At 67.5% G+C, this 55,112-nt stretch carries 62 protein-coding genes and 4 tRNA genes (2 of these 66 cut by a window edge); 37 read left to right on the forward strand and 29 right to left on the reverse strand.

Annotated elements, in window-relative coordinates; genetic code table 11:
• On the forward strand, positions 1–1,921 hold the 3' portion of the coding sequence (locus tag A5752_RS01160) for a S9 family peptidase (RefSeq protein WP_067080753.1). 185 nt of this gene lie to the left of the window's left edge; the window shows 1,921 of its 2,106 coding nt (coding positions 186–2,106); its start codon lies off the left edge, out of view; its stop codon occupies positions 1,919–1,921.
• On the opposite strand, the gene A5752_RS01165 is transcribed toward A5752_RS01160, so the two are convergent.
• Complete coding sequence (locus A5752_RS01165; protein WP_067080755.1) at positions 1,880–2,329, reverse strand: DoxX family protein; 450 nt, start codon at positions 2,327–2,329, stop codon at positions 1,880–1,882. The two genes, A5752_RS01160 and A5752_RS01165, sit on opposite strands and share 42 nt — an antisense overlap.
• Positions 2,330–2,413: 84 nt before the next feature.
• Here A5752_RS01165 and A5752_RS01170 point away from each other — a divergent pair, with 84 nt between their 5' ends.
• From A5752_RS01170 to A5752_RS01180, 3 genes are all read left to right on the forward strand, one after another.
• Entirely contained in the window at positions 2,414–2,971 is a 558-nt protein-coding gene (locus tag A5752_RS01170; RefSeq protein WP_067080758.1) for a TetR/AcrR family transcriptional regulator, read from the forward strand.
• 9 nt (positions 2,972–2,980) lie between these two features.
• The gene (locus A5752_RS01175; RefSeq protein ID WP_067080760.1) at positions 2,981–3,478 is read left to right on the forward strand and encodes a glutathione peroxidase; all 498 of its coding nucleotides are present in this window, start codon (positions 2,981–2,983) and stop codon (positions 3,476–3,478) included.
• Positions 3,479–3,542: 64 nt separating this feature from the next.
• The gene (locus tag A5752_RS01180) at positions 3,543–5,180 is read left to right on the forward strand and encodes an FAD-binding dehydrogenase (protein ID WP_067080998.1); all 1,638 of its coding nucleotides are present in this window, start codon (positions 3,543–3,545) and stop codon (positions 5,178–5,180) included.
• A 27-nt stretch (positions 5,181–5,207) separates the two neighbouring features.
• Here the strand turns inward: A5752_RS01180 and A5752_RS01185 are convergent, their stop codons facing one another.
• Positions 5,208–5,861 carry an MBL fold metallo-hydrolase gene (locus tag A5752_RS01185; protein ID WP_067080763.1) on the reverse strand — a complete coding sequence of 218 codons (654 nt, stop codon included), beginning with the start codon at positions 5,859–5,861 and terminating at the stop codon, positions 5,208–5,210.
• A gap of 46 nt (positions 5,862–5,907) precedes the next feature.
• On the opposite strand from A5752_RS01185, the gene A5752_RS01190 reads away from it, so the two are divergent.
• The 3 genes from A5752_RS01190 to purQ are packed head-to-tail and all read left to right on the forward strand — an operon-like array spanning position 5,908 to position 7,534.
• Positions 5,908–6,585, forward strand: a complete 678-nt coding sequence (locus tag A5752_RS01190) for an ATPase (RefSeq protein ID WP_067080764.1) — start codon at positions 5,908–5,910, stop codon at positions 6,583–6,585.
• Between the two features lie 35 nt (positions 6,586–6,620).
• A complete protein-coding gene (gene purS / locus A5752_RS01195) occupies positions 6,621–6,860 on the forward strand; it encodes a phosphoribosylformylglycinamidine synthase subunit PurS (protein WP_067080767.1) in 240 nt (79 codons plus the stop codon).
• Complete coding sequence (gene purQ, locus A5752_RS01200; RefSeq protein ID WP_067080769.1) at positions 6,857–7,534, forward strand: phosphoribosylformylglycinamidine synthase subunit PurQ; 678 nt, start codon at positions 6,857–6,859, stop codon at positions 7,532–7,534. Before purS ends, purQ begins: the two co-directional genes overlap by 4 nt.
• Positions 7,535–7,559: 25 nt before the next feature.
• On the opposite strand, the gene A5752_RS01205 is transcribed toward purQ, so the two are convergent.
• Together A5752_RS01205 and A5752_RS01210 are read right to left on the reverse strand one after the other, a co-directional pair.
• Complete coding sequence (locus A5752_RS01205; protein ID WP_067080771.1) at positions 7,560–8,357, reverse strand: family 1 encapsulin nanocompartment shell protein; 798 nt, start codon at positions 8,355–8,357, stop codon at positions 7,560–7,562.
• Positions 8,357–9,391: a Dyp-type peroxidase gene (locus A5752_RS01210; protein ID WP_067080772.1), complete on the reverse strand. Its 1,035-nt coding sequence runs from the start codon at positions 9,389–9,391 to the stop codon at positions 8,357–8,359. Before A5752_RS01210 ends, A5752_RS01205 begins: the two co-directional genes overlap by 1 nt.
• A 50-nt stretch (positions 9,392–9,441) precedes the next feature.
• On the opposite strand from A5752_RS01210, the gene A5752_RS01215 reads away from it, so the two are divergent.
• The 8 genes from A5752_RS01215 to A5752_RS01250 are packed head-to-tail and all read left to right on the forward strand — an operon-like array spanning position 9,442 to position 18,910.
• Positions 9,442–10,701, forward strand: coding sequence for a M18 family aminopeptidase (locus A5752_RS01215; RefSeq protein WP_067080775.1), 1,260 nt, complete (start codon positions 9,442–9,444; stop codon positions 10,699–10,701).
• 15 nt (positions 10,702–10,716) lie between these two features.
• Positions 10,717–11,073, forward strand: a complete 357-nt coding sequence (locus tag A5752_RS01220; RefSeq protein WP_067080777.1) for a VOC family protein — start codon at positions 10,717–10,719, stop codon at positions 11,071–11,073.
• A 54-nt stretch (positions 11,074–11,127) separates the two neighbouring features.
• Complete coding sequence (locus tag A5752_RS01225) at positions 11,128–12,324, forward strand: cation:proton antiporter domain-containing protein (protein WP_067080780.1); 1,197 nt, start codon at positions 11,128–11,130, stop codon at positions 12,322–12,324.
• Positions 12,325–12,353: 29 nt separating this feature from the next.
• Entirely contained in the window at positions 12,354–13,433 is a 1,080-nt protein-coding gene (locus A5752_RS01230) for a serine hydrolase domain-containing protein (protein WP_067080783.1), read from the forward strand.
• A gap of 47 nt (positions 13,434–13,480) precedes the next feature.
• Positions 13,481–15,778 carry a phosphoribosylformylglycinamidine synthase subunit PurL gene (gene purL / locus A5752_RS01235; protein WP_067080785.1) on the forward strand — a complete coding sequence of 766 codons (2,298 nt, stop codon included), beginning with the start codon at positions 13,481–13,483 and terminating at the stop codon, positions 15,776–15,778.
• Positions 15,775–17,499, forward strand: coding sequence for an alpha/beta hydrolase (locus tag A5752_RS01240; RefSeq protein ID WP_067080787.1), 1,725 nt, complete (start codon positions 15,775–15,777; stop codon positions 17,497–17,499). Before purL ends, A5752_RS01240 begins: the two co-directional genes overlap by 4 nt.
• The gene (locus A5752_RS01245) at positions 17,499–18,122 is read left to right on the forward strand and encodes an Rv0804 family intramembrane glutamic endopeptidase (RefSeq protein ID WP_067080790.1); all 624 of its coding nucleotides are present in this window, start codon (positions 17,499–17,501) and stop codon (positions 18,120–18,122) included. Before A5752_RS01240 ends, A5752_RS01245 begins: the two co-directional genes overlap by 1 nt.
• Positions 18,119–18,910 (forward strand): SDR family NAD(P)-dependent oxidoreductase, encoded by a 792-nt coding sequence (locus A5752_RS01250; protein WP_067080792.1) that lies wholly within the window; start codon positions 18,119–18,121, stop codon positions 18,908–18,910. The genes A5752_RS01245 and A5752_RS01250 overlap by 4 nt, the downstream gene beginning before the upstream one ends.
• Before the next feature lie 5 nt (positions 18,911–18,915).
• Here A5752_RS01250 and A5752_RS01255 read toward each other — a convergent pair whose 3' ends face one another.
• Entirely contained in the window at positions 18,916–20,124 is a 1,209-nt protein-coding gene (locus A5752_RS01255; RefSeq protein ID WP_067080795.1) for an MCE family protein, read from the reverse strand.
• A 16-nt stretch (positions 20,125–20,140) separates the two neighbouring features.
• On the opposite strand from A5752_RS01255, the gene A5752_RS01260 reads away from it, so the two are divergent.
• Together A5752_RS01260 and purF are read left to right on the forward strand one after the other, a co-directional pair.
• Positions 20,141–20,581 carry a sterol carrier family protein gene (locus tag A5752_RS01260; RefSeq protein WP_067080798.1) on the forward strand — a complete coding sequence of 147 codons (441 nt, stop codon included), beginning with the start codon at positions 20,141–20,143 and terminating at the stop codon, positions 20,579–20,581.
• Positions 20,582–20,913: 332 nt separating this feature from the next.
• A complete protein-coding gene (gene purF, locus A5752_RS01265; RefSeq protein ID WP_067080800.1) occupies positions 20,914–22,437 on the forward strand; it encodes an amidophosphoribosyltransferase in 1,524 nt (507 codons plus the stop codon).
• Here the strand turns inward: purF and A5752_RS01270 are convergent, their stop codons facing one another.
• Entirely contained in the window at positions 22,438–23,394 is a 957-nt protein-coding gene (locus tag A5752_RS01270; RefSeq protein WP_067080803.1) for an NAD(P)H-binding protein, read from the reverse strand.
• A 25-nt stretch (positions 23,395–23,419) separates the two neighbouring features.
• Positions 23,420–23,578 (reverse strand): hypothetical protein, encoded by a 159-nt coding sequence (locus A5752_RS27335; protein WP_156613504.1) that lies wholly within the window; start codon positions 23,576–23,578, stop codon positions 23,420–23,422.
• Positions 23,579–23,683: 105 nt separating this feature from the next.
• On the opposite strand from A5752_RS27335, the gene purM reads away from it, so the two are divergent.
• Positions 23,684–24,757 carry a phosphoribosylformylglycinamidine cyclo-ligase gene (purM, locus tag A5752_RS01275; RefSeq protein WP_067080806.1) on the forward strand — a complete coding sequence of 358 codons (1,074 nt, stop codon included), beginning with the start codon at positions 23,684–23,686 and terminating at the stop codon, positions 24,755–24,757.
• A 3-nt stretch (positions 24,758–24,760) separates the two neighbouring features.
• Here the strand turns inward: purM and A5752_RS01280 are convergent, their stop codons facing one another.
• Positions 24,761–24,940, reverse strand: a complete 180-nt coding sequence (locus A5752_RS01280) for a DUF3073 domain-containing protein (protein ID WP_067080808.1) — start codon at positions 24,938–24,940, stop codon at positions 24,761–24,763.
• 126 nt (positions 24,941–25,066) lie between these two features.
• A complete protein-coding gene (gene ygfZ, locus A5752_RS01285; protein WP_067080811.1) occupies positions 25,067–26,131 on the reverse strand; it encodes a CAF17-like 4Fe-4S cluster assembly/insertion protein YgfZ in 1,065 nt (354 codons plus the stop codon).
• Between the two features lie 52 nt (positions 26,132–26,183).
• Between ygfZ and A5752_RS01290 the strand changes: the two genes are divergently transcribed.
• Positions 26,184–27,071, forward strand: a complete 888-nt coding sequence (locus tag A5752_RS01290; RefSeq protein ID WP_067080814.1) for an aminodeoxychorismate lyase — start codon at positions 26,184–26,186, stop codon at positions 27,069–27,071.
• A gap of 345 nt (positions 27,072–27,416) precedes the next feature.
• Complete coding sequence (locus A5752_RS01295; RefSeq protein ID WP_067080816.1) at positions 27,417–28,262, forward strand: ABC transporter substrate-binding protein; 846 nt, start codon at positions 27,417–27,419, stop codon at positions 28,260–28,262.
• A gap of 4 nt (positions 28,263–28,266) precedes the next feature.
• Here A5752_RS01295 and A5752_RS01300 read toward each other — a convergent pair whose 3' ends face one another.
• The 8 genes from A5752_RS01300 to lmeA all read right to left on the reverse strand — a co-directional run bounded on the left by A5752_RS01300 (position 28,267) and on the right by lmeA (position 32,544).
• Entirely contained in the window at positions 28,267–28,584 is a 318-nt protein-coding gene (locus tag A5752_RS01300; protein WP_067080818.1) for a hypothetical protein, read from the reverse strand.
• Positions 28,584–29,213, reverse strand: coding sequence for a heme-binding beta-barrel domain-containing protein (locus A5752_RS01305; protein WP_067080821.1), 630 nt, complete (start codon positions 29,211–29,213; stop codon positions 28,584–28,586). Before A5752_RS01305 ends, A5752_RS01300 begins: the two co-directional genes overlap by 1 nt.
• A gap of 226 nt (positions 29,214–29,439) precedes the next feature.
• Entirely contained in the window at positions 29,440–29,742 is a 303-nt protein-coding gene (locus A5752_RS01310) for a DUF1416 domain-containing protein (RefSeq protein ID WP_059098314.1), read from the reverse strand.
• Between the two features lies 1 nt (position 29,743).
• The gene (locus A5752_RS01315) at positions 29,744–30,577 is read right to left on the reverse strand and encodes a sulfurtransferase (protein WP_067080824.1); all 834 of its coding nucleotides are present in this window, start codon (positions 30,575–30,577) and stop codon (positions 29,744–29,746) included.
• A gap of 36 nt (positions 30,578–30,613) precedes the next feature.
• Positions 30,614–31,090 carry a DUF4395 domain-containing protein gene (locus A5752_RS01320; protein ID WP_082963688.1) on the reverse strand — a complete coding sequence of 159 codons (477 nt, stop codon included), beginning with the start codon at positions 31,088–31,090 and terminating at the stop codon, positions 30,614–30,616.
• A gap of 115 nt (positions 31,091–31,205) precedes the next feature.
• The gene (locus A5752_RS28190) at positions 31,206–31,298 is read right to left on the reverse strand and encodes an Ms5788A family Cys-rich leader peptide (protein WP_353612291.1); all 93 of its coding nucleotides are present in this window, start codon (positions 31,296–31,298) and stop codon (positions 31,206–31,208) included.
• Positions 31,299–31,327: 29 nt separating this feature from the next.
• Positions 31,328–31,750 (reverse strand): thioredoxin family protein, encoded by a 423-nt coding sequence (locus tag A5752_RS01325; protein ID WP_067080830.1) that lies wholly within the window; start codon positions 31,748–31,750, stop codon positions 31,328–31,330.
• On the reverse strand, positions 31,747–32,544 hold the full coding sequence (lmeA, locus tag A5752_RS01330; protein ID WP_067081001.1) for a mannan chain length control protein LmeA: 798 nt from the start codon (positions 32,542–32,544) through the stop codon (positions 31,747–31,749). The genes A5752_RS01325 and lmeA overlap by 4 nt, the downstream gene beginning before the upstream one ends.
• 178 nt (positions 32,545–32,722) lie before the next feature.
• On the opposite strand from lmeA, the gene A5752_RS01335 reads away from it, so the two are divergent.
• From A5752_RS01335 to pstB, 6 genes are all read left to right on the forward strand, one after another.
• The gene (locus tag A5752_RS01335) at positions 32,723–33,505 is read left to right on the forward strand and encodes a winged helix-turn-helix transcriptional regulator (RefSeq protein WP_067081003.1); all 783 of its coding nucleotides are present in this window, start codon (positions 32,723–32,725) and stop codon (positions 33,503–33,505) included.
• Complete coding sequence (gene mshD, locus A5752_RS01340; RefSeq protein WP_067080832.1) at positions 33,502–34,395, forward strand: mycothiol synthase; 894 nt, start codon at positions 33,502–33,504, stop codon at positions 34,393–34,395. The genes A5752_RS01335 and mshD overlap by 4 nt, the downstream gene beginning before the upstream one ends.
• Positions 34,396–34,509: 114 nt before the next feature.
• On the forward strand, positions 34,510–35,631 hold the full coding sequence (gene pstS / locus A5752_RS01345) for a phosphate ABC transporter substrate-binding protein PstS (protein ID WP_082963689.1): 1,122 nt from the start codon (positions 34,510–34,512) through the stop codon (positions 35,629–35,631).
• A 48-nt stretch (positions 35,632–35,679) separates the two neighbouring features.
• On the forward strand, positions 35,680–36,723 hold the full coding sequence (pstC, locus tag A5752_RS01350) for a phosphate ABC transporter permease subunit PstC (RefSeq protein ID WP_067080838.1): 1,044 nt from the start codon (positions 35,680–35,682) through the stop codon (positions 36,721–36,723).
• Entirely contained in the window at positions 36,720–37,634 is a 915-nt protein-coding gene (pstA, locus tag A5752_RS01355) for a phosphate ABC transporter permease PstA (RefSeq protein ID WP_067080841.1), read from the forward strand. Before pstC ends, pstA begins: the two co-directional genes overlap by 4 nt.
• Before the next feature lie 9 nt (positions 37,635–37,643).
• On the forward strand, positions 37,644–38,420 hold the full coding sequence (pstB, locus tag A5752_RS01360) for a phosphate ABC transporter ATP-binding protein PstB (protein ID WP_067080844.1): 777 nt from the start codon (positions 37,644–37,646) through the stop codon (positions 38,418–38,420).
• Positions 38,421–38,534: 114 nt separating this feature from the next.
• Here pstB and phoU read toward each other — a convergent pair whose 3' ends face one another.
• The 4 genes from phoU to A5752_RS01380 all read right to left on the reverse strand — a co-directional run bounded on the left by phoU (position 38,535) and on the right by A5752_RS01380 (position 43,814).
• Positions 38,535–39,203 carry a phosphate signaling complex protein PhoU gene (gene phoU / locus A5752_RS01365; RefSeq protein WP_067080847.1) on the reverse strand — a complete coding sequence of 223 codons (669 nt, stop codon included), beginning with the start codon at positions 39,201–39,203 and terminating at the stop codon, positions 38,535–38,537.
• A gap of 94 nt (positions 39,204–39,297) precedes the next feature.
• The gene (locus tag A5752_RS01370; protein ID WP_067080850.1) at positions 39,298–41,460 is read right to left on the reverse strand and encodes an LCP family protein; all 2,163 of its coding nucleotides are present in this window, start codon (positions 41,458–41,460) and stop codon (positions 39,298–39,300) included.
• 198 nt (positions 41,461–41,658) lie between these two features.
• On the reverse strand, positions 41,659–42,819 hold the full coding sequence (dusB, locus tag A5752_RS01375) for a tRNA dihydrouridine synthase DusB (RefSeq protein ID WP_082963690.1): 1,161 nt from the start codon (positions 42,817–42,819) through the stop codon (positions 41,659–41,661).
• Positions 42,816–43,814 carry an acyl-ACP desaturase gene (locus tag A5752_RS01380; RefSeq protein ID WP_067080869.1) on the reverse strand — a complete coding sequence of 333 codons (999 nt, stop codon included), beginning with the start codon at positions 43,812–43,814 and terminating at the stop codon, positions 42,816–42,818. The genes dusB and A5752_RS01380 overlap by 4 nt, the downstream gene beginning before the upstream one ends.
• A gap of 257 nt (positions 43,815–44,071) precedes the next feature.
• Here A5752_RS01380 and A5752_RS01385 point away from each other — a divergent pair, with 257 nt between their 5' ends.
• The 3 genes from A5752_RS01385 (at position 44,072) to A5752_RS01395 (ending at position 45,618) form a co-directional block, all read left to right on the forward strand.
• A complete protein-coding gene (locus A5752_RS01385; protein WP_231983294.1) occupies positions 44,072–44,485 on the forward strand; it encodes a PASTA domain-containing protein in 414 nt (137 codons plus the stop codon).
• A gap of 115 nt (positions 44,486–44,600) precedes the next feature.
• Entirely contained in the window at positions 44,601–45,026 is a 426-nt protein-coding gene (locus tag A5752_RS01390; RefSeq protein WP_231983295.1) for a PASTA domain-containing protein, read from the forward strand.
• Between the two features lie 157 nt (positions 45,027–45,183).
• Complete coding sequence (locus tag A5752_RS01395; protein WP_156613506.1) at positions 45,184–45,618, forward strand: PASTA domain-containing protein; 435 nt, start codon at positions 45,184–45,186, stop codon at positions 45,616–45,618.
• A gap of 6 nt (positions 45,619–45,624) precedes the next feature.
• Here the strand turns inward: A5752_RS01395 and A5752_RS01400 are convergent, their stop codons facing one another.
• Positions 45,625–46,209, reverse strand: a complete 585-nt coding sequence (locus A5752_RS01400) for a TetR/AcrR family transcriptional regulator (protein WP_067080878.1) — start codon at positions 46,207–46,209, stop codon at positions 45,625–45,627.
• A gap of 68 nt (positions 46,210–46,277) precedes the next feature.
• Here A5752_RS01400 and A5752_RS01405 point away from each other — a divergent pair, with 68 nt between their 5' ends.
• Complete coding sequence (locus A5752_RS01405) at positions 46,278–47,312, forward strand: oxygenase MpaB family protein (protein WP_067080881.1); 1,035 nt, start codon at positions 46,278–46,280, stop codon at positions 47,310–47,312.
• A gap of 12 nt (positions 47,313–47,324) precedes the next feature.
• On the opposite strand, the gene A5752_RS01410 is transcribed toward A5752_RS01405, so the two are convergent.
• The gene (locus A5752_RS01410; protein ID WP_067080884.1) at positions 47,325–47,657 is read right to left on the reverse strand and encodes a hypothetical protein; all 333 of its coding nucleotides are present in this window, start codon (positions 47,655–47,657) and stop codon (positions 47,325–47,327) included.
• Between the two features lie 18 nt (positions 47,658–47,675).
• Positions 47,676–47,748, reverse strand: a tRNA-Lys gene (locus A5752_RS01415).
• A 121-nt stretch (positions 47,749–47,869) separates the two neighbouring features.
• Between A5752_RS01415 and A5752_RS01420 the strand changes: the two genes are divergently transcribed.
• From A5752_RS01420 to A5752_RS01430, 3 genes are all read left to right on the forward strand, one after another.
• Positions 47,870–47,942, forward strand: a tRNA-Glu gene (locus tag A5752_RS01420).
• A gap of 34 nt (positions 47,943–47,976) precedes the next feature.
• Positions 47,977–48,053: transfer RNA gene (locus A5752_RS01425), tRNA-Asp, on the forward strand.
• A gap of 42 nt (positions 48,054–48,095) precedes the next feature.
• Positions 48,096–48,172, forward strand: a tRNA-Phe gene (locus A5752_RS01430).
• A 95-nt stretch (positions 48,173–48,267) separates the two neighbouring features.
• Here the strand turns inward: A5752_RS01430 and A5752_RS01435 are convergent.
• Positions 48,268–48,954 carry an AmiS/UreI family transporter gene (locus A5752_RS01435; protein ID WP_067081012.1) on the reverse strand — a complete coding sequence of 229 codons (687 nt, stop codon included), beginning with the start codon at positions 48,952–48,954 and terminating at the stop codon, positions 48,268–48,270.
• Positions 48,954–49,703: a cysteine hydrolase family protein gene (locus A5752_RS01440; protein WP_067080887.1), complete on the reverse strand. Its 750-nt coding sequence runs from the start codon at positions 49,701–49,703 to the stop codon at positions 48,954–48,956. Before A5752_RS01440 ends, A5752_RS01435 begins: the two co-directional genes overlap by 1 nt.
• A 258-nt stretch (positions 49,704–49,961) precedes the next feature.
• Between A5752_RS01440 and A5752_RS01445 the strand changes: the two genes are divergently transcribed.
• Complete coding sequence (locus A5752_RS01445) at positions 49,962–51,341, forward strand: cytochrome P450 (protein WP_067080891.1); 1,380 nt, start codon at positions 49,962–49,964, stop codon at positions 51,339–51,341.
• The gene (locus tag A5752_RS01450) at positions 51,338–52,180 is read left to right on the forward strand and encodes an SDR family NAD(P)-dependent oxidoreductase (RefSeq protein ID WP_067080894.1); all 843 of its coding nucleotides are present in this window, start codon (positions 51,338–51,340) and stop codon (positions 52,178–52,180) included. Before A5752_RS01445 ends, A5752_RS01450 begins: the two co-directional genes overlap by 4 nt.
• On the opposite strand, the gene A5752_RS01455 is transcribed toward A5752_RS01450, so the two are convergent.
• From A5752_RS01455 to A5752_RS01465, 3 genes are read right to left on the reverse strand one after another with little or no spacing between them, the layout of a single operon-like run.
• Complete coding sequence (locus tag A5752_RS01455) at positions 52,177–52,965, reverse strand: MBL fold metallo-hydrolase (protein ID WP_067080896.1); 789 nt, start codon at positions 52,963–52,965, stop codon at positions 52,177–52,179. The genes A5752_RS01450 and A5752_RS01455 overlap by 4 nt on opposite strands.
• Positions 52,962–53,420 (reverse strand): ester cyclase, encoded by a 459-nt coding sequence (locus A5752_RS01460; protein WP_067080899.1) that lies wholly within the window; start codon positions 53,418–53,420, stop codon positions 52,962–52,964. Before A5752_RS01460 ends, A5752_RS01455 begins: the two co-directional genes overlap by 4 nt.
• A gap of 27 nt (positions 53,421–53,447) precedes the next feature.
• A complete protein-coding gene (locus A5752_RS01465; protein WP_067080902.1) occupies positions 53,448–53,942 on the reverse strand; it encodes a DUF2834 domain-containing protein in 495 nt (164 codons plus the stop codon).
• A gap of 72 nt (positions 53,943–54,014) precedes the next feature.
• Here A5752_RS01465 and A5752_RS01470 point away from each other — a divergent pair, with 72 nt between their 5' ends.
• Both A5752_RS01470 and A5752_RS01475 read left to right on the forward strand, forming a co-directional pair.
• Positions 54,015–54,611 carry a TetR/AcrR family transcriptional regulator gene (locus tag A5752_RS01470; RefSeq protein WP_067081014.1) on the forward strand — a complete coding sequence of 199 codons (597 nt, stop codon included), beginning with the start codon at positions 54,015–54,017 and terminating at the stop codon, positions 54,609–54,611.
• Between the two features lie 47 nt (positions 54,612–54,658).
• Positions 54,659–55,112, forward strand: the beginning of a protein-coding gene (locus A5752_RS01475) for a phytoene desaturase family protein (protein ID WP_067080905.1). The gene runs 1,109 nt beyond the window's last position; the window shows 454 of its 1,563 coding nt (coding positions 1–454); it begins with the start codon at positions 54,659–54,661; its stop codon lies beyond the right edge, outside the window.

A 55,112-nucleotide genomic window follows, 5' to 3' on the forward strand; every position in this document is an offset into this window, starting at 1 on the left:
CGAGATCAAGGCCCGCACCAAGGAGACCGACCTGTCGGTGCCGACGAGGCGCGACGCGTGGTGGTATTACGGCCGCAGCTTCGAGGGCAAGCAGTACAGCGTGCACTGCCGTTGTCCGGTCGCCGACCCGGACGACTGGACACCTCCGGTGCTCGACGAGAACACCGAGATCCCCGGCGAACAGGTGCTACTCGACGAGAACGTCGAGGCCGAGGGCCACGAATTCTTTTCGCTGGGCGCCGCCTCGGTCAGCCTCGACGGCAACATTCTGGCCTATTCGGTGGACGTCAAGGGTGACGAGCGGTACACCCTGCGGTTCAAGGACTTACGCACCGGTGAGCTGTACGAGGACACGATCGTCGGTATCGGCCCCGGTGCGACCTGGGCGGCCGACAACCGCACCGTCTACTACTCGACAGTCGACGAGGCCTGGCGTCCTGACACGATCTGGCGCCACCGTCTTGGCTCGGGTCTGCCCGCGCAGCGGGTCTATCACGAACCCGACGAACGGTATTGGCTCGGCGTCGGCCGAACCCGCAGCGACAAATACGTCATGATCGCCGCAGGAAGCGCCGTGACCTCCGAGATGCGGTACGCCGATGCGACCGACCCCGAGGCGGAGTTCGCCGTCGTGTGGCCGCGCCGCGACTTCGTCGAGTACTCCGTCGAGCACGCGGTCGTGGGCGGTGAGGATCGGTTTCTCATCCTGCACAATGACGGAGCGGTGAACTTCACCCTGGTGGAGGCGCCCGTCAGCGATCCGACCGCGATCCGCACGCTGATCGCGCATCGCGACGACGTCCGCCTCGATTCGGTCGACGCGTTCGAAAAGCACCTCGTCGTCAGCTACCGCAGTGAGGCGCTGCCGAAAATCCAGCTGTGGCCTCTGTATCCGAGCGGCGAGTACGGCCACCCCGAAGACTTCACGTTCGAGTCCGAGTTGACGTCGGCGGGCCTGAGCGCCAACCCCAATTGGAGCGCTCCCAAACTGCGCATCGGCGCCACTTCGTACACGACGCCCGTACGCATCTACGACGTCGATCTCGCCACCGGCGAACGGACGCTGCTGCGTGAGCAGCCCGTGCTCGGCGACTACCGGCCCGAAGACTATGTCGAGCGTCGCGATTGGGCGATCGCGCGGGACGGTGTGCGGGTACCGATCTCGATCGTTCACAAGATCGGGCTGCAGTATCCGGCGCCCACGCTGCTGTACGGGTACGGCGCCTACGAGGCCTGCGAAGACCCGCGGTTCTCGATCGCGCGGCTCTCGCTGCTCGACCGCGGAATGGTGTTCGCGGTGGCCCACGTGCGGGGCGGCGGCGAGCTCGGCCGGCCGTGGTACGAGCACGGCAAGATGCTCGAGAAGAAGAACAGCTTCACCGACTTCGTCGACGTCGCAGCGCATCTCGTGCAGACCGACGTCACCCGACCGGAGAACCTGGTGGCGTACGGCGGCAGCGCAGGCGGTCTGCTCGTCGGCGCGGTGGCCAACATGGCGCCGGAGCTGTTCGCCGGCATCCTCGCGGTGGTGCCGTTCGTCGATCCCCTCACCACGATCCTCGACCCCTCGCTGCCGCTGACTGTCACCGAATGGGACGAGTGGGGAAACCCGTTGGAGAACAAGGACGTCTACGAGTACATGAGGTCCTACTCCCCGTATGAGAACGTCGAGGCCAAGGACTACCCGAGAATCCTCGCGATGACGTCGTTGAACGACACCCGCGTGTTCTACGTCGAGCCGGCGAAATGGATTGCCGCCCTTCGCCAGACCAAGACCGACGACCATCCCGTGCTGTTGAAGACCGAGATGAATGCCGGCCACGGCGGTATCAGCGGACGCTATGAACGCTGGAAGGAAACCGCATTCCAGTACGCCTGGCTACTGGACGCCGCCCAGGCCGATCACGAGCGCCGCCCCTAAGAAGACGATCTGCTCGGCGGTGCGTAGATCCAGCCGCGTCGTCATCGACTTCGGCGGGTTCGGCATCCGCGCCGCGCAGACGTTGGCCGGGAACATCGCGATCATCAACGCGAAGAGGCAGACCGCCGCGGCGACCCGAGTAGGCGGGTAGAGCAGGCCGATCGCGCCGACGATCTCGAGCACACCGGTGAGAGTCACCAACGACGCCGGGGCGGGTAATCGCGGCGGCACGATCGCGATCATGTCGCGGCGCAGCGGGTTGACGAAGTGGGCGAACCCGGTGACCACGAACATCGCGGCCAGTCCGACGGCCACGGCGGACGGCCAGCTGTCGACGTACTCGACGCCCAGCCAGCCGACCAGCCGCGCGCCGAGCGTCCCCAGTATCAGCGTGATGATGACGGCCATGATCGAACTCCAATCTAGACAGTGACAAGTTTTAACGGTAGGCAACGAACTAGGCACTGTCAAGATTTGCGCTACGATGTCCGCATGAGCAGGACGTCCTATCACCACGGCGACCTGAAGGCCGTCATCCTCGCCGAAGCGGCAAGCCTGGTGGCCGAACGGGGGGCCGACGGAATCTCGCTGCGTGAACTCGCGCGGGTCGCCGGCGTATCGCACGCCGCGCCTGCGCACCACTTCACCGACCGCCGTGGGTTGTTCACGGCGCTGGCCGCGGAGGGTTGGCGCAAGCTCGCCGCGGCGCTGTCCGAGACCGGCCCGGAATTCATCGACGCCGCACTGGCATACGTGCGCTTCGCGCTCGACCACCCCGGGCACTACGCGGTCATGTTCGACCGGGCGCTCGTCGACCCGGACAACGCGGAGTTGAAAGCCGCCCAGGATGCGGCGGGCGCGGAACTGCGGCAGGGTGTCGGCACCCTCGACGATCCGCGCGCCGCACAGGATCCTCAGGCGGCCGCGTTGGCCGCCTGGTCTCTGGTACACGGCTTTTCGCTGCTGTGGCTGAACAAGGCGATCGACGCCGAGGGCGATCCGCTGGCGACGGTGCACCGGGTCGCGGGCATGCTGTTCGAGACCGGGTAACGTGCGGGCATGACCGACACTCCGCTGACCGATATCGCTGTGACCACCCTCGACGGCCGCGAAACCACGCTCGGCGAGCTGGCCGACGGCGCCGCACTGGTGGTCAACGTCGCCTCCAAATGCGGTCTCACACCGCAGTACACGGCGCTCGAACAGTTGGCCAAGGACTACCGGGACCGCGGGCTCACGGTCGTCGGCGTGCCGTGCAACCAGTTCATGGGTCAAGAACCCGGCACAGCCGAGGAGATTCAACAGTTCTGTTCGACGACGTACGGCGTGACGTTCCCGTTGCTCGCCAAGACCGACGTCAACGGCTCCGACCGCCATCCGCTGTATGCCGAGCTGACGAAGACACCCGACGACGGCGGCGAGGCCGGCGACATCCAGTGGAACTTCGAGAAGTTCCTGCTCGCGCCGGGCGGCAAGGTCGTCAAGCGGTTCCGGCCCCGCACCGAGCCCGATGCGCCCGAGGTGATCGCCGCCATCGAAGACGTCCTACCGCGCTAGCCCGTCGGCTGCCTGACGTCGTAATGGCGTCCGCCGCTTGGCCCGTCCCGCTAACGTGGCGGCCATGGCAGATGCTGACGTCATCGTCGTGGGAGCCGGGCTGGCGGGTCTGGTGGCGGCCTGCGAACTCGTCGAACGCGGCCGACGCGTACTGATCGTCGACCAGGAGAACGCCAACAACATCGGCGGTCAGGCGTTCTGGTCGTTCGGCGGGCTTTTCTTTGTCGACAGCCCGGAGCAACGGCGGATGGGCATCCGCGACAGCCACGAGTTGGCGCTGCAGGACTGGCTGGGCTCAGCGGGATTCGACCGCCCGGAGGATCACTGGCCGCGGCAGTGGGCTCATGCCTACGTCGATTTCGCGGCGGGGGAGAAGCGCGGTTGGCTGCGCGAGCGCGGCCTGCGGACGTTCCCGCTCGTCGGATGGGCCGAGCGCGGTGGATACGACGCGCGCGGCCACGGCAACTCGGTGCCGCGCTTCCACATCACCTGGGGCACCGGCCCCGCGATCGTCGACATCTTCGCGCGCCGCCTCACGGGGCGAGCCCGGTATGCGCACCGCCACAGGGTCGACGAGCTCATCGTCGAGAATGGCACCGTCGTCGGTGTGCGCGGAACCGTGCTCGAGCCGTCCGACGCCGCCCGCGGCGTCGCCACCTCGCGAGAACCCGTCGGAGAGTTCGAATTTCGCGCACAAGCGGTGATCGTCGCCAGCGGCGGCATCGGCGGCAACCACGACCTGGTGCGGCAGAACTGGCCCAAGCGGATGGGCCGGGTACCCGAACAGCTGCTGTCCGGTGTGCCCGCGCACGTCGACGGTCGGATGATCGGCATCACCGAGGCCGCGGGGGCACGCGTGATCAACAGCGACCGCATGTGGCACTACACCGAGGGCATCACCAACTACGACCCCATCTGGCCGCTGCACGGCATTCGCATCCTGCCCGGGCCGTCGTCGTTGTGGTTGGACGCCAACGGCAATCGCCTGCCGTCCCCGCTGTACCCGGGTTTCGACACGCTCGGCACGCTGGAGCACATCGCGCAAACGGGTCAGGACTACACGTGGTTCATCCTCAACGCACGAATCATCGCCAAGGAGTTCGCACTCTCGGGTCAGGAGCAGAACCCGGACCTGACCGGTCGCAGCATCCGCGACGTATTGTCGCGGGTCCGTCCGGGGGCGCCGGCGCCGGTGCAGGCGTTCGTCGACCGTGGCGTCGACTTCGTCAGCGCGGATTCACTGCGCGATCTGGTCTCGTCGATGAACGCCGTGCCGGATGTGGTGCCGCTGGACTATGCGACGGTCGAAGCCGAGGTCACCGCGCGCGACCGGGAGGTCGCTAACAAGTTCACCAAGGACATGCAGATCGCCTCGATCCGCGTTGCGCGCAATTATCTCGGTGACCGATTCAGCCGCGTTGTCGCGCCACACCGCCTGACCGACCCCAAGGCCGGACCGTTGATTGCGGTGAAGCTGCACATCCTGACGCGAAAGTCGTTGGGCGGACTCGAAACCGACCTCGACGCGCGCGTGCTCAAATCCGACGGAAGCGCGTTCGACGGTCTGTACGCCGCAGGCGAGGCCGCCGGATTCGGCGGAGGCGGCGTGCACGGCTACCGATCGCTCGAGGGCACCTTCCTCGGCGGTTGCGTGTTCTCCGGGCGGGCCGCGGGCCGGGCCGCCGCGCGCGATACGGCCTGACTCAGAGTTCCGCGGCCGAGCCGCGGATCAGAATTCCGTCCCGTTCTCCGGTTCGAGCACCCGGAAGTCGGTGTCGGTCATCTCCGTCAGGCGACCGTAGAAGATCCCGCGAGCGCTCGGATCGATGATGCCCTGGTGGATGGGCACCGCATGCGTCGGCGCCACCGCGCGCAGGTAGTCCACGGCCTCGGAGATCTTCATCCAGGGCGCGGCGGCGGGCGTGGCGAGCACGTCGACGGGTTCGCCGGGCGCGAACAGTGCGTCGCCGGGATGCATCAGCCGGGCTCGATGGGTGCCGTCGTCGACGAGGTAGGAGATGTTGTCGATGACCGGGATCTCCGGGTGGATGACGGCGTGCTTGCCGCCGACGCCGCGCACGGTCAGGTGATCGATGGTGAGGACATCGCCGACGTTGACCGCGCGCCACGGCTCACCCAGCTGTGCGGCGGTCTGCGGGTCGGCGTAGAGGGCGGCCTGCGGGTTGGCCTCGAGCAGGGCCGGCAGCCGGTCGGTGTCGGCGTGGTCGGGGTGCTGATGGGTGATCAGGATCGCCGACAGACCGGTGATGCCCTCGAATCCGTGCGAAAAGACACCCGGGTCGAACAGGATCGTCGCTTCACCACCGGATTCGCCCTTGAAATTGGCCAGTAAGCAGGAATGTCCGAAATGGGTCAATTGCATGCCTATATTGTGGCGGCGCAGGCCGTCTTCAGGGGGTACTTGAGTCGTGCGATTGGTGCTTGCGGTGGCCCTCGCGACGTTCGGCCTGGCGTTGACCGCCGGCCCCGTACCCGCCCCGACGTCGGGGGCGGTGCCGGGCGTGTGCCCGCCGATCTGCGACGCGATTCCCGACGTCGCGTGGCCGCAATCCGACGCGCTTCCCCTGTTTCCGGTGTACCGCTGGCCGGGGCTGGCGGGCCTGGCCGTCAATGCGCCGGCGCCGCGGTTCATGTTCGAGGAGCTCTGCGCCAGCCCGCCGGTGCCGGGCGACCCGCGCGACTACGTGGTGGCATCCCGTGCTCAGATCAACAATCCCGCAGGTCAGTGGCAGTTGCGGGCGCAAGTGCTGCACTGGCGCGGCGATGTTGCGTACAACGGCCCGCTCACAACATCGGTGCTCGATTCGGCGCAGACTCGTCTGCGAACGTGTCAGCTGACCGCCCCGCTGGTGTCGCCGTCGATCACCACGGCCGAACCCGAGCGGGTGGCGGCGGTGATCAGCGTCGCCGGCCAGAAAGTGGTGCGTCAGTACCTGCTGGCCCACCCGACCAGCGGCAGCATCGTCGAGCTCGCGCTGTGGTCGACGCTGCCTCTGCAGGTGCCCTGGCCCGCAGTGTCGGACGTGCAGGTTCTCGATGCGCTCGCGGGCCCGTTGTGCGAGGCCTACCTCGGTTCGTGCCGGTGAGTCGCGTGCGCGTCAACCGCCGGTACAGTTGACGCGTGGCAAGGGTGGTGGTGCACGTGATGCCCAAGGCGGAGATCCTCGATCCGCAGGGGCAGGCGATCGTCGGCGCGTTGGGCCGTCTGGGCTTCAACGGCGTCTCAGATGTCCGGCAGGGCAAGCGTTTTGAGCTCGAGGTCGATGACGGCATCGACGACGCCACCCTGGCCGAGATCGCGGAGTCGCTGCTGGCGAACACCGTGATCGAGGACTGGTCGGTGAGTAGGGAGCAATCATGACCGCTCGTGTGGGCGTCATCACATTTCCGGGCACGCTCGACGACGTCGATGCCGCGCGCGCGGTCAGGCTGGCGGGCGCCGAGGCGGTTCCGCTGTGGCACGCCGACGCCGACCTGAAGAACGTCGACGCCGTCGTGGTGCCCGGTGGCTTTTCCTACGGCGACTATCTGCGGGCCGGCGCGATCGCCAAGTTCGCGCCGGTGATGGGTGAGGTCGTCCGCGGGGCCGAGCGCGGTATGCCGGTGTTGGGCATTTGCAACGGTTTTCAGGTGCTGTGCGAGGCCGGTCTGCTGCCGGGTGCGTTGACCCGCAACGCCGGGCTGCATTTCGTGTGCCGCGACATCTGGCTGGAGGTGGCGTCGAACACCTCGGCGTGGACGACGCGCTTCGAGAAGGGCGCCGATCTGCTGATCCCGCTGAAGTCCGGCGAGGGCCGTTATGTCGCCGGCGACCAGGTGCTCGACGAACTCGAGGGTGAAGGCCGGGTGGTGTTCCGCTATCGCGACAACCCCAACGGCTCCCAGCGCAACATCGCGGGCATCAGCTCGGCCAACGGCCGCGTCGTCGGCCTGATGCCGCACCCCGAGCACGCCACGGAGGCGCTCACCGGTCCATCCGACGACGGCCTCGGTCTGTTCTACTCCGCGCTCGACGCGGTGCTGACGCCCGCCTGACCGCGAGGCTCACGCACCAAGAAGACTAGGGCGTCAGGGCGACCGAGGCTTCGGCGGTGTAGCACAGGAACGTCAGCGTCTCCTCCAGATACAACTGGACGGAACGCGCATCGTGCGACAAGTAGCCGATCGACACGTCCGTGCCCAGCTGCAGGTCGAAATCGCCGCCACGCGTTGACAATACGAACGCACCGTCGATCGCCGGCGCCCAGATGATCTCGCCGTCAACCAGCCGGTTGAGGTGCTCGCGGATCGGATAGCCGTGTTGGGTGGTCTCGCTGACCTTGGTGTACACATCGGCCGACAGCAGCACCGAGTACGGGCCGTCGACACCGCTGAGCCGCAACTCCGACAGCGCTTGGGAGATGACGTCGGGGATGTCGCGCTCGTCGTCGGGCAGCGCGAGCGCGGTGTTCGAACTGCACGCCCGGATACCTTCGATCGACGCCGCCTCGTATCCCTCGAAGATCGCGCGGTCCTCGGCGAACGCCAGTTTCATCGCGGCGTCTTTGACCGGATCCCAATCCGAATCCTGCGAACCGCGCTCCACATCGTCGATTGCGGTGCGAGACACCGTGAACGGCACGCGCAACCGGACCAGCGGCTTGGCCTCCCGCAGATGCGCCACCACACCGTCGCCGGGCGGTGTCACGTCGCGCAGATGGCCCGTGCTGACCGCGGCGGTGGTGGGCCCACCGGGCTCGCTGACGTCGACCACGCGCCGACCGGCTATGTGGCGCTTGAACGTTCGTGCCGCCTCGAGCTCGATCTCGGCCCATGCCTCTTGAGTGATCGGTGCCAGATCGCGGTACAGGTTGTTCATCAGCGGGTTCCTTTCAGGCTGCCGATGCCGAGCGAGCCCTCGTACTCGGCGGGAGATGTCACGGTCGCGGTCGGTGCGTCGTCATCGGCGGCGACCGAACCGGGCAGTGGGGGAGGATCATCGAGGAAGTCGACGGTCGGCGTGAAGAACAGGCCACCGGTCAAGGCGGTCGAGAAGTCCAGGATGCGATCGGTGTTCCCGGGCGGATCGCCGATGAACATGTTGTCGAGCATCCGCTCGGTGACCGACGGCGTCCGTGAATAGCCGATGTAGTAGGTGCCGAACTCGCCCTTGCCGATCTCGCCGAACGGCATGTTGTGTCGGACGATCTTCAGTTCGTTGCCGTCGTCGTCCTCGATCACGTTGAGCGCGACATGCGAATTGGCCGGCTTGACCGCGTCGTCGAGTTCGATGTCGTCGAGCTTGGTGCGGCCGATTACCCGCTCCTGCTCCTCCACCGACAGCGAGTTCCACGACGCCATGTCGTGCACGTACTTCTGCACGTGCACGTAGCAACCGCCCGCGAAATCGGGGTCCTCGTCGCCGATCTGGGTGGCCGAGCGGGCGAGTGGACCGTCCGGATTCTCGGTACCGTCGACGAAACCCATCAAGTCACGGTTGTCGAAGAACCGGAAACCGTGGGTCTCGTCGACGACGGTGATCGCGCCTTCCATGGCCTCGGCCAGTTTGGTGGCCAATTCGAAACACACGTCCATCGATTCGGCGCGGATGTGGAACAGCAGGTCGCCCTCGGTGGCCGGTGCGTGGTGACGGCCGCCGCGGATCTCGACGAACGGATGCAGTTCGGCCGGTCGGGGACCGCTGAACAGCCGGTCCCAGGCGTCCGAACCGATCGACGTCACCGCCGACAGCCGCTTGGCCGGATCGCGGAATCCGATGGCCCGCACCAGCCCCGAGATGTCCGGAAGCGCATCGTGCACGGTCGCCTCCCCGCCGTCGGCGATGGTCGCCACCAGGAAAACCGCCGCGGGCGTCAACGGTTCGAGCACCGGCTGCGGTTGGATCTCGGGCACAACAGGACCCTATCGTCAAACGATCTTGAATCACCCGCAAAGATGAAGAGATGGCAGCTAGCCCCCAGAGCCTGTGCGAGTTCATCGACGCGTCCCCGTCGCCGTATCACGCCTGCGAAACGGCGGCGGCCCGCCTGCGCGACGCGGGTTTTCGCGAGCTCTCCGAAGCCGACCCCTGGCCCACCCACGGCGACTTCTACGTCCTGCGAGCCGGATCGCTGATCGCCTGGCGGACGGACCCGGGCCGACGTAACGCGTCGTTTCGCATCGTCGGCGCCCACACCGACAGCCCGAACCTGCGCGTCAAACAGCACCCCGACCGGTTCGTCTCGGGGTGGCGCGTCGTCGCGCTTGCGCCGTACGGCGGTGCGTGGCTGAACTCGTGGCTGGACCGCGACCTCGGCATCAGCGGGCGGCTGTCTGTGCGCACCGGCAGCGGGCTGGAGCATCGGCTCATCCGGATCGACGAACCGATCCTGCGGGTACCCCAGCTGGCCATCCACCTCGCCGAGGACCGCAAGGCCGTCGAGCTCAATCCGCAGCGCCACGTCAACGCGGTGTGGGGTGCGGGCAGCGGACCCCGCTCCTTCTCCGACTTCGTCGCCGAGCGTGCCGGGGTGGCCGGCGACGACGTGCTGGGCGCCGATCTGATGACGCACGATCTGACACCGTCGCGGCTCGTCGGCGCTGACCGCGACCTGGTCAGCGCGCCACGGTTGGACAACCAGGCGACCTGCTACGCCGGGCTGGAAGCGTTCCTGGCGGCCGACCCCGGCGCGCACACACCCGTGCTGGTCCTGTTCGACCACGAGGAGGTCGGCTCGCAGTCCGATCACGGCGCCCAGTCGGATCTGCTGTTGACAGTCCTCGAGCGCATCACGCTCAGCGAGGGCGGTGGCCGTGAGGACTTCCTGCGTCGGCTGCCCGGCTCGATGGTGGCGTCCGGTGACATGGCCCACGCCACGCATCCGAACTACCCGGAGCGCCACGAGCCGGGGCACCTCATCGAGGTCAACGCCGGTCCGGTGCTCAAGGTGCAGCCGAACCTGCGATACGCCACCGACGGACGCACGGCCGCCGCGTTCGCGCTGGCGTGCGCGCAGGCCGGAGTGCCGCTGCAGCGCTACGAACACCGCGCCGACCTGCCGTGCGGGTCGACGGTCGGACCGATGACGGCGGCCCGCACCGGGATTCCGACCGTCGACGTGGGCGCACCGCAGCTGGCCATGCATTCGGCTCGCGAGGTGATGGGTGCCGACGACGTCGTCTCGTACGCGGCGGCCTTGACGGCGTTCCTGTCACCGCGCTGATCTAGGGTCGGCGCCATGCCCCTCGCCATGGTGAACGTGACCTTCGACAGCACCGACCCCGACCGGCTCGCCGAGTGGTGGGCTCGTGCCCTTGGTGGGCAGGTAAACCCGTTGGCACCAGGCTTTTTCGTCACCGTCTCCCGTCCCGACGGCGGTCCCGGTCTCGGCTTCCAGAAGGTCGACGACCCCACGCCGGGCAAGAACCGGGTCCACCTCGACTTCGGCTCCCCCGACGCCGAGGCCGAGGTCAAGCGGCTGGTCGAACTCGGCGCCACCGAAACTGGGCGGCACAGCATGGGTGACTTCGGCTGGGTGGTGCTCGCCGACCCGGACGGCAACGAATTCTGCATCGGTTCCGCCGACCATCCCTGACCGATCCGTCCCGTCGCCGGGTAGCGACGCCGATCCGCTGGAAAGATCGCCGGCGTGCTGCTCTCACTGATCGCCGTCTCGGCGGTGCTGGCCGCGTGGGCGCTGGGTGCCAAGCGCTTCGAGCAATGGCGGCTGACCGCGCCGATGGTCCTGGTGCTCGCGGGCATCGCGGTCGGCTTCACCACGCGCGACGGGCTGGCCGATTCGCTGAACACCGAGGTGGCTCAGCACACCGCCGAAATCATCTTGGCGATCCTGCTTTTCGTCGACGCCACCGACATTCGCGGCGGGCTGTTCGGCAGGGATCCGCGCGCCGCGATGCGGCTGCTGTTCATTGCGCTGCCGCTGAGCCTGGCCGCAGCGCTGGCCCTGGGGCTGTGGCTGCTGCCCGAATTGCCCTGGGCGGTGCTGCTGGTCCTCGCGTGTGTGGTGGTGCCGACGGATTTCGCGCCCGCGGCGTCGATTCTGCGCGACGAGCGTGTGCCCGAGCGGGTGCGCGATGTGCTCAACGTCGAAGCCGGTTACAACGACGGCATCATCTCCCCGCTGTTCATCTTCGCCCTGGCCGTGGTGGGCGACCGGTCGCACGCCTCTACACCCATGGAGGCGTTGGCGTCGGCCCTGCCCCAGGCGATCAAGGCCATCCTCGTCGGCCTTGCCGTCGGCGCCGCGCTGGCCCTGCTCACCAACCTCGCCGAGCGCCGCGGCGCGATGACCGACCGCAGCAAGCGGCTGATTCTGGTCGCCGCACCGATGCTCGCCTTCGGGCTGAGCCTGGCGGTGGACGGCAACGGGTTCGTCGCCGCGTTCGTCTGCGGCATCGCGTTCCACTACCTGCGGCGGTCGTCGGCACTGCAGGCCGAACTGGCTTTGGTGGACGACATCGGATACCTGCTCACCATCGTGATGTGGTTCGTCGTCGGCGCCACCGCGGTGCTGGCGCTGACGCTGGGCCTCAGCTGGTGGTTGGTGCTGTATTGCCTGCTGGCGTTGACGGTCGTGCGGCTGGTGCCGGTCGTGATCGCGCTGTTGGGCTCGCCGTTCACCTGGCCGGAGCGGCTGCTGGTCGGCTGGCTCGGCCCGCGGGGCACCACCTCGATCGTGTTCGGTCTGCTGGCGTTCAACGTGCTGCTCGGCGAGGCGGAACGGGAAGTGCTGATGGCCGTCGTCATCGTCGTCCTCGGCAGTGTCGTGCTGCACGGCGCCACCGCCCCCGCCGCCGCCCACGCGTTTAGCAGGTCACGGCCCTAAAAGCGGGGCCGCCCTCTAACGTCTTCTTCGTGACCCGACCGGCTCGGGCGGCGACGGCAGCCCTGGCGACCATCCTGGTGATCGGCGGCTGCGCGAACGAAGCACCGAGCGTCGAGGCGGCGACCGAGTCCGACGACCGCGCCGTCCGCAGCCAGACCGTGCTGAACGACGCCGTCGCAGCCGACGCGCCGGGATGCTCCGCGGCGGTGGGTGTCGAGGGTGCCGTGGCCTGGGTCGGCGCGCGAGGGATCGCGGATACCGCCACCGGCGCCGAGATCACGACCGACACCAAGTTCGACATCGCCTCGGTGTCCAAACAGTTCACCGCCACCGCAATTCTGCTCTTGGCCGACCGTGGCCGGCTCACGCTCGACGATCCGCTGGCGACGCACGTGAGCGGGCTGCCGCCATGGGCGGACACCGTCACCGTCGGGCAGCTGATGCACCAGACCAGCGGCATCCCCGACTATCTCGGCCTGCTCGAAGACAACGGCTACACAATGAGCGACCGGACGACGAACGCCGACGCCCTGCGGGCACTGTCGACCGTGAGTGAACTGAACTTCTCGCCGGGCACGGCCTTCGAATACTCGAACTCGAACTACCTGTTACTCGCCGAGATCGTCGAACGGGTGGCGGGACAACCGCTCTCAACGTTCCTGTCCGCGCAGATCTTCTCGCCGCTCGAACTCGACATGATCCTCGATCCCGGTCATCCCGTCCCCGGCGCCGCGGTGCCCTACACCGAGGACGACGGCGCCTACACCCCGACCCTGAGCGCGTGGGAGCAGATCGGAGACGGTTCGATACAGACCGCACCGAGCCAGCTCGTGCGTTGGGCAGACAACTACCGCACCGGGAAGGTCGGCGGTCGAGAGCTGCTGGGCGCGCAACTCGCCGGGGCGGTCGAGACTCCGGACGGCGACCGGTACGGCGCCGGTATCTACGAATACGCCGACGGCACGCTGGGCCACGACGGCGCCTGGGGCGGGTTCGTCACCGAGTTCCGGATCAGCCGCGATCGGGGGTGGTCGGTGGCGGTGAGCTGCAACACCGATTCGCAGGACCCCGCTTCGATCGCCGATGGCCTCACGCAGGTCTGGAGTTAGCCGCCCGCCGCCCGCGCGTTTCGCAGGTCACAACCTAGAATGGCCCCGTGACGTCGGAGCTAACCCACACCCTCGACACCGTCGACAGAGCCGCCGCCACTCCCGACCACCCCCAGCCGTTCCGCGAACTCGGCCTCAAGGACGACGAGTACCAGCGGATCCGCGAGATCCTGGGTCGCAGGCCCACCGACGCCGAACTGGCGATGTACTCGGTGATGTGGAGTGAGCACTGCTCGTACAAGTCGTCGAAGGTGCACCTGCGGTACTTCGGCGAGACCACCACCGAGGCGATGCGCAAGACGATGCTGGCGGGCATCGGAGAGAACGCCGGCGTGGTCGACATCGGTGACGGTTGGGCCGCCACCTTCAAGGTCGAGTCGCACAACCACCCGTCCTACATCGAGCCCTACCAGGGCGCCGCGACCGGCGTCGGCGGCATCGTGCGCGACATCATGGCCATGGGGGCGCGCCCGGTGGCGGTGATGGACCAATTGCGGTTCGGCGCGGCCGACGCGCCCGACACCCGCCGTGTCGTCGACGGGGTGGTCCGCGGCATCGGCGGCTACGGCAATTCCCTGGGACTGCCGAACATCGGCGGCGAGACCGTGTTCGACGCGTCCTACGGCGGCAACCCGTTGGTCAACGCGCTGTGCGTCGGGGTGTTGCGCAAGGAGGATCTGCACCTGGCGTTCGCCTCCGGCACCGGCAACAAGATCATCCTGTTCGGCGCGCGCACCGGTCTGGACGGCATCGGCGGCGTGAGCGTGCTGGCCAGCGAGACGTTCGGCGGCGACGAGGGCGGCTCGGCCGGCCGCAAGAAGCTGCCCAGCGTCCAGGTGGGCGACCCGTTCATGGAGAAGGTGCTCATCGAGTGTTGCCTGGAGCTGTACGCCGCCGACCTGGTCGTCGGCATCCAGGACCTGGGCGGAGCCGGACTTTCTTGTGCCACATCGGAACTCGCTTCTGCGGGTGACGGCGGTATGCGCATCGAGCTGGATGCCGTCCCGCTGCGGGCGGCGAACATGACACCCGCCGAGATCCTGTCGAGCGAGTCGCAGGAGCGCATGTGCGCGGTCGTCACGCCCGAGAACGTCGAGAAGTTCATGGCCGTCTGCCAGAAGTGGGAGGTGCTGGCCACGGTCATCGGCGAGGTGACCGACGGCGACCGGCTCCAGATCACCTGGCACGGCGAGACGGTCGTCGACGTGCCGCCGCGCACCGTCGCCCATGAGGGCCCGGTCTACGAGCGGCCGGTGCAGCGGCCCGAGACGCAGGATGCGCTCAACGCCGACACCTCCGCCACGCTGCCGCGGCCTTCGACGGGCGACGAGCTCAAGGCCACTTTGCTTGCGCTGCTTGGCAGCCCGCACCTGTGCAGCCGCGCGTTCATCACCGAGCAGTATGACCGCTATGTGCGCGGCAACACCGTGCTGGCCGAGGACGCCGACGGCGGGCTGTTGCGGGTCGACGAGGCCACCGGACGCGGTATCGCGATCTCCACCGACGCGTCGGGTCGCTACACCGCGCTCGACCCGTACACCGGGGCACAGTTGGCTCTGGCCGAGGCGTATCGCAACGTCGCGGTCACCGGAGCCACACCGGTCGCGGTGACGAACTGCCTGAACTTCGGCTCGCCGGAGGATCCCGGCGTGATGTGGCAGTTCAGCCAGGCCGTGCGCGGTTTGGCCGATGGTGCTGCGGCACTAGGCATTCCGGTCACCGGCGGCAACGTGAGCTTCTACAACCAGACCGGCACCACCGCGATCCTGCCGACGCCGGTCGTCGGTGTGCTCGGTGTGATCGACGACGTGCGGCGCCGCATTCCGACCGGATTCGGCGACGAACCCGGTGAGACGTTGATGCTGCTGGGCGAGACCCGCGACGAATTGGACGGATCGATCTGGGCCCAGGTCACCGCCGACCATCTGGGCGGGCTGCCGCCGAAGGTGGACCTCGCGCGCGAGAAGTTGCTCGCCGAGGTGCTGACCTCCGCATCGCGCGACGGCCTGGTCTCCGCCGCACACGACCTGTCCGAGGGTGGGCTGATCCAGGCCGTGGTCGAGGCCGCGCTGCGCGGCGAAACCGGTTGCCGCATCGTGCTTCCCGAGGGTCTAGATCCTTTCGTCGCGCTGTTCTCCGAGTCGGCGGGCCGGGTGCTCGTCGCGGTGCCGCGCACCGAGGAAAGCCGCTTCCGCGCGATGTGCGAGGCCCGCGGCCTGCCCGCCATCCGCATCGGCGTGGTGGACCAGGCCAGCAACGCAGTCGAGGTCCAGGGGCTGTTCACCGTCACTTTGGAGGACCTGCGCAGCACGTCGGAAAGCGTGCTGCCCGGGTTGTTCGGGTGAGTGAGCCGACCCGACAACGACACCCCCTCTACGTCTGGGCGTGGAGCCTGGTCCGCCTCGACTTCGTCGGAATCGCGTTCAGTGCGCTGCTCTTCTGCCTGTCACTGACCCCGTCGCTGCTGCCACGCGACTGGCTGTTCGCCGGGCTCATCGGCGGCATCAACGCCGCCATCGGCTACGGCATCGGCGTTTTCGTCGCAAAGATGTTGCGCCGCTTTGTGTTACGCCGCCGTGCCTGGTGGCCGCCGTCGAGGCGCGTGCTGTGGACGGCCGAAACCGTGACGGTACTGCTCGCGCTCACGGCGTGTGTGCTGATGGTGATCCCCGCCGCGGCGTGGCAGCGCCAGGTGTCGGCGGTGATGGGTTTGGAGGGCCCCACCACGCTCGGGTATCTACGCACGCTGGTGCTCGCGGCGTTCGTCGGCGCGGTCTGTGTGGCCACCGCGCGAGTGCTGCTCGACATCATCAAGACGATGGCCCGGTACTTCATCCGGCGGTGGCACCTGCACGACGAGGTGGCGCTGTTCATCGGCACCGCGATCGTCGTGGTGCTCGCCATCACGCTCATCAACGGTGTCCTGGTCCGCGGCTTCCTCGCGGGCGCCAACCGAGTGTTCCAGCCGCAGAACACGACGACCAGGGCGGGCATCGTTCAACCGCTCGAACCCGAAAGATCAGGCAGCCCAGAGTCGTTCGCGGCGTGGGACACGCTGGGCTATCAAGGCCGCAATTTCGTCGCGACCGGCCCGCACGCCGACGAGCTCACCGAAATCAACGGCGCGCCCGCCAAGGAGCCGATCCGGGTCTACGTCGGACTGCAGACCGCCGACACCGATGAGCAGCGAATGGCGGCGCTACTCAGCGAACTCGAGCGCACCGGCGCCTTTGAACGCAAGCTGCTGGTGATCATCCCCACCACCGGCACCGGCTGGGTCAACCCCGTGGCGGCCCGATCGCTGGAGATGATGTACAACGGCGACACCGCGCTGGTGGCTTCGCAGTACTCGTTTTTGCCGAGCTGGATTTCCTTCCTGGGCGACCAGCAGAAGTCGATGGAATCCGGACGGATGATGATCGACGCCGTCCACCAACGCTGGGAACGACTTCCGGAGGACCGGCGGCCCAAACTCGTGCTGTACGGGGAGAGCCTGGGTTCGATGGCCGGCCAGGGCGCCTTCGACTGGCTGCCCGACATCTCCCGGATGGGCTTCTCGTCGGTGCTGTGGGTGGGCCCGCCGAACGCCAGCCCGCTGTGGAGGGCCATCACCGAACGCCGCGATCCGGGAACCCCGGAAGTCGAACCGCGCTACGACAACGGCCGCACCGTGCGCTTCTCTCAGGGCACCGATCCGCGCGAGATCGCGAAGGTGACCGCCAAGCCATGGGAGGGCACGCGCGTGCTGTTCATGCAGCACCCGTCCGATCCGATCGTGTGGTGGTCGCCCGACCTCCTGTTCACCCGGCCGGACTGGCTACGCGAACCGCCCGGACGCGACCGCACCGCGTCGATGAGGTGGTACCCGATCGTCACGTTCGGACAGGTGGCCGCCGATATGACGAATGCTAGTTCGGTGCCCGACGGGCACGGCCACAACTACGGCGATCTGGTCCTCGACGGGTGGGCCGCCGTCGCACCTCCGCAAGGCTGGACACCCGAGGACACCGAGCGGATCCGCACCGCACTGACCAAAACCCAGTCCGAGGACGGGCCCGAATACTGATGGCCCGGGCGAGGTTTCGCGCCATCGCGATCGCGGCCGTCCTGGTCGCGTGGAGCTTCGTCGCGCCGCGGGTGCGGTTTCACCCGGTGTGGAACGCCGCGTTGGGCGCCGTCCTCTACGCGCTCGTACGTCCCCCGCTGGGGTTGCGCCCGCCGGCCCTGTGGTCCGGCCTGCGCTACGGCCTCGCCGCCGCGGCGCCGATCGCGCTCGGAGTGGCCGTCGCGACCGCGATCCCTCCGGTACGACAGGGAATGGCCGCGCGCGACCTGCCCGACCATCCGCTGCGGTGGATGGCGTGCGACATCCCGATCGGCACCGTCTGGCCCGAGGAGGTCGCCTACCGGGCGTTGTTGGGTCACGCCGCCGAGTCCGCGTTTCCGCCCGCCGGCGGACGGTTGCTGCAGGCGGTGGCGTTCGGCCTGTGGCACATCATGGATGCCCGCATCACCCGCAACCCCGTGTTGGGCACGGTCATGTTCACCGGTGTAGCGGGGTGGATGTTCGGGTGGCTGCACGCGCGGTCGGGCAGCCTGATCGCCCCGATGCTGGCGCACCTGGCCGCCAACGAAGCGGCGGCATTGGCGGCCCTGACCGTTCAGCGGCGCATAGAGTCCCGAACATGAGCACATCCGGACGCGCCCAGTCGCGAACTTTCGTCGTGACCGGTGCGGCATCGGGCATCGGCCTGGCCACCGCGCAGCGGCTGCTCGCCGAGGGCGGCACCGTGATCGGTGCAGACGTGGCCGAGCCGCACGAAAACCCGGGCGACGGTTTCGAGTTCGTCCGTACCGACGTCACCGACGAGGCCGCAGTGAATTCGCTGTTCGCCGCCGTGAGCGGGCGCCTCGACGGTGTCGTGCACGCTGCGGGCGTGGCGGGCGGCGGCCCGGTGCACCTGCTGGACCGCGCCGAGTGGGACCGCGTCATCGGGGTCAATCTCACCGGGACGTTCCTGGTGGCCAAGGCCGCGCTGGCCAAGATGATCGAGCAGCCGCGGGTGGACGGTGAACGCGGGTCGCTCGTCACCCTGGCCAGCATCGAGGGTTTGGAAGGCACGGCAGGAGGCAGCAGCTACAACGCGGCCAAGGGCGGCGTCGTACTGCTGACCAAGAACATCGCACTCGACTACGGCCCCAGCGGTATCCGGGCGAACGCCATCTGCCCCGGCTTCGTCGACACGCCGATGCTGCACAGCGTGATGGGTCTCGAGGGCATGGAAGGGCCGCTGCAGTCGATCACCGAGGAGCATGCGCTGCAGCGCCGCGGCAGGCCGGACGAGATCGCCTCGGTGGCAGCGTTTCTCGTATCACCCGATGCGTCGTTCGTGACCGGCCAGGCGATCGCGGTGGACGGCGGCTACACCGCCGGACGCGACCACGGCGTGGTGAAGCTGTTCGGCTTCCCCGACTGAGATCCTCACGGGTTGATCGTGAGCTCGCCGATCTGGCGACCCCACACGTACTCGATGAACAGCGGCTGGCCGAATTCGAGGTGGTTGTACGGGGCGATGCTGGCGCCGGTGTCCATCACCAGATACGGCGTCGGATACAGGTCGCGGGTGATGTCCTGCCAGCACCCCGGTCGGCCCTCCGGCCCACCCGTGGCGTTGACCCGCGGCAGGTTGTCGGGGTAGATGTACGGATTGCCTGCGCCGGCCAGGATGCCGCCACCGCCGGTCAGCGAGAACCCGTTGCCGCCCAACGTCTTCGCGACTTTGGGCTGCACCTCGGCGTACTTGCGGATCGAGCAGAGGATCGCAGGGCTGTGGTAATCCAGAAGTTCCGAGGTGGGCACCAGGTCGGCGGCGCCGCGCACGAGATATGGTCCGGCGCGTTCGAAGGTATCGGCGGCCTCGTCGGCGAAGCCGAGCGCCGCGATGAGGGCGGCGTCGAGTTCGGACTGGTGTTCGTTGAGCGTGCGCGCCGACGTCACCGCGTCGCGCAAGCCGTCGAACAGGTCGCCAGAGGCCTCGGCGTACACCTCGGTGAGATCGGCCAGCAGGCGGGTGTCGCTACGCAGCGACTGCATGCGCGGGTTGAGATCGTCGAGGATTCGGTTGCCGTTGACGAGCGACTCGCCGAAGGCGTCGCCACCCACGCCGTTGAGCGCTGCGGCCGTCGCCGCCAACGTCTGGTTCAACTTGATCGGGTCGACCTTCTCGGCGAGCGCGAGGACCGTCTCGAAGACTGTGTTGAACTCCGTCGTCACCGCCGATGCCTCGATCACATCACCCGGCGATATATGGTGCGGCGAAGCGTCTTTGGGTGACTCGAGCGAGATGTACTTGTTGCCGAACACTGTGGTGGCCCGAATCTCGGCCGTCACGTTCGCCGGAATGCGTTCCAGGTAGCGAGGATTGACGTCCAACGACAGCTGCGCCTGCTGACCGACGGCGGTGTCGACGTGGGTGATTGCGCCGACGCGCCCGATCTCCACGCCGTTGTATGTCACCTTCGCTCCCCGCTCGACGACCAGGCCTGCGCGAGGCGACAGCAACAGCAGCTGCGTTTTACGGCTCAGGTCACCGCGGAACTGAAGGTAGAGAAGCGTCGCCGCGACCGCGGCGACGATCAGCAGCACCGCACCGGCCACCTTGTACGGCGGCTTGTTGCGGTCGACAAACACTTTGAGACAGTAGATTATGGCCACCGCTCGAAGGGACCGTACGGCCGATCCGGTGAAGACCCGTGCCGCAGTCGCGAAGCTGGCCGCATGGTTGCGCGACGAGTCTCAGGCTGAACCGTCACGCACCGAGGTCGCCGAAGCGGTGCGGTTGACTGCGCGCACCCTCGCGGCGGTGGCGCCGGGCTCGAGCGTGGAGGTCCGTGTCCCGCCGTTCGTCGCTGTGCAGTGCATCGAGGGTCCGGCTCACCGCCGCGGCAACCCGCCCAACGTCGTGGAAACCGATCCGCGGACGTGGCTGTTGTTGGCCGCCGGGCTGACGACGGTGGCCGACGCCGCAGCGAGCGGAACACTGGTCCTGTCGGGCTCGCGCGCCGGCGAGATTGGCGACTGGCTGCCGCTCGTCGACCCGGGGTCGGCGCCGGTCACCGGAAGTACGGATAGTCCTGAACCCGGTTGAAGCCACGCGTGCGCAGGGGGAAGACGTTCAGATCCATGCGTTGCAACGACATGGTGACGGCAGAAAGAGGAGAACCCCGGCGAGCACTTCGGCCGAACCCGTAGAAGAACATCTGGCTGCCGAGGAACATCCCGCAGCAACACGAAGAACCAGGCACTCAGGCGCGGGTAGAACGTTCGGCGTCGGACGAGGACCGACCACACCGCGGTGTTGCAGGGATGCGGCGACGTCGGCAGCAACGTGTCCCACGACACGCTCCGCGGCTTCGTTTCCGGTCGCCGATACCCGTAGACTCGTGGCATCAGCCGTCCTCCCCCCGGAGCAGCCATATCGTGACCGGCGAACAGACCGATCCAGAACCCCGCGAAGAGTGTGGTGTATTCGGCGTCTGGGCGCCGGGTGAAGAAGTCGCCAAGCTCACCTACTACGGCTTGTACGCTCTGCAGCACCGCGGTCAAGAAGCGGCGGGCATTGCCGTGGCCGACGGTTCGCAGGTGCTGGTCTTCAAAGATCTGGGCCTGGTCAGCCAGGTGTTCGACGAGCAGACGCTGGCCGCGATGGAGGGCCACGTCGCGATCGGGCACTGCCGCTACTCCACCACCGGTTCGACAACCTGGGAGAACGCCCAGCCGGTGTTCCGCAACACCTCGGCCGGTACGGGCGTCGCGCTGGGGCATAACGGCAACCTCGTCAATGCGGCCGAACTCGCGGCCCGCGCGCGTGAGGCCGGACTGCTCGACACCCGCGGGGCTCCCGCGGCGACCACTGACTCCGACATCCTGGGCGCGCTGTTGGCCCATGGTGCAGCCGATTCGACCCTCGAGCAGGCCGCGCTGGAACTGCTGCCCACGGTGCGCGGCGCCTTCTGCCTGACGTGGATGGACGAGAACACCCTGTACGCCGCCCGCGACCCGTACGGGGTGCGGCCGTTGGCGCTGGGGCGGTTGGACCGGGGCTGGGTCGTCGCATCGGAGACCGCGGCGCTCGACATCGTCGGCGCCTCCTTCGTCCGCGACATCGAGCCCGGTGAGCTGCTCGCGATCGACGCGGACGGGGTGCGCTCCACCCGCTTCGCCAGCCCCGAGCCCAAAGGTTGCGTCTTCGAATACGTCTATCTGGCACGGCCGGACAGCACGCTGGCGGGCCGATCGGTGCACGCGACCCGCGTTGACATCGGCCGGCGGCTGGCCAGGGAGATGCCGGTCGAGGCCGACCTCGTGATCGGCGTCCCGGAGTCGGGCACACCCGCCGCGGTGGGCTACGCGCAGGAGTCCGGAATCCCGTACGGCCAGGGCCTGATGAAGAACGCCTATGTCGGGCGCACGTTCATCCAGCCGTCGCAGACCATCCGCCAACTCGGCATCCGGCTCAAGCTCAACCCGCTCAAGGAAGTGATCCGCGGTAAGCGCCTGATCGTCGTCGACGATTCGATCGTGCGCGGCAATACCCAGCGCGCGCTGGTCCGGATGCTGCGGGAAGCCGGAGCGGTCGAGGTGCACGTCCGGATCGCGTCCCCGCCCGTCAAGTGGCCGTGCTTCTACGGCATCGACTTCGCCACACCGGCGGAGCTCATCGCCAACGCCGTCGACGACGAGGACGAGATGCTCGAGGCGGTGCGCCACGCCATCGGCGCCGACACACTCGGATACATCTCGAAGCAGGGCATGATCGCGGCCACCGAGCAACCCGCGTCGCGCTTGTGCAGCGCATGCTTCGACGGCAAGTACCCGATCGAGCTGCCGGGCGAATCGGCGTTGGGCAAGAACGTGATCGAGCACATGCTCTCGACCGCCGCCAAGAGCGGTATCCCACTGCAGTCCGACAACGACAACGCCTCGGCGCTGCGCCGCCCCTGATTACAGACCGACGCGCGCCCAGTGCGGGTCGGTCGGCAATGGACCCCGCTGCAGCGCCGTCGCGACCGCGTCGCGGTAACCGGTCACGCCGCCTTCGGGCGGGGCGATGACATCGTCGATGTCGTGGTTGGCCATCACCGCGTCGCATTCCAGCGACTCCACCAGCGGCCGCGCCAGCCCGCCGGGCAGCGGCGTGACCAACCCGATCCACCAGCTCGCGATTGTCGGTGTGAGCCAAGGCAATACGACCATCACACGGCGGCGTCGGCCCGACACCTCGGCGTAGACCTGCATGGCCTCGCCGTACTCCAGCACGTCGGGGCCGCCGATGTCCCAGGTGCGCGACGTCGGGACCGTCGCCGTCGCGGCCTCGGCGAGATAGTGCAGAGCGTCGTCTATAGCGATCGGCTGGATCTTGTTGTGCACCCACTTCGGCGTGGTCATCGCCGGGAGACGGTTGGTCAGGTGGCGAATCATCTCGAACGACGCCGAACCCGCGCCGATCACGATGCCAGCCTGTAGTACCACGGTCTCGATGCCCGACTCGATCACGATCTCGCCGACGTCGGTGCGCGATTGCAGGTGGGGGGAGAGGTCGGCTCCCGACGGGTGCAGCCCGCCCAGGTACACCACGCGCCTGACGCCCGCGTCGCGGGCCGCCTCCACGACATTGCGGGCCGAGCGCGCCTCCTCTTCGACGAAGTTCGGTGAGGTGCCCATCGAGTGCACGAGGTAGTAGACGACGTCGATGTCGGCGAACGCCTTGCGCAGCGAGTCGGTGTCGCCGAGATCGCCGCGCGCCACCTCCACGCGGTCGCGCCACGGCACGTCGTCGAGTTTGTCGAGGTTGCGGGCCAGCGCCCGCACGGCGTGCCCGCGGTCGAGCAGTGCGGGCACCAGGCGTCCGCCGATGTAGCCGGTCGCTCCCGTCACCAAGCAGCGAATATGGTCAGTCACTCCGCCGGGATCGCCGATTTCGGCGTCAGGCAAACCCGCAACCGGGATCGGGCATGTCCACCGACAGCGTCGGCCCCAGGTTGCGGCCCATGTGCACGTTGCCTTCGCGGATCGGGCCGAACACCGCCAGCGCGAGCGCCGCGCACGGACACATAGCCGTCGCGCTGCGGCGAACTGCTGTCATGAGCGGTCAGGTTGTCACACTGGCGGGGCGCGCGACATCTCAGCTGGAGCGATACCTCCCAAGGCGGTTACCGCAGCGCGGCGAACACCGGTAGCCTTTACCGCGATGACCGAACGCGCCGAACCTGCCGGCATCTCCTACGCGTCGGCCGGGGTCGACATCGAAGCCGGTGACCGAGCCGTCGAACTTCTCAAACCGCTCGCCGAGAAGGCGACCAGGCCCGAGGTGCGCGGCGGCATCGGCGGCTTTGCCGGACTGTTCGCGCTGCGCGGCGGCTACCGGGAGCCGGTGCTCGCCTCCTCCACCGACGGAGTCGGCACCAAGCTGGCCGTTGCACAGGCCATGGACAAACACGATACGGTCGGAATCGACCTTGTCGCGATGGTCGTCGACGACCTCGTCGTCTGCGGCGCCGAACCGCTGTTCCTGCAGGACTACATCGCCGTCGGCCGCACGGTCCCCGAACGGATCAGCGAGCTCGTGGCCGGCATCGCCAACGGATGCCTTCAGGCCGGTTGCGCGCTGCTCGGCGGTGAGACGGCCGAACATCCCGGTCTGATGGCCCCCGACCACTACGACATCTCGGCCACCGGCGTCGGCGTGGTGGAAGCCGACGACGTGCTCGGCCCGGATCGGGTCAAACCCGGCGACGTGCTGATCGCGATGGCCTCCACCGGTCTGCACTCCAACGGCTACTCGTTGGCGCGAAAGGTGCTGCTGGACATCGACCGGATGAACCTGGCCGGCCACGTCGAGGAGTTCGGCCGCACGCTGGGCGAGGAGTTACTGGAGCCGACCCGCATCTACGCCAAGGATTGCCTGGCGCTGGCGGCCGAGACGCAGGTGCGGACGTTCTGCCACGTCACCGGCGGCGGACTGGCAGGCAACCTCGAACGCGTGGTCCCGCACGGCCTCGTCGCCGAGATCGACCGCGGCACGTGGACTCCCGCACCCGTGTTCGCGATGATCGGGCAGCGTGGCCGGGTCGAGCGCGCAGAGATGGAGCGGACCTTCAACATGGGTGTCGGCATGGTCGCGGTGGTTGCACCCGAGGACACCGACCGCGCGTTGGCGATCCTGACCGCGCGTCACTTGAACTGCTGGACGCTGGGAACGGTCAAAAAGGGCGGTAAAGACGGCCCACGAGCCAGGCTCGTCGGGCAGCACCCGCGCTTCTAGAGGTCAGCGACGCCAGTCGTCCTCTTCGACCCAATCGTCGGCCACCGCGTCGGTGCCCGCCAGGTCGTCATCGGAAGCGCCCGACAGCTCGCGCTGAAGCCGCTCGAAGTCGGTCTGCGGTGAGCTGTATTTGAGCTCACGAGCAACCTTGGTCTGCTTTGCCTTTGCCCGGCCGCGGCCCATGGGGGGACCCCCTCGCGCAATAACGGAGCGGCCCGATTAGCAGGCGGCTCCGATCTGATCTGTCTTTTATCGTCCTGCCAACACTTTACCGTGCCTGGCTGCGGTCTGCTGCCAGGCCCTCGGCGATCAGCGGGTTCCGCCCCGTAGCCCTTCGACCGCGCGACGCCCGGCACCTGCGACGTCAGGCGGTGGCATCGAATCGACGTCGATGCCCGCGGGCACGCCGTCGACGGTCAATTCGGTGTCCGCAGGCAGCCCGCGCTTGAGCAGCGCCAGCGCGATCGGCCCCTCATCGACGTGGTCGACCACGGTGCCCAGGCGGCCGACCACCCGTCCACCGGCGAGCACCTGAGCCCCGGTCGCCGGCCGGTCGGTCGAGCCGTCGAGGTGCAGCAGAACCAGCATCCGGGGCGGTTTTCCCAGGTTGTGCACCCGCGCGACCGTCTCCTGGCCCCGGTAGCAGCCCTTGTCCAGGTGCACTGCGGGGCCGATCCAGCCGACCTCGTGCGGGATCGTCCGCTCATCGGTGTCCACGCCGAGGCGCGGTCGCACCGCGGCCACCCGGTGGGCTTCGTACGCCCAGACGCCGGCGGGCCGCACCCCGGCGTCGGTGAGCCGGCGCAGCCACGATTGCACCTGTTCGCGCGGGACGACGAGGTCGAGTTCGATCCCGTCGGTGTCGAGACGACGCACGAAACCGCCGTCGGGGAGCGCGACCGCCGTCCGTTCGGGCGGTAGCGAACCGATGCCGAGCGCATCGAGCACCGCGGGCTCGCCCAACCGCGGCCCGAGCAGCGACAACACCGCCAGGTCTGCCGGTTCCACCGCGACGTCGGACCAGAACACCATCTTGCGTAAGTAGGCCAGCAGCGGCTCGCCGCGCGAGGGTTCGGTGTCGAGATAGGTGACGTCGCCGAGTTCTGTTTGTACCCAGTGATCTTCGACACGACCCTGCCCGTCGAGGCTGAGATTCTCGGTGACGGCGCCGTCGGGAAGCTCGCTCACGTGCTGGGTGGTGAGGCTGTGCAGCCACGTCTTGCGGTCGGCGCCCGTCAACGTGAGCACGGCGCGATGGGAGCGGTCCACGACGACGGCCTCGTCGGCGGCCGCTCGTTGTTCGCCGAGCGGGTCGCCGTGATGCCAGACGGCTCCAGCGTCGGGTCCGGTGTCCGGGGCAGGCACAGCTGACATACGTCAACTCTACGTTCGGCGTCCGGCGGCCCCGCGGCTACGCTTTGGGCCCATGGCTGGCCAACCCGGCGTCGTGGTGACGCTCGACGGGCAACTGCACGCCCCGGCGGTGCCGCTGCTGCATGCCGACGACCTCGCTGCCGTCCGCGGCGACGGTGTCTTCGAGACGCTGTTGATCCGCGACGGGCGGCCATGCCTGCTCGAGGCGCACCTGTCCAGGCTCACGCAGTCCGCGCGGATGCTCGACCTCCCCGACCCCGACCTTTCGCGCTGGCGCTCGGCGGTGTCCGTAGCGGTGGCGCAGTGGACCGCGGCGACGGGAGAGGAAGGCGTGCTGCGGTTGGTCTACAGCCGCGGGCGGGAAAGCGGTTCGCCCCCGACCGCGTTCGCCACGATCGGCGCACTGCCCGGGCGAGTGGGCGAGGTGCGTCGCAACGGCCTTGCGGCACTGACGCTGGCGCGCGGGCTCTCCGCAGACGGCATCGACGCGATGCCGTGGCTGCTGGCAGGTGCGAAGACGTTGTCCTATGCGGTCAACATGGCCGCGCTGCGGCACGCCGAGCGAAACGGGGCCGGGGACGTGATCTTCGTCGGCTCCGACGGTTTCATCCTCGAGGGGCCGCGCTCGACGGTGGTGATCGCGGCGGAGTCCGAGCCGGGCGCGGGCGACGTCGCGTTCTTCACTCCGCCGCCGTGGTTTCCGATCTTGCGCGGCACCACGCAGCAGGCGCTGTTCGAGGTCGCGAGGGACAAAGGTTACGACTGCGATTACCGAGCGCTGCGGCCGGCGGATCTGCTTACCGCACAAGGTGTTTGGTTGGTGTCGAGCATCACACTGGCTGCGCGGGTGCACACCCTCGACGGGAAGCCGCTACCGGCGAGCCCGTTGGCGGCCGAGTTCTCCGAACTCGTCGACGCCGCGATCGTCTGTGATCGCTGAACGCTGAATCCCCGACAATTCGGTTGTCGCCTCCTGCGTGCGCGAGTACCGTCGCTCGTACACAGGAGAGGAGGTGGTCCGAGATTTTGAGTGACTTATGGACTTGTGAGGTGGCTGCGAGCTAGCAGCGCCAGGGGAATGAGCTGACGGCTCTTCGCGTCCTGCGCGCGCTGGCGAATTCCCCGCAGTCACCCGGCCCCCGAGCCCCTCGGTTTTGTCCGCCAGGAACACACGGCTCGGGGGCCGCTCCATATCCGGTGTTCGACATCTAATGGCCGAATCGGTAGCGAACCGTTGCACGCCCGGACTGGCGCGTCACCGGTGCGCCGGGCGATTGTGCGCCCCATGCGCATCGTCAGGAAGCTCGGCGTGCTGCTGGCCGCCCTCGCGACCGTGACGGCCTGCGCACCCACTGCCGAGCCCTACAGCGCGCCGCGCCCCCAGGACTGCCAGAAGGACAGGTTGGCGACCCTCTACAAGGGCGTGTTCACCTTCGGTACCGACCAGCCGGTGTACCCGCCGTGGTACATGGGCGACAACCCCGCCAGCGGCGAAGGGTTCGAATCCGCGCTCGCCTACGCCATCGCCGATCGGCTCGGTTACGCCCAGAGCGACGTGCGATGGGTGCGGGTGCCGTTCAGCGAGGCCATCGCATCGGGCCCGAAGACGTTCGACGCCAACCTCAACCAGTTCTCCATCACCGAACAGCGCAGGGCCGCCGTCGACTTCACGACTCCCTACTTCGACGTGAACCAGGCCGTCGTCACCGTCAGGAACTCACCCGCGGCGAGGGTGAAGAGCCTGGACGACCTCAAGGCGCTACGGCTGGGCGCGCAGGTCGGCAGCACCAGCCACACCGCGGCGTTGGCGGTCGGCGGACGCAAGGCGGTCGAGGTGTACAACACGACCGGCGATGCGAAGCTCGCGCTCAGCACCGGCGAAATCGACGCGCTGGTCGCCGATCTGCCGACGGCGTTCACGGTCGCGAGCGAGCTGCGCAACGGAATGATGGTCGGCCAATTGCCCGCCGCCAACGACGTCGCGGAGCAGTTCGGTGTGGTGCTCGCCAAGCGCAGCGGGCTGACGGCCTGTGTGTCCTCGGCCGTCGACGCGCTGCGCGATGACGGCACGCTGACGCAGTTGCGCAGCGAGTGGTTGGCCGAGGCCGGCAAGGCCCCGCAGCTCGCTTAGCCGTCTAGCCGGCGGGTCCCGGCGCGAACGTGGCGCACGCCTGCATGGCCTCGTTCCAGACGCCGGGGTCGACACCGGCGGGCGGTCCGGCAGGACCGGGCGCGGCGGGGACGCCGTGGTCGGTCAGGCACTGCGCCAGCGACCCGTGGCCGGACGGCGTCTCCGAAGCGGTGGGCTGGGCGGGGGCCTCTGAGGTGGTGGAGGCAGTGGTCTGCGCCGGCGTTCCCGACGTCGTGGTCGGCTCCTCGGTAGGCGGTTCTGACGAGCAACCGGCCAGGGTCGCGGCCGCGGCGAGTCCCGCGGCGAACAGGATCGCGCGCATCAGCCGACGAACCTCGACAATCGGGCCGACAGGTGGGGGACCAGGCCGCCGTCGGCGTCGACACGTTCCTCGACGTAGGCCAGATCGCCACCCTCGACGATGCCGTACAGCCGTTTGGCGCCGCCGACCAGCATCCCGGACTTGCTGCGCGCCAACGCGTCGGTGACCAGCTCCCACGACGACTGGGTGAGGGGACGGCCGTAGAACAGCTCGATGTATCCCGCGGAATGGGCCAGCAGCAACTCGATGGCCTGCGACTCAGACGGGTCTGCGGGGTCGTTGACGAAGCGCCAGTAACCCGACTCGCGCAGTGACGGCTGTTCGTAGTCGCCCGACTCGGTCAACCGCCAGGAGCGGGCTTCCCAGATCAGGTAGTCCCCGCCGTCGTGCGAGACGACAATCTGCTGGCCGAACCGGTAATCACCGTCGGTTCCGCGGCCCTCGCCCTCACCGCGCCACACGCCGACCAGCGGCAGCAGGGCGAGCAGCGCGTCGTTGAGGTTCACACCCTCGCGGAGATTGGCGGTATCGGCGGGGGCGGGCAGATCGCCGAATACCGGAATGTTGCGCGCCGCGGTCGATTTCGCGCGTTCAGCCGCGGCCGCTACAGCGTCGTCGCCGGATGTCACGACTCGTCGGTGATCAGCCGGTACAGCGCGTACAACGCGAACCAAGTGATCACCACGACGGCTGCCACCAGCAGGATCTCGTAGAACAACACCACGGCCACGAGTCTAGTCGGCCGCGGAAGGCCGAGCGCACCAGCCTCTGCATGGCCTCATGCACCGAACGTGAGCCTGTGAGCGAGATCTGCGCGGATCGTCGATCACAGGCTCACGTTCGAGCCAGCGGGTCTCAGGCGACCTTGACGTCGACCTCGTGGATACCGGCACCCGACGGCGCGACGACGGCGTCGCCGTTGCCGACCTTCGACAGAGCGCGCAGCGTCCACGTGCCCGGCGCCGCGAAGAACCGGAAGTCGCCGGTGGCCGACGCGACCACCTCGGCGGTGAACTCGTCGGAGCTGTCCAGCAGGCGCACGAACGCGCCGCCGACGGCCTGGCCCGACCCGTCAACGACGCGGCCGGTGATCACCGTCTCCTTCTCGAGGTCGACGCTGGCAGGCAACGTCAGGCCTTGTTTCGGGGCAGAGCACATATCAACTTCCCAACTCGATCGGGGCACCCACGAGGGAGCCGTATTCCGTCCAACTGCCGTCATAGTTCTTGACGTTCTTGTGTCCGAGCAGCTCCTGCAGCACGAACCAGGTGTGCGACGAGCGTTCACCGATGCGGCAGTACGCGATGGTTTCCTTCTGGCCGTCGAGACCGGCCTCGGCGTACAGCTTCGCCAGGTCCTCGTCGGACTTGAAGGTCCCGTCGTCGTTGGCCGCCTTGCTCCACGGAACGTTGATGGCGCCGGGGATATGCCCGGGCCGCTGGCTCTGCTCCTGGGGCAGGTGGGCCGGCGCGAGGATCTTCCCGGAGAACTCGTCGGGGGAGCGCACGTCGACGAGGTTCTTGTTGTTGATCGCCTCGATCACCTCGTCGCGGAAGGCGCGGATGCTGTTGTCGGGCGCCTTGGCCGTGTAGCTGGTCGCGGGCCGCTTGACCACGTCGGTCGACAGCGGGCGCCCGTCGAGCTCCCACTTCTTGCGGCCGCCGTCGAGCAGCTTGACGTCCTGATGCCCGTACAGCTTGAAGTACCAGTAGGCGTATGCGGCGAACCAGTTGTTGTTGCCGCCGTAGAGGACCACGGTGTCGTCGTTGCTGATGCCGCGTTCGCTCAGCAGCTTCGAAAATTGTTGCTGGTCAACGAAATCGCGACGGACCGGATCCTGCAGGTCAGTCTTCCAGTCGATCCTCACGGCGCCCTCGATGTGGCCGCCGTCGTAGGCGCTGGTGTCCTCGTCAACCTCGACGAACACGATGTTCGGCGCGTTGAGATTGCTCTCGGCCCAGTCAGCCGTGACCAGGACGTCGGAGCGTGCCATAGATGAGAGTCCTTTCGTTGCTTCGGTTTTGAAGTTTTATGTGGGTGAGGATGCGCGCGCGACCTTGCGGAAGCGCGCGACGAGCGGATAGAGCTGGCAGCCCAGGCAGATGCCGAAGGCCGCGTTCAGAAAGGCCGCCACCAGCGCGAACGCGGTGGCGATCAGTCCGAGAAGAGACATGCCGGCGGCGAAGCCGACCACGCCGAGCACCGCGAACACGAGGCCGACGAGCTGGGCGAACTGCAGTGGCGCCACCGGTTCCTTCTCGGTGACGGGTCCCAGGCGCGGGGCGATGAGGCGGGCGAAGATCAGGCCGTAGGGGTGGGAACGCGGACCGCGCCAGGCTCCAACGGCGAAGACGACGCCCTGCACGCCCAGCACGACCGCCGCGGCGACCGGGCTCACCGGCGACACCAGCAGCGTCGCCACCAGCACGGCCGTGGTCAGCCACGCGGCGAACCGTGGGCCGCGCACATCTACCTGGTCGGCGGTCTTGCTCTGGGCTGTCGACATATTTGTCGTTGACATTCATGTGCTCCTGTTGCGGTCATCGGGTCGGGCTGGGCTGAGAAAGGAAGGACCACAGGGGGTCGTTCCCGAGTGCGGCGCAAAGAGAAGGCGCGGCTACTCAGCAGCTACAACAACAACAACAGCAACCCGCGACGCGGCACAGATCGACTGCGCGGCGCTTGGTGAGCATCGGCTCGAGGCGGGCGGACACGCCGGACAGCTTACCAATCGAGACGGTGATCAAGCCAACAGCGGTTCCAGCGCCGAGCGCAGGTCAGCGGCCTTGGGAACACCGTGGGTCCGGTAGCGGGGCCGACCGTCGCGGTCGAACACGATGGTGGTGGGAAGCGACAGCACCGAAAGCCGCCGCGCGGCTTGTGGGTTGGCGTCCATGTCGATCTCGACGTGCGCCACCGCGGGCAATTCCGCGCAGACCTCGTCGACGACCCTGCGCACCGCGCCGCACGGGCCGCACCACTCGGCGGAGAAGTGCAGGACGGTCGGTCCGGTCGACGACAGGCCGAGATCGCTCGTGTCGACATTGGACGCGTCCTCGCTCGCCTTGAGCAGGCCTGATCGGAGCGCGAGCAGCCGCCCGATCACGTACGCCACCCCCAGCGCCGCGACGAGCACGGTGATCACCAACACCCAGGAAGAGCTCATGACAGGTGGAACTCATCCAGCGCGACGGATACTCCCTCGGCGATGCCCTCGATGATGATGTCGGAGCCGCGCGCACCCTGCGCCGTCGGCGCCAGCCCGAACGGAAGCTTCTGACCGGGCACGATTCCGGTGAACGCGGCCAGCACCGCGTCCCTCTTGTCCTCGGGGACCTCCTGGTCGGCGGTCCCCGGCCCGGTCAGCACGCCGGTGGCCGTCATCACCAGCGTCGTCTGGTCCGGTCCGGCCATCTCGAGGTCCACCGCGATGCTCACCCTGTCGTGGAAGTCGGCCTTGGCGGGCGTCCCGGTGAACACCACACCCGTATTACCCGAGATACCCGATTCCGTCGTGCCGCCCGTTGCGTCGTTGCTCTCCCGTGTCGGGGCCTCCACCAGCAGGTCGGGGATGTCCATGTACCGACCCAGATGCGTCGAATCGACGATGATGCGGCTCTCGGCCTTGCCGACAGGCAGCGCGGCGTCGGGTCCGACCAGCCACGAATCGCCGGGCAGGTCGATGTCGTGCAGCGTCGCTTCCAGTGAGGCCTTGCCGACCACCCGGTTGTCGACGCCGTTGGCCCTGATCTCCACCTCGTCATAGCGGCTGTCGGTGGCCTGGGTGATGAACGGGAACCCGAGGATCGCCACCGAGGGGTCGTTCTGCAGGTCAGCGGCGGTGCGCACGCTCCTGGCCAGCCGGTATTCGGCGTAGATCGCCGCGCCGAAGTCGGCCCCGACGGCGCAGACGGCCACCGCGAGCACCGTCGCCAACACCCCGATCAGCAGCTTGCGCACCCGCACATTCTGGCCCACGGCGGGGCCGTCGTACCGTTCGGCGCAGCTCTGAGGCGGGTTGCGGGTTATCGTTAGAAAACCATCGGCCCGGTAACGGGCGTATGTCGAGCATGAATCTGGGAAGTCACCGACCGACAAAGATGTCCAGGCGTGGTCCCTATGGCTGTTGGAGGGCCAGTTGGATCTACTGCTATTGACAGTCGACCCACACCCTGAGTCTGTGCTGCCATCGTTGTCGCTGCTCGCTCACACCGTGCGGACCGCGCCGACCGAGGTCTCGTCCCTGCTGGAGGCCGGTAGTGCCGACGTCGCGATCGTCGACGCACGAACCGACCTGGCCGCGGCCCGCGGGCTGTGCAGGCTGCTGGGCACCACCGGAACCTCGGTCCCCGTGGTGGCCGTCGTCAACGAGGGCGGCCTGGTGGCCGTGAACGTCGAGTGGGGCCTCGATGAGATCCTGCTGCCCAGCACCGGGCCCGCCGAGATCGATGCGCGGCTGCGGCTGCTCGTCGGGCGCCGCGGCGGGGTGGCCAACCAGGAGAACGTCGGCAAGATCAGCCTCGGTGAACTGGTGATCGACGAGGGCACCTACACCGCGCGGCTTCGTGGCCGACCGCTGGACCTGACGTACAAGGAATTCGAGCTGCTCAAGTACCTCGCTCAGCACGCGGGCCGGGTGTTCACCCGCGCCCAGCTGCTCCAGGAGGTCTGGGGCTACGACTTCTTCGGCGGCACCCGCACCGTCGATGTGCACGTGCGACGGCTGCGCGCCAAGCTAGGCCCGGAGTACGAATCGCTGATCGGCACCGTGCGCAACGTCGGCTACAAGGCGGTCCGCCCGGCGCGCGGCCGCCCATCCGCCACGGACGCGGCGGCGGTGCCCGACGACATCGACAGCGCCGACTACGAGGCGCCGGACGGTATCGCCGAAGCGCTGGCCGACCCGCTGCGAAGTCCGTGACGGAACTCTCCTGGCGCACCGGACTGTCCGGCGACGAACAGCGTCGCATCCGTGAACTGATCGAAGCCGCCACGGCGGCTGACGGCGTCGCCCCGGTGGGCGAGCAGGTGCTGCGGGAACTGGCCCACGACCGCACCCGCCATTTGGTGGCCGATGAGGACGGGAACATCGTCGGCTATTTGAACCTCGCCGCGGACGAGGAGCCCGCCATGGCGGAAGCGGTGGTGCACCCGGGGTCCAGGCGGCGCGGGATCGGTGCGGCGCTGGTGCGCGAGGGCCTCGCCGAGGGCGGCGACGACGCCAGGGTGTGGGCGCACGGCAACCTGGAGGCGGCGCGGGCCACCGCGGCCTCGCTCGGGCTGACCGTCGTGCGTGAACTGCTGCAGATGCGACGTCCCCTCACCGAGCTGCCGCCGACCCCGGCGCCCGACGGCATCCGCGTCACCACCTATTCCGGTCCCGCCGACGACGCCGAGCTGCTGCGCGTCAACAACGCGGCCTTCGCCTGGCACCCCGAACAGGGTGGGTGGACCGACTCCGACATCGCCGAACGCCGGGGTGAGGCGTGGTTCGACCCCGACGGGCTGTTCCTCGCGGTCGACGAGGACACCCGTGAACTGCTCGGATTCCACTGGACGAAGGTCCACGGCCCCGATCTGGGCGAGGTCTACGTCGTAGGCGTCGATCCCGCGGCACAAGGTCGTGGGCTGGGCGGCCTGCTGACCTTGACCGGCCTGCACCACCTCGCCGAGCGGCTGGCGTCGAGCTCGGCGCCCGTCGTGATGCTGTACGTGGAGGCCGATAACGCCGCGGCGGTGAAGACGTACCGCAAGCTCGGTTTCGAGGTCGCCTCCGTCGACGCCGCCTACGCGCGGAGTGCCCAGAGCTGACTGGGAAATCGCGGTGAACCAACTGAACGTGTTCACCGGTCGTTCACCTGTCATCCGCGATCCGTTGACCAGCGCCGCATACGTTGCCAGGAGTTCAGGCGCTCCGATGCGAAAGTGGGATCAGTGAACCTCAACCTCGGCAAGTCGACGCTTCTGACCACGCTGTCAGTGGGCGCGATCGCGGTGCTGACGCTGTCCGGATGCGGCAGCGACAACAACGTCGCCGCACCGTCCGGCGACGGCGCGGCGTCCGCGGAATGTGGCGGTAAGAACTCCGTCACCGCCGAGGGTTCGACCGCCCAGCAGAACGCGATCGGCGAGTTCAACAAGGTCTGGGGCCAGCGCTGCCCGGGCAAGAACCTGTCGTACAACCCCACCGGTTCGGGTGCGGGCCGCGAGCAGTTCGTCGCCGGTCAGGTCGACTTCGCCGGATCCGACTCCGCGCTTTCGGGGCAACAGATTCAGCAGGCCGCACAGCGGTGCGAGGGCAATCCGGCGTGGAACCTGCCGCTGGTCTTCGGCCCGGTCGCCCTGGCCTACAACCTCGAGGGCGTCGACACGCTGGTGCTCAACGCCGACCTGCTCGCCAAGATCTACCAGGGGCAGATCACCAGATGGAACGACCCCGCGATCGCGGCGCTCAACACGGGCACCCAGCTTCCCGATCTCGCCATCACGCCGATCTATCGCTCGGACTCCTCGGGAACCACCGACAACTTCCAGAAATACCTCGCGGCCGCGGCGCCTCAGAGTTGGACCAAGGAAGCCGGCAGCGAATTCCAGGGCGGCGCTGGTGAAGGCGCGCAGAAGTCCGCAGGAGTCATCCAGGCCGTCCAGGCCACCGACGGTGCGATCGGCTATGTGGAGAAGGGTTTCGCCGATCAGGCCGGAATCCCGTTCGCCCAAATCGACAGCGGCGCAGGCGCGGTCGAGTTGACCGACGAGTCGGCCAAAAAGGCCATCGACGCCGCCGAATTCGCCGCTGCGGGCAACGACTTGGCGCTGAACCTGGATTCGTTGTACGGAACGAAGGAACCCGGTGCGTATCCGTTGGTGCTCGCCACCTACGAGATCGTCTGCTCCAAGGGCTATGACCCCCAGACCTCCGCCGCCGTCAAATCGTTTCTCACCATTGCCGCGAACGACGGCCAGCAGAACCTTTCGCCGGCGGGTTACGTGCCGCTCCCGGACCGCTTCAAGGAACGACTCCTGACCTCCGTCCAGGCGATTGCCTAGTTTCGTGGCGCGCCGGCGCGGATACGGTGAGGATGGGTCCTGGGACCGATGACCGATAGGCGCGAAGTGACAATCCCCAATCCGTCCGACGCGGGATCGGGTGAAGCGCTCGCTTACCCCTTTCCCGAGCCGACGCCGATCTCCACCGACCCGTCGAGGAACGCCAAAGAGCGTGTCGGCGACCGCATCTTCCGCGGGTTGGCGCAGGGTTCGGGTGCCTTCATCGTCGCCCTGATCGCGGCGATCGGGGCGTTTCTGCTGTGGCGCGCGATCCCGGCGCTGGCGCGCAACCAGGAGAACTTCTTCCTCTACGGCGGCACGTGGAAAACCACCGACACGTCGGCGATGCATTTCGGCATCCTCGACCTGCTGCAGGTGACCGTGTTCGTGTCGATCTTCGCGCTCATTCTGGCGATGCCTGTGGCGCTTGGCATCGCGATCTTTCTGACGCAATATGCGCCGCGACGGGTCGCCGGACCGCTGGGCTACATGGTGGACCTGCTGGCCGCCGTCCCGTCGATCATCTACGGCGTGTGGGGACTGTACGTCCTCGCCCCGGTACTGAAGCCGATTGCGTTGTGGCTGAACGAGAATCTCGGCTGGCTTTTCCTGTTCAAGACGGGAACGGCCTCGGTGTCGGGTGGCGGCACGATCTTCACCGCGGGAATCGTGCTTGCCGTCATGATCCTTCCGATCATCACCGCCGTCACCCGCGAGGTGTTCGTACAGACACCGCGAGGCCAGGTGGAGGCGGCACTCGCACTGGGCGCCACCCGCTGGGAGGTGGTGCGTACGACCGTGCTGCCGTTCGGAATGTCCGGCTACATCAGCGGCGCCATGCTCGGCCTCGGCCGTGCGCTGGGTGAGACGATCGCACTGCTGATCATCCTGCGGGGAACGCAGCAGGCGTTCGGATGGTCGCTGTTCGACGGCGGTTATACGTTCGCCAGCCTGATTGCCGCTACGGCAAGCGAATTCAACGACCAGTACAAGGCGGGCGCCTACATCGCGGCCGGCCTGGTGCTGTTCGTGCTGACGTTCGTGGTGAACTCGTTGGCGCGTGCCGCGGTGGCCGGGAAGGCGCAGAAATGACGTCGACGCTGGACCGCCCCGTCAAGGCGACCACCTTCCAAGGGGTGAGCCTTCGGCGCAAGGTGGCCGACAAACTCGCGACGGTTCTGGTCACGCTCAGCGTCCTCGTCGCGCTGGTGCCGTTGTTGTGGGTGCTGTACTCGGTGGTCGCCAAGGGATTTCAGGCCCTGACTTCGCCGCAGTGGTTCTGGCACTCACAAGCGGGTATGACAGCCTTTGCGGCCGGCGGCGGTGCGTACCACGCGATCGTGGGAACCCTGCTGCAGGGCCTGGTGTGTGCGGCGATCTCGATACCGATCGGGGTGTTCGTCGGGATCTACCTCGTCGAGTACGGCGGCGGAACGCGTTTCGGCAAGATCACGACGTTCATGGTCGACATCCTCACCGGCGTACCGTCGATCGTCGCGGCGCTGTTCATCTACGCCCTGTGGGTGGCGACGTTCGGCTTCCCACGGTCGGGCTTCGCGGTGTCGCTGGCCCTGGTGCTGCTGATGATCCCGGTCATCGTGCGCGCCACCGAGGAGATGCTGCGCATCGTCCCGATGGATCTGCGGGAGGCCAGCTATGCGCTCGGAGTGCCGAAGTGGAAAACCATTGTCCGCATTGTGATCCCGACGGCGCTGTCCGGCATCGTCACCGGGATCATGCTGGCGTTGGCCCGGGTCATGGGCGAGACGGCGCCGCTGCTGGTCCTGGTCGGCTACTCGCAGGCGATGAACTTCGACATGTTCGACGGCTTCATGGGTTCGCTGCCGGGCATGATGTACGACCAGACCTCGGCGGGTGCGGGCGCGAATCCCGTTCCCACCGACCGGCTGTGGGGCGCCGCACTGACCCTGATCCTGCTGATCGCCGTGCTCAACGTCGGGGCGCGGTTCCTCGCGAAGATCTTCGCCCCCAAGAAGGTTTAGGAGCTTTCGATGGCCAAGCGCTTGGATCTCAAGGACGTCAACATCTTCTACGGGGCGTTCCACGCCGTGGCCGATGTATCGCTGGCGGTTCCGCCCCGCAACGTGACCGCCTTCATCGGTCCGTCAGGCTGCGGGAAGTCCACGGTGCTGCGGACGCTCAACCGCATGCACGAGGTCATTCCGGGCGCGCGTGTCGAGGGTTCGGTGTTGCTCGACGGTGAAGACATCTACGGTGCGGGGGTCGACCCCGTCGGCGTGCGCAAGACCATCGGCATGGTCTTCCAGCGTCCGAATCCGTTCCCCACCATGTCGATTCGCGACAACGTGGTCGCCGGCCTCAAGCTGCAGGGTGTGCGCAACAAAAAGACGCTCGACGAGGTGGCCGAACGCTCGCTGCGCGGCGCCAACCTGTGGAAGGAGGTCAAGGACCGGCTGGACAAACCCGGCGGCGGCCTTTCCGGCGGTCAGCAACAGCGCCTCTGCATCGCCCGCGCGATCGCGGTACAACCCGACGTGCTGCTGATGGACGAGCCGTGCTCCGCGCTCGACCCGATCTCCACGCTGGCCATCGAGGACCTGATCGCAACCCTGAAGCAGGACTTCACGATCGTCATCGTCACCCACAACATGCAGCAGGCCGCGCGGGTCAGCGATCAGACCGCGTTCTTCAACCTCGAGGCGACGGGAAAACCCGGTCGGCTCATCGAGATCGACGACACCGAGAAAATCTTCTCCAACCCGTCTCAGAAGGCCACAGAGGACTACATCTCCGGCCGATTTGGCTGAGGCTTTCACTCGCGAGCAGACGCGAAACTGCCCCTTTTCGCGGAAAAAGAGGCAGTTTCGCGTCTGCTCGCGCTGGGTCAGCGCCGCGTCGGGGATGTCCGGGTCAGCGCTGGGTCAGCGCGGCGCGGGGATGTCCTCCTCGGCGGGATGCTTACCGGTGACCTGGAAGATCACCCGGCGAGCGACCTCGACCGCATGGTCGGCAAAGCGTTCGTAGAACCGGCCGAGCAGCGTCACGTCGACCGCGGCGGCCACGCCGTGCTTCCACTCGCGGTCCATCAGGACGGTGAACAGGTGCCGATGCAGATCGTCCATCGCGTCGTCTTCTTCGCCGATCCTGGCGGCCTGCTCGGGATCTCGGGTCACCAGCACCTCCTGCGCGCTGTTACCGAGCTCCACTGCGAGACGGCCCATTTCGGCGAAGTATCCGTTCACCTCTTCGGGAAGCGCGTGCTGCGGATGGCGGCGTCGCGCGATCTTGGCGACGTGCAGCGCAAGCGCGCCCATCCTGTCGACGTCGGCGACGATCTGGATCGAACCGACGATCGCCCGCAGGTCGCCCGCCACCGGCGCCTGCAGCGCGAGCAGGACAAACGCCGCCTCCTCGGCCCTGGCGCTCATCGCGGCGATCTGTTCGTGGTCGGTGATGACCTGTTCGGCCAACACCAGATCGGCCTGCAGCAGGGCCTGGGTCGCTCGCTCCATCGCCGCGCCGGCCAGCCCGCACATCTCGCCGAGCTGGTTGGTCAAGGCCTCCAGCTGCTCGTGGTACGCAGTACGCATACTTCCACCCTACGGGCATCGTCACCGAAAGGGCATGAAGCGAGCGGTGAACGAAAGGTGAACCTCACCTGCCCAAACGCTGCGCTCGGCGCGTCTACTCGCAGGTGACGTCGGCGGCGTTGGTCACCGACAGATCCTCCGGGAGTTCGGTCGGCGTGCTCTTGGTGCCGCGCACGACGTGCACCTGGACCGGGGAACCGCTCGGCTCAGGAGGCGTCACGTTGTGGAAGTCGCTGCCCAAGACGACGCGGACGGTGTCGCCCATGCCCGAGATGCGCTCGATCTTGGCGTTGGCGAAGGAGGAGGCCACCGTCGCGGCCGCCTCTTCGTTGCCGGGCGAGAAGAACACCGTCGTCGAATCGAGCGGGCCCGGGTAATCATCGGGCGACGTGACGTTGAAGCCGTGGGTCTGCAGTTCGCTGGCCGCGGTCGCGGCGAGACCGTCCTCACCGGTGGAGTTCGAGACCTGGACCGTGATGTCGGCGGGGTCGGTGGTGATCGCGTCCACGAGCTCACCCGAGGGTGCCGAATCGTGGGTCGGCGCGGCCGACTCGGGCTCGGCGTTGGTCGACGACTCGGGTGTGCCGGGCACGGGGGTGTTGTCGGCGTTCTTCTCCTCGGGCAGCGGATCGTCGTTGATGATCGCGTCGAAGATCGCCCGGGTGTCGTCCTCGCGGAGGTGCTCGTTGCCGTACTCGTCCATGTAGCCCGTCGTCGGCACCGTCAGGAATGTGATCCGTCCCGCCGCGATGCCCTGGACCGACTGACCCAACGTCACCAGATCCTTGGTGTCCATGTTGTCGACGTAGCTGTCGTTGATGAACATGTTGACCACGTTGTTGAGCTTCGACAGCGAGAAGAAGACCTCCTTGGAGATCATCGACCGCAGCAGCGACGACAAGAACAGCTGCTGGCGCTTGATGCGGCCGTAGTCGCCGTTGGTCTCGGTGGTCACCTGACGGGCGCGCACATACTGAAGTGCGGTGTGCCCGTCGACGATCTGGCGGCCAGCCTGGGGCAGCACCGTGCCGAGTTCGTAATCCTCCAGCGGTGTGGTGCTGCACACCTCGACGCCGCCGAGGGCATCGACCATTTTCGAGAAACCGGCGAAATCGACTGCCATGAACCGGTTTATCGACAGCCCGGACATCTTCTGGATGACCTTGACCAGGCACTTGGGGCCGCCGACCGCGTAGGCCGAGTTCAGCTTGTACTCGGTGTAGACCTCGTCGGCGCCGTACATCGGCGAATCGGGATCGGTGATCGGGCCGTAGTTGCCGGTCTGCGGGTCCCACGGTTCGCACTTCATCGGCTCGATGGCGAGGTCACGCGGAAACGACACGGCGACAACGCGTTCGCGGTTCGCGGGGATGTTGACCAGCATCACTGTGTCCGACCGCGCGCCCGCGGCGTCGTCGGTGGTGCCCGCGCCCATGTCGCTGTTCTCGCCGATGCGGCTGTCGACGCCGACGATCAGGAAGTTCTCGTCACCGAACTGCGCGTTGGGGTCGAGGATGTCGCGGGAATCGGGGTCCAGCGCCGAGATCCGGTTCAGCATGTTGTTCTTGGCCGACTGCCACTGCCAGGCCCCGCCGGTCAGTGCGAGCGCCAACACGGCGATCAACGCCGCGACCGCGCGCCCGGCGATCAGCGTTCTGCGCCGACGGCGCCGTGAGGGGGCAGCCTTGCGCACGGCCGTCGAGTGTGCGGCGGGCACTCGGCTCGGCCTGCGAATGAGCGCGAGGTCGGGCAGCTCCGCATCGGCGTGCGCGACCGGCAGCACCTCGGTGTCGAAGTCGTTGGCCGCGCTGCCGGCGGGGATCTCCGGCTCGTCCGGGAACTCTGGTTCGTCGAACGCCGCGTCGTCAGGAACCGCCGGCTCGTCGGAGAACGGTGGTTCGTCCGGCACCGGTGGTTCGTCCGGCACCGCCGCGATGATCTCCGTGGGCGGCGCGGGCGGCTCCGGCTCTGCGGGCTCGGGCTCGCGGCGGCGCCGTCGACGCGGCTGCGGGGGCACCGCGGTGTCGCCGTGCAGTTTGGCGATCAGGTCGGCGACGGTGACGCCGTCGGTGTGGTTACCGGTTGGCTCGGCCTCCGCCGGGTCCGACGGCTCGGGTTCGGCGGATCGGCGAGGGAACTCCGCACGCTCCCACGGCGCCGCTCCCGGCGCACGGCGCTGGCTGCGGGTCAGCCAGCGGTTGTCGTCCCCACCTGCGGGGTCGGAAGGGCCAGGAGTGGCGTTATCGCCGTCACTCATGTTCCTACCGGCCTCCGACTCTCAACACGTGCAGCTCAGGGGCGAACACGGCGCCGCGCGCCATTGCTACGGCACCTCGGTGACTCCGCGACGGGAGCGCATTGCAAACGAGACTCATATCGTACTGAGACATCCTGAGAGATGTGATGTCAGAGTCGTCTCAGGACGGAGACGACTGGGAGACGGCTGATAGACGGCCTAACCTCCGGAGTGCATGACCTCGGCACCCGCCGGCACCGTGCAGTCGTCCGGGTCGGCCAACCAGGCCTCCGGCAGCGCGACCGACGCCGCCGAGCCCTGGCGGCCACGCGGACCCGTTGCGGCCTCGGGAAACGGTACATCCGCGTCGAGCCTGCCGAGCAGCTCCTCGAGCTCGGTGAGGGACTTGACCAGCGCTAACGACCGCCGCAAGTCGGCGCCGGCGGGGAATCCGTGCAGATACCAGGCCACGTGCTTGCGGATGTCGCGCATGCCCTTGTCCTCGCCGAAATGCGCGGCCAGCAGCTCGCCGTGGCGCAGGATGATCGACGCCACCTCGCCGAGCGTGGGCGGCTCCGGCGCGGGGCTCCCGGTGAACGCCGCCGACAGTTCGGCGAACAACCAAGGTCGGCCGAGGCAGCCGCGGCCGATGACCACGCCGTCGCACCCGGTGGCCGACATCATCGCCAACGCATCGGAGGCTTCGAAAATGTCACCGTTGCCCAGCACGGGCACGTTCGTCACATGCGCCTTGAGCGCCGCGATCTGCTCCCAGTCGGCCGTGCCGGAGTAGCGCTGGGCCGCGGTCCGGGCGTGCAGGGCGACGGCCGCGGCGCCTTCCTCGGCGGCGATCCGGCCGGCGTCGAGGTGGGTGCGGTGCTCGTCATCGATGCCGATGCGGAACTTCACCGTCACGGGGATGTCCGTGCCCTCGGTGGCCCGTACCGCCGCGGCGACGATCTGGCCGAACAATCGGCGCTTGTACGGCAGAGCAGCGCCCCCGCCGCGCCGCGTCACCTTGGGCACTGGGCAGCCGAAGTTCATGTCGATGTGGTCGGCGAGCCCCTCGTCGACGATCATCTTCGCCGCGGCATAGGTGTTCTGTGGATCGACCGAGTACAGCTGTAGCGAGCGCGGGTTCTCGTCGGGCGCGAACGTCACCATGTGCATGGTCCCCGGATGACGCTCCACGAGCGCCCGCGCGGTGACCATCTCGCAGACGTAGAGCCCGCTGACCGTGCCCGCCCGCGCCATCTCGAGTTCGCGGCACAGGGTGCGGAACGCGACGTTGGTCACGCCGGCCATCGGCGCCAGTACGACGGGGCTGCGGAGCCGTATCGGGCCGATCAGCAGCTCGCGCCTGTCGGCCAGAACCGTCATGACGTCGAGGAGGCCAAGACCTTCTTCGCGGAAGCCTTCTCGGCCTTGCGCGCCTCGCGCTCGAGGCGACGCTGCTTGGATTCCTCGAACTTCTGCGAGGCCTCCTCGAGCTCCTCGACCAGCACGCCGAGGTCGTCGCGCATGCGCGCGGCCTCGCCGGTGAAGTCTTCGCGTTCGAAGATCCGCCACTTCTTCAGCACCGGCATCACCACGTCATCGAGGTGGATCCGGGGATCGTAGACGCCGCCGACGGCGATGATCACGGCCTTGCGGCGGAACTCCGGAACCGTGTACCCGGGCATCTTGAAGTTGCGCAGCACGCGGTGCAGCGAGTGCATCGCCTGGTCGGGCGCGATCTCGAAGCCGGCCTCGCTGACGTCGCGGTAGAAGATCATGTGCAGGTTCTCATCGGCCGAGACCCGCGCGAGCAGCTGGTCGGCGATGGTCTCGTTGCACGCCTTACCCGTGTTGCGGTGCGAAACGCGGGTGGCCAGCTCCTGGAAGGTCACGTAGATGACCGAGTCGAAGAGGCTCTCGGCGAAAAGGTCGCCCTGCTGGTTCTGGCCGGGCGAGAAACCGCGGGTGACCTGCTCGATGCGCAGCTGCTCGAGCTGAACGGGATCGACCGCACGGGTCACGACGAGGTAGTCGCGCAGCGCGATGCCATGCCGGTTCTCCTCGGCGGTCCACCGGTTGACCCACTGGCCCCACGCGCCGTCCATGCCCATGTTCATCGCGATCTCGCGGTGATAGGACGGCAGGTTGTCCTCGGTCAGCAGGTTCTGGATCATCGCCACCTGCGCGACCTCGGAAAGCTGCGACTGCTCGGGATGCCAGTCCTCGCCGCCCAGCGCGTAGTAGTTCTTGCCGTCCGACCACGGAATGTAGTCGTGCGGGTTCCAGTCCTTGCGCATCGTCAGGTGCCGGTTGAGGTACTTCTCAACGACAGGCTCGAGCTCATGCAGCAGATGTAGGTCAGTCAAGTTCTCGTGCATTGATCCTTACTCCTTCTCGCGTGCGAGAGCCCCACCCAGTTAGATATCTGTACCCGTTGGTTGCACTCAATATATCTGTGTACCCCGGTGACATTCAAGTTCCGGCAACCGTGTCACAACCGCCCCATCAGACGCACCTGTCGTTGTAGTATCCCGTCGGGCAAACTCCCACGCCCGGAATTCGGCATCACTGGAGACTCGGAGGACGGGCGTTGTGCACGTTTCGCCATTTATCGGTAGGCGCAACCGCCGCGGCGGTGGCTGCGGGTGCCGCGCTCATCGGCGCGGGTCAGGCGGGCGCCGTCCCCGACGTTGTCGACCGCCCTTATAAAGACGCCAAGAGAATCATCGAGCAATACGGCGGTAACGCCGTTGTCGCGACTCGGGTGGGCAGCAGCGCCGACGAAGGTGACTGCCTGGTGACGAACGCATGGGATGCGGCGGTGCGCCGGCCCAACTCACGTGGTCGCCCGATCGCCAACAGCGATGTGATGGTCGCGCTGAATTGCAACGGCGCGCTGGCCGCGCCCGGGGTGCCGGGCAACTCGGCGATGAGCCCGGTGGGGCGCGACGCCAAGGCCGAACAGCAACGCCGAGAGGCCAAGGCCGCCCGCGAAGCGGCCACTCTGGAGGAGCAGGAGCTGACCGCTCCTGTGACGCCGGACAACTGAGCTTTCGGCGCCCAGACCTTCGCGCCTTCTTCCGGTGGCGGTGTATATCGAACCGCAATAGACTGCGGCCAGCGTTTACACGGCGGTCATCGCCCGGACACGGAGGTTGGGGCACGTGAAGAAGGTCATCACGATCGGCTGCATGTCGGCGATGAGCGTCGCGGCGGCGTCGGCCGTCCTCCTGGGTTCGGGCGCCGCCTCCGCCGCTCCGAGTGTTGTGGGAATGAAGTACTCCGACGCCCAGGAGCAGATCGAGAACGCCGGGGGCAAGGCGGTTGTCGCCTCTCGGGTCGGCGACAAGCTCGACCTCGGCGACTGCATCGTCACCAACATCTGGGACTCGTCCTTCCTACGCATCGATCAGGCCGACTCGAGTGAGATGTCCGTCGCGCTGAACTGCGCCGGCGAGTACGCGACCGCCACCAATCCCGGTGCGTCGGTTGCCAATCCGCTCGGGCGTGCGGCCAAGTCCAAGGCCGAAGAGGAAGCCGCGACCGAGGAACAGCAAGAACTGGAAAGCCCGGTCACGCCCGACGAGTAACGCAGTCTTCACAACCCGCAACGTTTTTCACTCGGCGTCAACGCCGCGGCCTCGCTGCGTTCACATCACCCCGTGAGGGTTGCCTGGAATCCGCACCGGGGGTGGACGGCCGCACGCCGCACCCGCCCCGGAGCACACTCACGGAGGCGAGCAGAGCATGCGAATGCGAGTGTTGGGGGTCGGCATTGCGGTGTCGACGATGCTGTTGAGCGCGGCGCTGTTGACTACAGCGCTGTTGACTACCCCGAAGGCGACGGCCGCTCCCGACGTCGTCGGACAGACGTACTCCGATGCGGCGTCGGCCATCGAGGAGGAGGGTGGCACGGCGGTGGTGGCCGCCCGAGTGGGGGACAAGCTCGACCAGGGCGACTGCATCGTCACCAACGCCTGGGACGCGTCGTTTCTGCGCATCGACGCCTCCGGCAGCCAGGTCCATCTCGCGCTGAACTGTGCGGGCGGTTACGCGACGGCGACCAATCCCGGTGCGTCGGTTGCCAATCCGCTCGGCCGTGCGGCCAAGTCGAAGGCCGAAGAGGAAGCCGAGAACCAGGAACTCGAAGAGCTGGAAGCGCCGGTCACGCCCGACGAGTAGGGCCGTCTAGTAGCTCGAGACCCGGCCGAGCAGCATCTCGACGCAGTAGTCGATGAAGTGCTCGCGCGTCACGGTCAGCCTGCCCTCGAGGTAAGCGATGAACAACGCGGTCAGGGCGCCGATCAAGCCGGTGGCCGCCATCGCCGCCCGATCCGGATCGGTGACGCGGGTGAGCTTGCGGTGCAGCAACTCAATGAAGCTGGGCATCCATTCGGCGCCCGAGCGCGTCAGCACCGGCTCGCTGGTCGGCGCGAGCAGCAAGACCCTGCCCCGCGTCGGGTCGTCGACCATCAGGGCCACGAATCGTTCGACCGCGTCGCGTGGTGTCTGCGCAGAAGACAGCGTCTCCATCGCTTTGGCGCACACGTCGTCGTAGACCGCGCGGACGAACTCGTCGCGATCGGCGAAGCTTTCGTAGAAGTAGCGCTCGGTCAACCCGGCCGCCCGGCAAACGGCGCGGACGGTGAGAGACGGGCCCCCGGCGGCGCCGAGAAGCCCTACACCCGCGGCGATGAGTTCGTCGCGGCGGAGCACCTGACGGTCTTGCAGCGGCACGCCGGACCATCGGCCCCGTCTTTGACCTGACGGCACAACCCTCCTAAGCTCGGCATGACAACGCCCGTAGTCAGAATCTGATCCAGCCGGACGGAAGTACACCAGTGACTCAAGATACGTCGGAATCATGCCCCGTGTCCTGGGAGCACCACGCGCCCGCCGGGCAGGCGATGGGGTCCGGAATGGCTGCCGGCTGTCCGGTGACGTCCGGCGGATACGATGCGCCGCCCCTGCCGCTTGGGCCCGACTCGCTGACGTGGAGGTACTTCGGCCAGTGGACCGGCCTGTTCCAGGGCACGTGGGCCGGATCGATGCAGAACATGCACCCGCAACTGGGTGCCGCCGTCAAGGAGCACTCGATCTTCTTCATGGAGCGCATCCCGCGGCTGCTGCGCTCGATCTACCCCATCGGCGGGGTGGTCTTCGATGGTGAGCGCGCACCGAAGACGGGTGCGGAGGTGCGTGATTACCACATCGGCATCAAGGGCACCGACGAGCGCGGCCGGCGATACAGCGCGCTGAATCCCGACGTCTTCTACTGGGCCCACGCGACCTTCTTCAAGTCGACCCTGCTGGCGGCCGAGAAGTTCGGCGGCGGGCTGACCGGGGACCAGAAGCGCCAGCTGTTCGACGAGCACATCACTTGGTACCGGATGTACGGGATGAGCATGCGTCCGGTGCCCAAGACGTGGGAGGAATTCCAGGAGTACTGGGATCACATGTGCCGCAACGTCTTGGAGAACAACTGGGCTGCCCGCGAGGTGATGGACCTTTCGACCATGCCCAAGCACCCCTCGCTGGAGTGGATCCCGGATCCGTTGTGGCGGTTGAACTTGAAGGTGATGCAGCGCTTCCTGACGTTCATGACCGTCGCGCTCTATGACCCGCCGGTGCGGGAGCTGATGGGCTACACCTGGTCACCGCGGCAGGAGTGGCTGCACAGGCGCTTCTGCGATGTCGTCACGTTCGCCACCAAGGTGTTGCCGAAGCGGTGGCTGATGCACCCGCGCAAGCGCTCGGCGATGGATCGCGCGACGGGTCGACTGCCCGCCGACGCGCCGCTGGTCGAGACGCCGGCACGCAACCTGCCGCCGGTCGAGTACCGCGGGCAGCCCCAGTTCTATTGCCCGCAGGTGTGATTCGACGTCCTATCACCGACACCAGGTGCGGTGATCGTCGCGCCGGAACCCGCGGCAGTCGGTCGCCTGTGCCTTGGGGAACACGACATAGGGCGGTTCACCCGAGCCGGTGAAGTAGTAGTAGTTGCGGTCGTCCTGACCGTAGACCCACCAGTCGCCCGAACCGTCGTTCATCTGGATGGGCGTGAAGCGCCACGGCGACGATTCCGCGGGAATGACATACGCCGGCTCCGTCACGGCGAACCAGGCATTGGACGCGATCGGCGTTGCGGCGATGACGACGACGCCCGCCGCGGCCACCAGTGCCGCCAGGATGGTGAGTACGCGGACACGGTGGCGTGTCATGGCGGGAACTTACCTCAGTGCCCCCACCAGGGCTCGAACCTGGGACCTGCGGATTAAAAGTCCGTAGCTCTACCAACTGAGCTATAGGGGCGCGCTGCACAGAATACTGGGTGCCGTTGGGCGACCTCGTTTGAGGATTCGGGTGCCGGTACCCTAAGCTACTGAAGCTCCCAACGTCATCGCGTTGCGAGTACCCCGGAGAGATTCGGCTGGCCCCCTTCGTCTAGCGGCCTAGGACGCCGCCCTTTCAAGGCGGTAGCGCGGGTTCGAATCCCGTAGGGGGTACACGCAGCGACCCGTACGATGGGACGCACAGCAAGGCCCTGTGGCGCAGTTGGTTAGCGCGCCGCCCTGTCACGGCGGAGGTCGCGGGTTCAAGTCCCGTCAGGGTCGCCATTGCGGCGAGGCATCTGGGTTACGCCCGACCGGTGCCTTCCGGGCCAGGTAGCTCAGTTGGTACGAGCGTCCGCCTGAAAAGCGGAAGGTCGCCGGTTCGATCCCGGCCCTGGCCACCAAGACGTCGTCGCGTTGACGCCCCTCTCCCCGCAGCACGCGACCGGCGGCTCCGGTTCCCCGAAGCCGCCGGTTTTCCGACATCACGCCGCCGCGCTCACACGGGTTGTGGCACGTTTACCTTCTCCTCGGCGGGCACGACCTCGACCGGGGCCGGACCGGCAGCCGGAACGGTTTCGTCCGTCCCCGCGGTCCGCCTCGCCAGGGCTGCCGACAGACCCGCAGCCAGCGCCAGAACGGCCAGCGCCGCGACACCGGCCACCGGCGAGTCCGTCCAGACCCCGTTCAACAGGAAGATCGCGGGCACCGTACATGTCGGGATCCCGAGCAGGATCAGCACCCAGCCCGTGAAGTGGCCGAGGTCGAAGGACCGAACTCGGGTGATCCCGAGGCCGAGCAACACGAAGAACAGCGTCCACATGGTCGCCCAGGTGGCCCAGATGACCGCGAAGACCGGGTCGGTGCCGATGTTCTTGACGGCGTAGACCGCCGCGATCGCGGCGACAAACACGCTGTACCAACCGAACCCCTGCGGCTCCAGATCGTAGATCTGGATGAGCCCGAACCACAGATAGGTGAATCCGAACAGCAGGCTCGGCCAGGTCCCGTTCACGATGCCGGCGTCGCCGCCCGCCTGGACCAGGATCAGCGTGGGCAGGATGACCTGCGCCGACCCGACGAAAAGGTTGAGCGGCGCGGCGCTTCTGGGCTTGACGACCCCGATGGAGACGAGGCCGTTGACGAACAGGACGACGCCGACGAGCAGCAAACCGACGTTTCCCATCAGCGGCTCACCCACTCCACGAACTGGTCCGACGTGATCACCGGCGCGAAGAAGTCGTTGATGCGCTGAAAGGCCGCCGGTTCCTGGTCGGGGCGCACGGCGCCGGTCGCGTCGCCGACGATAATCGGCAGCAACCCGTGGTCGCGCGCCGCCCGGGCGTTGCCCTCGATGCACCAGTCGAGGTGGATGCCGGTGATGACGACGACCTCGACCTTCTGCCGAATCAGCGCGCCCGGCAGGTCCGTGCCGACGAACGCGGTCTGCAGCGCCTTCTCGTAGAGCTCGTTGTCACCCGGCTCGACAAGGTCGCGCAACTCGTCGACAAGCGCGTTGTCCCAGGCGATCTGCTCGGGCGTCGCGTCGATGTGGCCGGTCCAGCTCTCGTACTGGACGCGGTCGAAGTCGGTCTGCGGATAGTCCTGCCGGAACACCGAGAAGCCGATCCAGTTGAACGACACGAAGTTCGGCGCCCTGCGTGCCGCCTTGACCGTCTTCACCGTGGCCTCGAGGCTTCCGCGCAACGCGTGGCCTTCGGCGTATTGCACGCCGCCCGGCTTGTAGAGCGAATTGGACTGGCTCACGGACAGGAAGGCGGCCGGCCGGCTCAGGATCTCGCGGAAGTCGAGCTTCTGCCACTGCTTGGCCAGTGGCGGGATGGAGCCGACGTTGGTCGGCGGGAATTGCGTGGGATCGAGTTCGACCGGCTCAAGGGGAGTCGGTCGCGACGGGGCGTTGATGGTGGCGGTCAATCTCGTGACTTTCTTCTCGGAGGACGGGCGTTTCGGGGCGGCGGTGAAATGTCCACGGGCGCCGGTGTTTACACGGAGGAAACGGATACGACCGAAGCGTCCCACGAGGTCAACGGCGGAGAGACACTTAGAATCGGCGCGAGTCCATCGTCTCCGGACCGGGACACGCGCGGGGAGTGTGCCGCCCGGCCACCCTTGTCTTCTGCGGTACCTGCGCGTACCGTACATCGGTACCTCGGTGTACCAGGAAGGCGGCGCATGGCCGAAGTGACGACCGACCCCGTGCGGCTCCCGCCCGGGCCCCGGCTGCCGAAGGCGGCGGTCGGGCTTGGATTCCTCGCCGGCCGGCACCGCGCCCTGACGGCGGTCGGCCGCAGGTACGGCGGCGCGTTCAGCGTTGAACTTCCCATCTTCGGCGATGCGATCGTGATCAGCGACCGGGACCTCATCAGGGAGTTGTTCACGACGAACGGCGACCTCGTGGCCCGGGCCTCGAACCTCGGTGCCGTGCTCGGACCCGGGTCGACCTTCAGCCTCGACGGCGCGGCGCACCGCGAACGCCGCAAGCTGCTCGTGCCACCGTTCCACGGCAAGCGGATGGCCGGATACGAGGCGATCGTCGAACAGGAGGTGATGCGCGAGATCGCCACGTGGCCCGAGGGCCGCGAGTTCGAGACGCTGCAGCCGATGATGCGCATCACCTTGAACGCGATCCTGCGCACCGTGTTCGGCGCGGAGGGCGGCGCATTGGACGAACTGCGCGACCTGCTGCCGCCAATGGTTCCACTGGCGTCGCGGCTGGCGGTGCTGCCCAAGGCCTTGCGGCGCGACCTCGGTCCGTGGAGCCCGTGGGGCCGCGTCCAGCGGTCGCGGCGACGCTACGACGACATCGTCGCCACCCTGATCGCCGAGGCGCGCGCGGACACCGCCCTCGCGGACCGCAGCGACATCCTGGCCCTGCTGTTGGCGGCCCGCTACGAGGACGGCTCGCCGATCGCCGACGCCCACATCGCCGACGAACTGCTCACCCTGCTGGCGGCCGGGCACGAGACGACGGCGACGACGCTGGCGTGGGCGATCGAGCGGTTGCGCAGGCATCCCCGACTGCTGTCACGGCTCACCGCTGAGATCGACGCCGGGGGAAGCGAGTTGACGCAGGCCACGGTGTGGGAGGTGCAACGGGTTCGCCCGGTGGTTGAGGCGACGATCCGAGTGACCCGCGCGCGGCTTCGATTGAGAGAGTGGGTCGTCCCGGAGGGGCACACCGTCATCGCCAGCATCGGGATGGCGCACCAGTCCCCGCGCCACTTCACCGATCCCGGCACGTTCAACCCCGACCGGTTCCTGGGAACTAACCCCGACACCTACACCTGGATCCCCTACGGTGGCGGAATTCGTCGCTGCATCGGCGCCGCGTTCGCGAACATGGAGTTGAACGTGACGCTGCGAACCCTGCTGCGGGAGTTCGAGTTCGGCACCACCACCGAGACGGGGGAGGGGCGTCACTCACGCGGGGTGGCCACCGCCCCCGCACGCGGTGGTCGCGCCGTCGTCTTCCGGCGGTCCCGAGCCCGCGACACAAGTGATACGCAACGGGCGATCGCCCCCGAGCGCTCGACAACGAAGGAGTCCGTGTGAGCAAGCAGCGCAGAGTCATCAGCGGCAGGACCGCGGTCATCACTGGAGCGGCATCCGGTATCGGACGCGCACTGGCGCAGCGGCTTTCGTCATACAGCTGCCCGGTGGCCATCGCCGACGTCAACGAACAGGGACTCAAGGAGACAGAGGCGTCGCTGCGGGGTCCGGCGCTGCTGCGGGTGCTCGATGTCAGCGATGCCGATGCACAGCGCGACTTCGCCGCCGAAGTGCGCGAGTGGGCGCCGCGGCCGATCGGAGCCGTGTTCAACAACGCCGGCGTAGCGCTCGGCTCCACCGTGCTCGACGCCGTTGTCGAGGACGACGACTGGTTGTGGAACATCAACTTCCACGGCGTGGTGAACGGCACCAGGGCCTTCCTGCCGATCCTCGTCGAACAGGACGAGGGCGTGATCGTCAACACCTCCAGCGTCTTCGGCCTCGTCGGCATGCCCGGCCAAAGCGCTTACTGTTCGGCGAAATTCGCTGTTCGCGGGTTCACCGACTCGTTACGCCAGGAGTTGCGGGGGACCGGTGTGTCCGCCGTCAACGTGCACCCCGGCGGTGTGAACACCAACATCGTGCGCAACGGGCGCTTCCGTGAGGAGCCGGGTGGACCGACCAAGGAACAGGTGGCCAAGGAGTTCGCCGCGATGACGCGAACCCAGCCCGACAAGGCCGCGGAGATCATTCACCGGGGTGTGGAGGCGGGCAAGGCCCGAATCCTCGTCGGACCGGACGCCTACATGTTCGACGCCCTCGCGCGGATCGCACCGTCGCGCTACTTCGACGCGCTCGAGCGCGTGGAGACCTTTCTGCGCAAGCGCGCCGCCAACAGCTAAGCGGTCTCCTGCGCATACTTCAGCAGACCCGGATCGTGCGCGCACAACAGCAACAGGTCGGGCTCGCCACGGCCATACAACTCGGTGAGCCGAGAATGGTTCTCGCGCACCTGTTTCAGGTCGAACGCGGCAACCTTCTCGAACGCGCCCAGCACCGGCGGAATCCGTGATGGGCCGCCGATGGTGTCGGGATGGTAGAAGGCGTCACCGCAGTGCAGAAGCCACCGGTGGCCCGCGTCGACCGCGACGCAGGCGTGCCCGCGGGTGTGGCCGGGCAGCGAGATCAGCGCAATGCCCGGAGACACCTCGGTCAGTTCCTTGGCCGCCGCGAACCCGCGCCACTTCTCGCCGTCGGCGGTGTGCTCGACGATCTTGGGTCCGTGTTCCCACTGGGCCGAGCGGAACCGGAAGCGTTCGGCCCGCGTGGGCGGATGCATCGCGCCGAGCACTTCGGCCGCGGTGCAGTGGATTTCGGCGTCGGGAAAATCGGAGAGTCCGCCGATGTGGTCGACGTCGAAATGCGTGACCACGATGTGGCGGACGTCCTCGCGGTGGAAACCCAACCGCTCCACCTGCCGGACCGCGGTCTCGTCTCGGTCGAAGAACGGCCGGAAGAAGCGACGGGTGGGGCCGGTCCGGCGCGCCGGTTCGTCGCAGTCCGCCAACCCGTACCCGCTGTCGACAAGCACGAGACCGTTGTCGGTCTCGATGAGCAGTACATGGCAGACGAGGACGGGCACACCCCATGGATGCATCGACCCGCAGTTGAGGTGGTGCACCTTCACGAAGCGCCTCCGGTGAGCAGCTCCGTGCGGCCGATCTGCGACACCAGGCTCGCGGAGTCGAAGTAGATGCGCTCGTTGACGATGCGGTCGTCGTCGAAGAAGAACACCGCGGCCACCGGCACCCGGAACGCCTTACCCGTTGGTGGCAATCCGTAGAACTCGCCGAGATTGGTTCCCAGCAAGTCGAATTCGACGATCACCGAGTCGTCCGCGACGTGGAACCGGACGTTGTCGTGACGCTGATCCGGGAACGCGGTGCGCGTGCTGCGGTAGTAGGCCATCACCTCGTCGTCGCCGTCGAAAACCTGGCCGGTGGCCATGATCTCGTAGTGGGGACGTCCGCCGGACTCGTTCTTGAAGGTCGCGAGGGTGGCGTCGAACTCCTTGGTGACCTCGGTGTCCATGTGCACACGGATCACGTCGAGTCGGCGTTGGCGCAGCGCGTCGGTGATCATGCACGCACTGTACGGCCGCTTGAGGCGTCAGGCGGGCGACTTGACCTCCGCGAGGGTCTGCTGATGCCGGTGCTGGCGCTCGATCGTCGCGAGGTAGAACGCCCACGCGAATGCCGAACTCGCGAACAGGATGAAGCCCAGATACAGCCACGCGTGCTTCACACCGCGCCTGCGGCCGTCCACCAGCAACCAGGCCGGGAACAACAACAGGCTCATGATCGTGTAGTCCTGGCTGGCCGAGCTGGCGGCCGGATTGTCATAGCCCAGCGCAATGAACTCCGACCAACTGCCCGGCCCCCAGACGAAGTTGTGCAACCCGCCGTGCGGGGCGTACTCGGCGACGAACTGGTTGTTGAAGTAGTAGCCGAGGATGACCGACGCGACGCCCGCCACGTAGTAGAACAACTCGAGCTTGGTGACTCGAGGTCCCGAGGAGTAGCGCGCGAAGATCGCGGGGTTCGCCTTGACGATCACGGCCAGCGTGGCGAATCCGAGGACGAGGTGGATGATCAACGAAACCATTTCCGGAGTTTCTCATCACCGACCCGAGTTTTGTCAATATTGACACAACTGGTGTCGGGTACGTTCAACCACATGCCCCGTCCGGCCCAGACCGCACGCAGCGAGCGCACCCGCGAAGCGCTGCGGAAGGCGGCGGTCGTACGGTTCCTCGCGCAGGGCGTGGAGGAGACGTCGGCCGAGCAGATCGCCGCCGATGCCGGCGTTTCGTTGCGCACCTTCTACCGCCACTTCGCGTCCAAGCACGACCTCCTTTTCGCCGATTACGCCGGGCTGGACTGGTTCCGTTCGGCACTGGCCGCCCGGAATCCGAAGGAGTCGATCATCGACTCGGTGCACGGCGCAATCATGGCCCGCCCCTACGATGACTGGGCCGTCGCGCAGACCGCAGCACTGCGCGCACAAGAGCTCGAACCCGGCCGAGTGGTGCGACACATGCGCCAGGTCGAGGCCGACTTCGCCGAGGCGATCGCGGACCACCTCGCCGAGGGCCTTGCTTCGAACGCCGACATCGACGAGCGGATGCGGATCACGGTCACCGCCCGCTGTATCGCCGCCGCCGTATTCGGGGCGATGGAGGTGTGGATGCTCGGCGACGAGCGCTCACTTCCGGAGTTGTCGCGGCTCACCGGAGAGGCGTTGCGCGCGCTGGCCGATGGCATCACCGGCTGAGTTTTGTCATTATTGACAAAACTTTCCACCCGTGCCAGCCTCAGCGAATGACTGACTTCGACGCCATCGTGATCGGTGCCGGGCACAACGGGTTGACCGCGGCCACGCTGTTGCAGAAGGCCGGCCTGCGCACCGTGTGCCTGGACGCGAAGCTCTACGCCGGGGGCATGGCGTCGACCGTCGAGTTGTTTGACGGGTTCCAATTCGAGATCGCCGGCTCGGTGCAGATTCCCACCTCGGCGGTGGTCAGCCGGGAGCTTGGGCTCGACACGCTGCCGACCGTGGACCTCGACGTGATGTCGGTGTCGCTGCGCGGCGTGGGTGACGAACCGTTGGTCTATTACACCGATCCGGTGAAGCTGCTGACCCACATCAACGAGGTGCACGGCGCCGAGGCGGTCAACGGCATGGCCGGCCTGATGGCGTGGTGTCAGGCGCCCACGCGGGCGTTGGGCCGCTTCGATGCCGGCCAGCCGCCGAAGACGCTCGACGAGATGTACG

It is taken from the genome of Mycobacterium sp. 852002-51961_SCH5331710 (assembly GCF_001665535.1).
GTDB lineage: Bacteria > Actinomycetota > Actinomycetes > Mycobacteriales > Mycobacteriaceae > Mycobacterium.

What these genes read in the sequence shown, in the direction of transcription:
- purQ (WP_067080769.1), top strand. Translation starts at nt 6,857, where the DNA reads ATGACCGCTCGTGTGGGCGTCATCACATTTCCGGGCACGCTCGACGAC.
- ygfZ (WP_067080811.1), bottom strand. Translation starts at nt 26,131, where the DNA reads ATGTCAGCTGTGCCTGCCCCGGACACCGGACCCGACGCTGGAGCCGTC.
- A5752_RS01435 (WP_067081012.1), bottom strand. Translation starts at nt 48,954, where the DNA reads ATGGGAAACGTCGGTTTGCTGCTCGTCGGCGTCGTCCTGTTCGTCAAC.
- A5752_RS01290 (WP_067080814.1), top strand. Translation starts at nt 26,184, where the DNA reads ATGGCTGGCCAACCCGGCGTCGTGGTGACGCTCGACGGGCAACTGCAC.
- A5752_RS27335 (WP_156613504.1), bottom strand. Translation starts at nt 23,578, where the DNA reads ATGACAGCAGTTCGCCGCAGCGCGACGGCTATGTGTCCGTGCGCGGCG.
- A5752_RS01220 (WP_067080777.1), top strand. Translation starts at nt 10,717, where the DNA reads ATGCCCCTCGCCATGGTGAACGTGACCTTCGACAGCACCGACCCCGAC.
- purM (WP_067080806.1), top strand. Translation starts at nt 23,684, where the DNA reads ATGACCGAACGCGCCGAACCTGCCGGCATCTCCTACGCGTCGGCCGGG.
- A5752_RS01410 (WP_067080884.1), bottom strand. Translation starts at nt 47,657, where the DNA reads ATGACACGCCACCGTGTCCGCGTACTCACCATCCTGGCGGCACTGGTG.
- A5752_RS01380 (WP_067080869.1), bottom strand. Translation starts at nt 43,814, where the DNA reads ATGCACGAGAACTTGACTGACCTACATCTGCTGCATGAGCTCGAGCCT.
- A5752_RS01460 (WP_067080899.1), bottom strand. Translation starts at nt 53,420, where the DNA reads ATGATCACCGACGCGCTGCGCCAACGCCGACTCGACGTGATCCGTGTG.
- A5752_RS01180 (WP_067080998.1), top strand. Translation starts at nt 3,543, where the DNA reads ATGGCAGATGCTGACGTCATCGTCGTGGGAGCCGGGCTGGCGGGTCTG.
- A5752_RS01165 (WP_067080755.1), bottom strand. Translation starts at nt 2,329, where the DNA reads ATGGCCGTCATCATCACGCTGATACTGGGGACGCTCGGCGCGCGGCTG.
- A5752_RS01370 (WP_067080850.1), bottom strand. Translation starts at nt 41,460, where the DNA reads ATGAGTGACGGCGATAACGCCACTCCTGGCCCTTCCGACCCCGCAGGT.
- A5752_RS01315 (WP_067080824.1), bottom strand. Translation starts at nt 30,577, where the DNA reads ATGGCACGCTCCGACGTCCTGGTCACGGCTGACTGGGCCGAGAGCAAT.
- A5752_RS01295 (WP_067080816.1), top strand. Translation starts at nt 27,417, where the DNA reads ATGCGCATCGTCAGGAAGCTCGGCGTGCTGCTGGCCGCCCTCGCGACC.
- pstB (WP_067080844.1), top strand. Translation starts at nt 37,644, where the DNA reads ATGGCCAAGCGCTTGGATCTCAAGGACGTCAACATCTTCTACGGGGCG.
- A5752_RS01465 (WP_067080902.1), bottom strand. Translation starts at nt 53,942, where the DNA reads ATGGTTTCGTTGATCATCCACCTCGTCCTCGGATTCGCCACGCTGGCC.
- A5752_RS01215 (WP_067080775.1), top strand. Translation starts at nt 9,442, where the DNA reads ATGGCAGCTAGCCCCCAGAGCCTGTGCGAGTTCATCGACGCGTCCCCG.
- dusB (WP_082963690.1), bottom strand. Translation starts at nt 42,819, where the DNA reads ATGACGGTTCTGGCCGACAGGCGCGAGCTGCTGATCGGCCCGATACGG.
- A5752_RS01445 (WP_067080891.1), top strand. Translation starts at nt 49,962, where the DNA reads ATGGCCGAAGTGACGACCGACCCCGTGCGGCTCCCGCCCGGGCCCCGG.
- A5752_RS01325 (WP_067080830.1), bottom strand. Translation starts at nt 31,750, where the DNA reads ATGAGCTCTTCCTGGGTGTTGGTGATCACCGTGCTCGTCGCGGCGCTG.
- pstC (WP_067080838.1), top strand. Translation starts at nt 35,680, where the DNA reads ATGACCGATAGGCGCGAAGTGACAATCCCCAATCCGTCCGACGCGGGA.
- A5752_RS01470 (WP_067081014.1), top strand. Translation starts at nt 54,015, where the DNA reads ATGCCCCGTCCGGCCCAGACCGCACGCAGCGAGCGCACCCGCGAAGCG.
- A5752_RS01300 (WP_067080818.1), bottom strand. Translation starts at nt 28,584, where the DNA reads ATGCGCGCGATCCTGTTCGCCGCGGGACTCGCCGCGGCCGCGACCCTG.
- pstA (WP_067080841.1), top strand. Translation starts at nt 36,720, where the DNA reads ATGACGTCGACGCTGGACCGCCCCGTCAAGGCGACCACCTTCCAAGGG.
- A5752_RS01260 (WP_067080798.1), top strand. Translation starts at nt 20,141, where the DNA reads ATGGCCACCGCTCGAAGGGACCGTACGGCCGATCCGGTGAAGACCCGT.
- A5752_RS01245 (WP_067080790.1), top strand. Translation starts at nt 17,499, where the DNA reads ATGGCCCGGGCGAGGTTTCGCGCCATCGCGATCGCGGCCGTCCTGGTC.
- A5752_RS01175 (WP_067080760.1), top strand. Translation starts at nt 2,981, where the DNA reads ATGACCGACACTCCGCTGACCGATATCGCTGTGACCACCCTCGACGGC.
- A5752_RS01395 (WP_156613506.1), top strand. Translation starts at nt 45,184, where the DNA reads ATGCGAATGCGAGTGTTGGGGGTCGGCATTGCGGTGTCGACGATGCTG.
- phoU (WP_067080847.1), bottom strand. Translation starts at nt 39,203, where the DNA reads ATGCGTACTGCGTACCACGAGCAGCTGGAGGCCTTGACCAACCAGCTC.
- A5752_RS01205 (WP_067080771.1), bottom strand. Translation starts at nt 8,357, where the DNA reads ATGAACAACCTGTACCGCGATCTGGCACCGATCACTCAAGAGGCATGG.
- A5752_RS01310 (WP_059098314.1), bottom strand. Translation starts at nt 29,742, where the DNA reads ATGTGCTCTGCCCCGAAACAAGGCCTGACGTTGCCTGCCAGCGTCGAC.
- A5752_RS01185 (WP_067080763.1), bottom strand. Translation starts at nt 5,861, where the DNA reads ATGCAATTGACCCATTTCGGACATTCCTGCTTACTGGCCAATTTCAAG.
- A5752_RS01320 (WP_082963688.1), bottom strand. Translation starts at nt 31,090, where the DNA reads ATGTCGACAGCCCAGAGCAAGACCGCCGACCAGGTAGATGTGCGCGGC.
- A5752_RS01280 (WP_067080808.1), bottom strand. Translation starts at nt 24,940, where the DNA reads ATGGGCCGCGGCCGGGCAAAGGCAAAGCAGACCAAGGTTGCTCGTGAG.
- A5752_RS01170 (WP_067080758.1), top strand. Translation starts at nt 2,414, where the DNA reads ATGAGCAGGACGTCCTATCACCACGGCGACCTGAAGGCCGTCATCCTC.
- A5752_RS01250 (WP_067080792.1), top strand. Translation starts at nt 18,119, where the DNA reads ATGAGCACATCCGGACGCGCCCAGTCGCGAACTTTCGTCGTGACCGGT.